At 69.5% G+C, this 57,671-nt stretch carries 51 protein-coding genes and 1 pseudogene (2 of these 52 cut by a window edge); 14 read left to right on the forward strand and 38 right to left on the reverse strand.

Annotated features, from left to right (window positions below; genetic code table 11):
* From AWC16_RS01155 to AWC16_RS24175, 12 genes and pseudogenes are all read right to left on the reverse strand, one after another.
* Positions 1–309, reverse strand: partial view of a ferritin-like domain-containing protein gene (locus AWC16_RS01155; protein WP_085263005.1) — the start only. The gene continues 792 nt to the left of window position 1, outside the view; only the first 309 of its 1,101 coding nucleotides appear in the window; the start codon lies at positions 307–309; its stop codon lies beyond the left edge, outside the window.
* 333 nt (positions 310–642) lie between these two features.
* A complete protein-coding gene (gene groL / locus AWC16_RS01160) occupies positions 643–2,265 on the reverse strand; it encodes a chaperonin GroEL (protein ID WP_085263006.1) in 1,623 nt (540 codons plus the stop codon).
* 101 nt (positions 2,266–2,366) lie between these two features.
* The gene (gene groES, locus AWC16_RS01165; RefSeq protein ID WP_019736720.1) at positions 2,367–2,669 is read right to left on the reverse strand and encodes a co-chaperone GroES; all 303 of its coding nucleotides are present in this window, start codon (positions 2,667–2,669) and stop codon (positions 2,367–2,369) included.
* A gap of 196 nt (positions 2,670–2,865) precedes the next feature.
* On the reverse strand, positions 2,866–3,900 hold the full coding sequence (tsaD, locus tag AWC16_RS01170) for a tRNA (adenosine(37)-N6)-threonylcarbamoyltransferase complex transferase subunit TsaD (protein WP_085263007.1): 1,035 nt from the start codon (positions 3,898–3,900) through the stop codon (positions 2,866–2,868).
* A complete protein-coding gene (gene rimI, locus AWC16_RS24830) occupies positions 3,897–4,343 on the reverse strand; it encodes a ribosomal protein S18-alanine N-acetyltransferase (RefSeq protein ID WP_234812090.1) in 447 nt (148 codons plus the stop codon). The genes tsaD and rimI overlap by 4 nt, the downstream gene beginning before the upstream one ends.
* 33 nt (positions 4,344–4,376) lie before the next feature.
* Positions 4,377–5,003 (reverse strand): annotated as a pseudogene (gene tsaB, locus AWC16_RS24835) (tRNA (adenosine(37)-N6)-threonylcarbamoyltransferase complex dimerization subunit type 1 TsaB); the annotation flags it as partial.
* Positions 4,988–5,449: a tRNA (adenosine(37)-N6)-threonylcarbamoyltransferase complex ATPase subunit type 1 TsaE gene (tsaE, locus tag AWC16_RS01180; protein WP_085263008.1), complete on the reverse strand. Its 462-nt coding sequence runs from the start codon at positions 5,447–5,449 to the stop codon at positions 4,988–4,990. The gene tsaE and the pseudogene tsaB, both read right to left, overlap by 16 nt.
* A complete protein-coding gene (locus AWC16_RS01185; protein WP_085263009.1) occupies positions 5,442–6,545 on the reverse strand; it encodes an alpha/beta fold hydrolase in 1,104 nt (367 codons plus the stop codon). The genes tsaE and AWC16_RS01185 overlap by 8 nt, the downstream gene beginning before the upstream one ends.
* On the reverse strand, positions 6,535–7,689 hold the full coding sequence (alr, locus tag AWC16_RS01190) for an alanine racemase (RefSeq protein WP_085263010.1): 1,155 nt from the start codon (positions 7,687–7,689) through the stop codon (positions 6,535–6,537). Before alr ends, AWC16_RS01185 begins: the two co-directional genes overlap by 11 nt.
* Before the next feature lie 90 nt (positions 7,690–7,779).
* Positions 7,780–9,168: a glutamate decarboxylase gene (gene gad / locus AWC16_RS01195; RefSeq protein ID WP_207572225.1), complete on the reverse strand. Its 1,389-nt coding sequence runs from the start codon at positions 9,166–9,168 to the stop codon at positions 7,780–7,782.
* A gap of 10 nt (positions 9,169–9,178) precedes the next feature.
* On the reverse strand, positions 9,179–10,714 hold the full coding sequence (locus AWC16_RS01200) for a bifunctional ADP-dependent NAD(P)H-hydrate dehydratase/NAD(P)H-hydrate epimerase (protein ID WP_085263012.1): 1,536 nt from the start codon (positions 10,712–10,714) through the stop codon (positions 9,179–9,181).
* 35 nt (positions 10,715–10,749) lie between these two features.
* Complete coding sequence (locus tag AWC16_RS24175) at positions 10,750–10,890, reverse strand: hypothetical protein (protein WP_165759142.1); 141 nt, start codon at positions 10,888–10,890, stop codon at positions 10,750–10,752.
* A 55-nt stretch (positions 10,891–10,945) separates the two neighbouring features.
* Between AWC16_RS24175 and AWC16_RS01205 the strand changes: the two genes are divergently transcribed.
* The 5 genes from AWC16_RS01205 (at position 10,946) to AWC16_RS01225 (ending at position 16,099) form a co-directional block, all read left to right on the forward strand.
* Positions 10,946–11,812 (forward strand): sensor domain-containing protein, encoded by an 867-nt coding sequence (locus AWC16_RS01205; protein ID WP_085263013.1) that lies wholly within the window; start codon positions 10,946–10,948, stop codon positions 11,810–11,812.
* Positions 11,813–11,945: 133 nt separating this feature from the next.
* Positions 11,946–12,821 carry a sensor domain-containing protein gene (locus tag AWC16_RS01210; RefSeq protein WP_085263014.1) on the forward strand — a complete coding sequence of 292 codons (876 nt, stop codon included), beginning with the start codon at positions 11,946–11,948 and terminating at the stop codon, positions 12,819–12,821.
* Between the two features lie 99 nt (positions 12,822–12,920).
* The gene (locus AWC16_RS01215; RefSeq protein ID WP_085263015.1) at positions 12,921–14,855 is read left to right on the forward strand and encodes a flavin-containing monooxygenase; all 1,935 of its coding nucleotides are present in this window, start codon (positions 12,921–12,923) and stop codon (positions 14,853–14,855) included.
* Positions 14,852–15,589: an SDR family NAD(P)-dependent oxidoreductase gene (locus AWC16_RS01220; RefSeq protein WP_085263016.1), complete on the forward strand. Its 738-nt coding sequence runs from the start codon at positions 14,852–14,854 to the stop codon at positions 15,587–15,589. Before AWC16_RS01215 ends, AWC16_RS01220 begins: the two co-directional genes overlap by 4 nt.
* A 153-nt stretch (positions 15,590–15,742) precedes the next feature.
* The gene (locus tag AWC16_RS01225; protein WP_085263017.1) at positions 15,743–16,099 is read left to right on the forward strand and encodes a hypothetical protein; all 357 of its coding nucleotides are present in this window, start codon (positions 15,743–15,745) and stop codon (positions 16,097–16,099) included.
* A gap of 10 nt (positions 16,100–16,109) precedes the next feature.
* Here AWC16_RS01225 and AWC16_RS01230 read toward each other — a convergent pair whose 3' ends face one another.
* The 3 genes from AWC16_RS01230 to gjpA (AWC16_RS01240) all read right to left on the reverse strand — a co-directional run bounded on the left by AWC16_RS01230 (position 16,110) and on the right by gjpA (AWC16_RS01240) (position 19,712).
* Positions 16,110–16,670 carry a hypothetical protein gene (locus AWC16_RS01230; protein WP_234812073.1) on the reverse strand — a complete coding sequence of 187 codons (561 nt, stop codon included), beginning with the start codon at positions 16,668–16,670 and terminating at the stop codon, positions 16,110–16,112.
* 15 nt (positions 16,671–16,685) lie between these two features.
* Positions 16,686–18,554, reverse strand: a complete 1,869-nt coding sequence (gene glmS / locus AWC16_RS01235; RefSeq protein ID WP_085263018.1) for a glutamine--fructose-6-phosphate transaminase (isomerizing) — start codon at positions 18,552–18,554, stop codon at positions 16,686–16,688.
* Positions 18,555–18,617: 63 nt separating this feature from the next.
* Positions 18,618–19,712, reverse strand: a complete 1,095-nt coding sequence (gene gjpA, locus AWC16_RS01240) for an outer membrane porin GjpA (RefSeq protein WP_085263019.1) — start codon at positions 19,710–19,712, stop codon at positions 18,618–18,620.
* A 308-nt stretch (positions 19,713–20,020) separates the two neighbouring features.
* Between gjpA (AWC16_RS01240) and AWC16_RS01245 the strand changes: the two genes are divergently transcribed.
* Both AWC16_RS01245 and AWC16_RS01250 read left to right on the forward strand, forming a co-directional pair.
* Complete coding sequence (locus AWC16_RS01245) at positions 20,021–21,850, forward strand: fatty acyl-AMP ligase (RefSeq protein ID WP_085263020.1); 1,830 nt, start codon at positions 20,021–20,023, stop codon at positions 21,848–21,850.
* Positions 21,851–21,889: 39 nt separating this feature from the next.
* A complete protein-coding gene (locus AWC16_RS01250) occupies positions 21,890–22,726 on the forward strand; it encodes a dienelactone hydrolase family protein (RefSeq protein ID WP_085263256.1) in 837 nt (278 codons plus the stop codon).
* Between the two features lie 66 nt (positions 22,727–22,792).
* Here AWC16_RS01250 and AWC16_RS24180 read toward each other — a convergent pair whose 3' ends face one another.
* From AWC16_RS24180 to gjpA (AWC16_RS01270), 3 genes are all read right to left on the reverse strand, one after another.
* A complete protein-coding gene (locus tag AWC16_RS24180) occupies positions 22,793–26,182 on the reverse strand; it encodes a PGRS repeat-containing protein (protein ID WP_207572226.1) in 3,390 nt (1,129 codons plus the stop codon).
* A 63-nt stretch (positions 26,183–26,245) separates the two neighbouring features.
* Entirely contained in the window at positions 26,246–27,430 is a 1,185-nt protein-coding gene (gjpA, locus tag AWC16_RS01265; protein WP_085263021.1) for an outer membrane porin GjpA, read from the reverse strand.
* A gap of 327 nt (positions 27,431–27,757) precedes the next feature.
* Positions 27,758–28,828: an outer membrane porin GjpA gene (gene gjpA / locus AWC16_RS01270; protein WP_085263022.1), complete on the reverse strand. Its 1,071-nt coding sequence runs from the start codon at positions 28,826–28,828 to the stop codon at positions 27,758–27,760.
* Between the two features lie 418 nt (positions 28,829–29,246).
* On the opposite strand from gjpA (AWC16_RS01270), the gene AWC16_RS01275 reads away from it, so the two are divergent.
* Positions 29,247–31,055: a fatty acyl-AMP ligase gene (locus AWC16_RS01275; RefSeq protein ID WP_085263023.1), complete on the forward strand. Its 1,809-nt coding sequence runs from the start codon at positions 29,247–29,249 to the stop codon at positions 31,053–31,055.
* Positions 31,056–31,160: 105 nt separating this feature from the next.
* Here the strand turns inward: AWC16_RS01275 and AWC16_RS25460 are convergent, their stop codons facing one another.
* On the reverse strand, positions 31,161–33,956 hold the full coding sequence (locus AWC16_RS25460; RefSeq protein WP_165759143.1) for a PGRS repeat-containing protein: 2,796 nt from the start codon (positions 33,954–33,956) through the stop codon (positions 31,161–31,163).
* 79 nt (positions 33,957–34,035) lie between these two features.
* A complete protein-coding gene (gene gjpA / locus AWC16_RS01290) occupies positions 34,036–35,181 on the reverse strand; it encodes an outer membrane porin GjpA (RefSeq protein ID WP_085263024.1) in 1,146 nt (381 codons plus the stop codon).
* 280 nt (positions 35,182–35,461) lie between these two features.
* Between gjpA (AWC16_RS01290) and AWC16_RS01295 the strand changes: the two genes are divergently transcribed.
* Positions 35,462–36,505: an LLM class F420-dependent oxidoreductase gene (locus AWC16_RS01295; RefSeq protein ID WP_085263025.1), complete on the forward strand. Its 1,044-nt coding sequence runs from the start codon at positions 35,462–35,464 to the stop codon at positions 36,503–36,505.
* Between the two features lie 53 nt (positions 36,506–36,558).
* A complete protein-coding gene (locus AWC16_RS01300; protein ID WP_085263026.1) occupies positions 36,559–38,382 on the forward strand; it encodes a fatty acyl-AMP ligase in 1,824 nt (607 codons plus the stop codon).
* A gap of 17 nt (positions 38,383–38,399) precedes the next feature.
* Here the strand turns inward: AWC16_RS01300 and AWC16_RS01305 are convergent, their stop codons facing one another.
* The 12 genes from AWC16_RS01305 to eccCb form a co-directional block, all read right to left on the reverse strand.
* A complete protein-coding gene (locus tag AWC16_RS01305; RefSeq protein ID WP_085263027.1) occupies positions 38,400–38,585 on the reverse strand; it encodes a PIN domain-containing protein in 186 nt (61 codons plus the stop codon).
* 97 nt (positions 38,586–38,682) lie between these two features.
* Positions 38,683–39,987 carry a hypothetical protein gene (locus AWC16_RS01310; RefSeq protein WP_234812074.1) on the reverse strand — a complete coding sequence of 435 codons (1,305 nt, stop codon included), beginning with the start codon at positions 39,985–39,987 and terminating at the stop codon, positions 38,683–38,685.
* A 20-nt stretch (positions 39,988–40,007) separates the two neighbouring features.
* Complete coding sequence (locus AWC16_RS01315; RefSeq protein ID WP_085263029.1) at positions 40,008–40,310, reverse strand: type VII secretion target; 303 nt, start codon at positions 40,308–40,310, stop codon at positions 40,008–40,010.
* Positions 40,311–40,351: 41 nt separating this feature from the next.
* Positions 40,352–41,683 (reverse strand): phosphoglucosamine mutase, encoded by a 1,332-nt coding sequence (gene glmM / locus AWC16_RS01320; protein ID WP_085263030.1) that lies wholly within the window; start codon positions 41,681–41,683, stop codon positions 40,352–40,354.
* Between the two features lie 97 nt (positions 41,684–41,780).
* A complete protein-coding gene (rpsI, locus tag AWC16_RS01325; protein ID WP_085263031.1) occupies positions 41,781–42,293 on the reverse strand; it encodes a 30S ribosomal protein S9 in 513 nt (170 codons plus the stop codon).
* Entirely contained in the window at positions 42,290–42,733 is a 444-nt protein-coding gene (gene rplM / locus AWC16_RS01330; RefSeq protein WP_085263032.1) for a 50S ribosomal protein L13, read from the reverse strand. The genes rpsI and rplM overlap by 4 nt, the downstream gene beginning before the upstream one ends.
* A 203-nt stretch (positions 42,734–42,936) precedes the next feature.
* Positions 42,937–43,197, reverse strand: coding sequence for a hypothetical protein (locus AWC16_RS01335; RefSeq protein ID WP_085263033.1), 261 nt, complete (start codon positions 43,195–43,197; stop codon positions 42,937–42,939).
* Positions 43,175–43,588 carry an EndoU domain-containing protein gene (locus tag AWC16_RS01340; protein ID WP_085263034.1) on the reverse strand — a complete coding sequence of 138 codons (414 nt, stop codon included), beginning with the start codon at positions 43,586–43,588 and terminating at the stop codon, positions 43,175–43,177. The genes AWC16_RS01335 and AWC16_RS01340 overlap by 23 nt, the downstream gene beginning before the upstream one ends.
* Positions 43,589–43,702: 114 nt before the next feature.
* Positions 43,703–43,999: a WXG100 family type VII secretion target gene (locus tag AWC16_RS01345; RefSeq protein WP_085263035.1), complete on the reverse strand. Its 297-nt coding sequence runs from the start codon at positions 43,997–43,999 to the stop codon at positions 43,703–43,705.
* 12 nt (positions 44,000–44,011) lie between these two features.
* Positions 44,012–44,329: a WXG100 family type VII secretion target gene (locus AWC16_RS01350; protein WP_109561233.1), complete on the reverse strand. Its 318-nt coding sequence runs from the start codon at positions 44,327–44,329 to the stop codon at positions 44,012–44,014.
* Positions 44,330–44,411: 82 nt separating this feature from the next.
* Positions 44,412–45,605: a type VII secretion-associated protein gene (locus AWC16_RS01355; RefSeq protein ID WP_085263257.1), complete on the reverse strand. Its 1,194-nt coding sequence runs from the start codon at positions 45,603–45,605 to the stop codon at positions 44,412–44,414.
* A complete protein-coding gene (gene eccCb / locus AWC16_RS01360) occupies positions 45,602–49,195 on the reverse strand; it encodes a type VII secretion protein EccCb (RefSeq protein ID WP_085263037.1) in 3,594 nt (1,197 codons plus the stop codon). The genes AWC16_RS01355 and eccCb overlap by 4 nt, the downstream gene beginning before the upstream one ends.
* Positions 49,196–49,309: 114 nt before the next feature.
* On the opposite strand from eccCb, the gene AWC16_RS01365 reads away from it, so the two are divergent.
* Positions 49,310–50,458 carry an EsaB/YukD family protein gene (locus AWC16_RS01365; RefSeq protein WP_165759144.1) on the forward strand — a complete coding sequence of 383 codons (1,149 nt, stop codon included), beginning with the start codon at positions 49,310–49,312 and terminating at the stop codon, positions 50,456–50,458.
* A 34-nt stretch (positions 50,459–50,492) separates the two neighbouring features.
* A complete protein-coding gene (mycP, locus tag AWC16_RS01370) occupies positions 50,493–51,770 on the forward strand; it encodes a type VII secretion-associated serine protease mycosin (protein WP_085263039.1) in 1,278 nt (425 codons plus the stop codon).
* Here the strand turns inward: mycP and eccB are convergent.
* On the reverse strand, positions 51,721–52,863 hold the full coding sequence (gene eccB / locus AWC16_RS01375; protein WP_085263040.1) for a type VII secretion protein EccB: 1,143 nt from the start codon (positions 52,861–52,863) through the stop codon (positions 51,721–51,723). The genes mycP and eccB overlap by 50 nt on opposite strands.
* A 108-nt stretch (positions 52,864–52,971) precedes the next feature.
* On the opposite strand from eccB, the gene AWC16_RS01380 reads away from it, so the two are divergent.
* Entirely contained in the window at positions 52,972–53,676 is a 705-nt protein-coding gene (locus AWC16_RS01380; protein ID WP_085263041.1) for a cutinase family protein, read from the forward strand.
* 56 nt (positions 53,677–53,732) lie between these two features.
* The gene (locus AWC16_RS01385; RefSeq protein ID WP_085263042.1) at positions 53,733–54,368 is read left to right on the forward strand and encodes a cutinase family protein; all 636 of its coding nucleotides are present in this window, start codon (positions 53,733–53,735) and stop codon (positions 54,366–54,368) included.
* Positions 54,369–54,466: 98 nt separating this feature from the next.
* On the opposite strand, the gene truA is transcribed toward AWC16_RS01385, so the two are convergent.
* The 5 genes from truA to rpsK form a co-directional block, all read right to left on the reverse strand.
* Positions 54,467–55,345: a tRNA pseudouridine(38-40) synthase TruA gene (gene truA / locus AWC16_RS01390; protein ID WP_085263043.1), complete on the reverse strand. Its 879-nt coding sequence runs from the start codon at positions 55,343–55,345 to the stop codon at positions 54,467–54,469.
* Positions 55,314–55,865 (reverse strand): 50S ribosomal protein L17, encoded by a 552-nt coding sequence (gene rplQ, locus AWC16_RS01395; RefSeq protein ID WP_085263044.1) that lies wholly within the window; start codon positions 55,863–55,865, stop codon positions 55,314–55,316. Before rplQ ends, truA begins: the two co-directional genes overlap by 32 nt.
* A gap of 59 nt (positions 55,866–55,924) precedes the next feature.
* A complete protein-coding gene (locus AWC16_RS01400; protein ID WP_085263045.1) occupies positions 55,925–56,968 on the reverse strand; it encodes a DNA-directed RNA polymerase subunit alpha in 1,044 nt (347 codons plus the stop codon).
* Positions 56,969–57,040: 72 nt separating this feature from the next.
* Positions 57,041–57,646 (reverse strand): 30S ribosomal protein S4, encoded by a 606-nt coding sequence (rpsD, locus tag AWC16_RS01405; protein ID WP_085263046.1) that lies wholly within the window; start codon positions 57,644–57,646, stop codon positions 57,041–57,043.
* Between the two features lie 24 nt (positions 57,647–57,670).
* On the reverse strand, position 57,671 holds a 1-nt sliver of the coding sequence (rpsK, locus tag AWC16_RS01410) for a 30S ribosomal protein S11 (RefSeq protein WP_085263047.1). 410 nt of this gene lie beyond the right edge of the window; just 1 of its 411 coding nucleotides falls inside the window; the start codon falls outside the window, past its right edge — the gene reads right to left on this strand; the stop codon is cut by the window's right edge — 1 of its three bases falls inside, at position 57,671.

Genomic DNA, 57,671 nt, shown 5'->3' on the forward strand with positions numbered 1-57,671 from the left:
GGAGAACTGCCAGGCCTGCTGGTGATGGCGCATATCGGCGCGACGTGCCTCGTCGGCGGCGTCCCACATCGGGCTGCCGAACAGCGGATGGAACTCGTCAGGCAGCCCGATCGGGTTCATCGGGTCGACATCTTGTGCCCAGTCGATGCGCGACTGGGCATCCCACTGTTTGTCCTTTCCCTTTTGGTACAGGGACAGCAGGCGGGCGCGCCCGTCGTCGTACTCCCACGTGAACCGCGCGTCGCCGGCACTGGGGACCTCCCATGAGTACGGTGCCGGCACCTCCGTGTACTTGTCTCTGGTGGTCATGAGCTGCCGCCTTTACCGGGTCCGACCTGATGACGTCTATCACGTTGCGCCGTGCGCGGCGGCGCGTCAAGGGTTTCGGGATGTCTGCAGTCACGGCGCGAGCGCGCCCAGGGGCTGATCACGGTACCGTCGTCAGCGGTGAAGATCGGACCTGTGCCGGTGACGACGAGAGAAAAAGAGGGTTCGCCGACGGCGTCGGTGTCTATCTGGTCGACGACCCATCATAGCTCTATGCCGATGAATGCAGGCTTATTAAGTCGATGAATGCAGACCGGCGGGCATCCGAAAACACCCCCGGCCCAACAGGACCGGGGGTGTTTTCGTCGAAACTACCTAGTGCGCATGCCCGTGATGCCCGTGGCCAGCGTGCTCGTCGGCCTCAGCCGGCTTCTCCACGACAGCCGTCTCGGTGGTCAGGATCATCCGCGCCACCGAGGCCGCGTTGAGCACCGCGGACCGGGTCACCTTGACCGGGTCGACGATGCCGTCGGCGCCCAGGTCACCGTAGGTCAGCGTGGCGGCGTTGAAGCCCTGCCCGGCCGGCAGCTCGGCGACCTTGCTGGTCACCACCGCGCCGTCCACTCCGGCGTTGGTGGCGATCCAGTACAGCGGTGCGCTCAGTGCGGCGGCGAACACCTCCACGCCGGTCGCCTCGTCGCCGGTCAGCGTGGACCGCAGCTCCTTCAGGGCCGCACCGGCCTGCACCAGTGCGACGCCGCCGCCGGTGACGATGCCCTCCTCGACCGCGGCCTTGGCCGCCGACACCGCGTCCTCGACCCGGTGCTTGCGCTCCTTGAGAGCGGTCTCGGTCGCCGCGCCCACCTTGATCACGGCCACGCCGCCGGCCAGCTTGGCCAGGCGCTCTTCGAGCTTCTCCCGGTCCCAGTCGGAGTCGGTCGCCTCGATCTCGGCTCTCAGCTGCTTGACCCGGCCCGCGATGTCCTCGGCGGTCCCGGCACCGTCGACGATCACGGTGTCGTCCTTGGTGACCACCACCCGGCGCGCCTTGCCCAGCAAGTCCAGACCGGCCTCCCGCAGCGTCAGGCCGACGTCGGGGTTGATCACCTGACCGCCGGTGACGATCGCGAGGTCGTCCAGGAAGGCCTTGCGCCGGTCACCGAAGTAAGGCGCCTTGACCGCGACGGCCTTGAGGGTCTTGCGGATGGCGTTGACCACCAGGGTCGACAGCGGCTCGCCCTCGACGTCCTCGGCGATGATCAGCAGCGGCTTGCCCACCTCCACGACCTTCTCCAGCAGCGGCAGCAGGTCCGGCAGCGAGCTGATCTTGTCGCGGTGCAGCAGGATCAGCGCGTCCTCCAGGACGGCCTCCTGCGAGTCGAAGTCGGTGACGAAGTACGCCGACAGGAAACCCTTGTCGAAGCCGACACCGTCGGTGATCTGCAGCTCGGTGTTCAGCGTCGAGGACTCCTCCACGCTGACCACGCCGTCGCTGCCGACCTTGGTCATCGCCTCGCCGACCAGTTCACCGATCTCCTCGTCGCGCGAGGACACGTTGGCCACCTGCGCGATGGACTCCTTGCCGGAGACCGGGATGGCCGCGGCCAGCAACGCCTCGGACACCGCGTCGGCCGCCTTGGCAATGCCGGCACCCAGCGCGATCGGGTTGGCGCCGGCCGCGACGTTGCGCAGTCCACCGGAGATGATCGCCTGGGCCAGCACGGTGGCGGTGGTGGTGCCGTCGCCGGCCACATCATTGGTCTTGGTGGCCACCGACTTCACCAGCTGGGCGCCGAGGTTCTCGAACGGGTCCTCCAGGTCAACGTCGCGAGCCACGGTGACGCCGTCCATGGTCACCGTCGGGCCGCCGAACGACTTGGCCAGCACCACGGTGCGCCCGCGCGGGCCCAAGGTCACCCGGACCGCGTCGGCGAGCTTGTGCACACCGGCTTCCATGGCCCGGCGGGCGGCCTCGTTGAACTCAATCTGCTTGCTCATAGCTCTTGTTCAGCCCTTTCGTTCACGGCTTCACGCGTGCCGCCCCGGACATCACCCGTGGGTACGGGGATCTCCGGGGCGGGCACGGTGGTCGCTTGTGGCTACTTGCCGACGATGGCCAGCACGTCGCGCGCCGACAGGATCAGGTACTCCTCGCCGGCGTACTTGATCTCGGTGCCGCCGTACTTGCTGTAGATGACGACGTCGCCTTCCTTGACGTCCAGCGGGATCCGCTTGTCGCCATCCTCGTCCCACCGGCCGGGGCCGACGGCGACGACGGTGCCTTCCTGCGGCTTCTCCTTGGCAGTGTCCGGAATGACCAGGCCGGAAGCGGTCGTGGTCTCGGCCTCGTTGGCCTGAACGAGGATCTTGTCCTCGAGTGGCTTGATGTTCACGCTCGCCACGATTGGAGCCCTCCACATTGTCTGGATGCGACCCGGCACACGCCGAGCCCATCGGAACGTACTTACTTAAGGTGTTCGGCATTCGTGCGAGCCCTCGCGTCGTCGTCGCGGGTGCCGAGCGAGAAACCGTCCGACTGCCACCTAGCACTCTATACATGAGAGTGCTAGCACTCAAGGTGGCCCCGCTGCGAATCAGTCAGGCGATCTGGCCCTGCACCACCGGCAGGCCCGGATTGGTCGCCACGTCCAGCGGCGACGGCGGCGCCCCGGCCGCGATCAGGTGCGCCGCGAACGACGCGATCATCGCACCGTTGTCGGTGCACAACCGCAGCGGCGGGATGCGCAGGGTCAACCCGGCCTCCTGGCACCGCTGCTCGGCGAGCTCACGCAGCCGGGAGTTGGCGGCCACCCCGCCGGCGATCAACAGGGTCCCGACCCCGAGGTCGGTGGCGGCGCGCACCGCCTTGGCGGTCAAGACGTCGGCGACGGATTCCTGGAACCCGGCCGCCACATCGGCGGCCTCGAAGTCGGGGTTGCGCTCCACATACCGGGCCACCGCGGTTTTCAGCCCGGAGAAACTGAACGTGTACGGCGCGTCGCGCGGGCCGGTCATCCCGCGCGGGAACACTGGGATCTCCGCGGCCTCCCGGCCGCAAGTGCGGGCCAGCTCGTCGAGCGCCCGCCCGCCCGGATAACCCAGCCCGAGCAGCCGGGCCACCTTGTCGTAGGCCTCCCCGGCGGCGTCGTCGACGGTGCTGCCCAGCTCGACGATCGGCTCCCCCAGGGACCGCACGTACAGCAGGTGAGTGTGGCCGCCGGAGACCAGCAGACCCACGCACTCCGGCAGCGGGCCGTGGGCGTAGACGTCGGCGGCCAGATGCCCGCCCAGGTGGTTGACGGCGTAGAACGGCACCCCCCAGGCCGCCGCGTAGGCCTTGGCCGCGGCCGCGCCCACCAGCAGCGCCCCCGCCAGGCCTGGCCCGATGGTGGCCGCCACCGCGTCGGGCTTGTCCACCTCCGCCTTCGCCAGCGCCCGGCGCATCGTCGGCCCCAGCGCCTCCAGGTGTGCCCGCGACGCGATCTCGGGCACCACCCCACCGAACCGGGTGTGCTCCTCCACGCTGGAGGCCACCTCGTCGGCGAGCAGGGTCAGCGCGCCGTCATCTCCCAGCCGCGTGATACCGACACCTGTTTCGTCGCAAGAGGATTCGATGGCCAGGACTACTGTCACGAGGAGGCCTCCCGTCGCATGGTGTAGGCGTCGGCGCCGTTGCGGTAGTAGCGCTTGCGCAGTCCGACCTCGACAAAGCCGACATCACGGTAAAGCGCGATCGCCGGGGCATTGTCGGTGCGGACTTCCAGGTGCACCACCCCACCGTCGGCGTACTCCAACAGGTCGGTGAGCAACCGCCGCCCGATGCCGCGCCCCTGGTGGGCCGGTTCCACCCCGATGGTGTGCACCTCGAACTCGAACGGCGGGTTGCGCCCAAGCCGTGCGATCCCGCCGTAGCCCACCAGGGTGCCGCCGATCCGGGCCGCGACGTAGTGGTGGTCGCGGGCACCGATCGCCCGGCTGAAAGCCTCGGCCGGCCAGGGGTCGTCGCTGCCGAACAGCTGCGCCTCCAGATCGGCACAGCGTGGTGCGTCGGCCTCCGTCAGGGAATCCAGGGTCACCGGTGGTTCGGCCGACGCCGGCGATTTGGCCGACGCCGATGGTTTGGCATCGGGGCGGCGCAGGTACAACGGCACCAGCGATTCCGCAACGGCGTTCCAATCACGCACCGCTGCAACCAATCCCGCAGGAGTCGGATAGGTGATGTCGAGCGCCGGGAGGCCGAACAGTCCGGCGTGCGCGGGCGGGCCGGCCACCGCCACGGCATCGCCCGGGTCGACATCGGCCGGAGCGCTCACCGCCGGGCCGGCCACCCGGACCCCGTCCTGGTAGCGCGCCCAGTAGACCTCCCGGCGACGGGCGTCGGTGACCACCAGGGTCGCTCCGGTGGTGCGCACCCCGATGGCGTCCAGGCTGCACACCCCGTGCACGCCGATACCCAGGGCCTGACCGTAGGCGGCGGCGCTGGCCATCCCGACCCGCAGCCCGGTGAACGGCCCGGGCCCGCAACCCACCACCACCGCAGCCAGATCGGCCATGCCCAGACCGGCGTCGGCCAATGCCGCCAGCACATTGGGGGTGAGCCGCTCCGCGTGCGCGCGGGCGTCCAGCGTGACTCGTTCGGCCAGCACGGTGCGCCGATCGGCTGCCACCAGGCCCGCGGTGACCGCCGGCGTGGCGGTGTCGATGGTCAGGATCGCTCCGGTCACGGCGTGTGCCACCGCCAGGTCGCGGTACGCGTCTCGGAGTCGGCTGCGCGGTCCAGCCGGATGTCCAGGTGCCGGTCGGAGAGCCGTTCGGCCAACCCCTGGCCCCACTCCACCACGACGACGGCGTCGTCGAGTTCGGTGTCCAGATCCAGTGAGTCCAACTCGGCCAGCAGGTCCAGGCCCGACTCGTCGAGCAGCCGGTACAGGTCGACGTGGATCATCGCCGGGTCGCCGGGCCGACGGGCCCGGTGTTCCCGGGCCAGCACGAACGTCGGCGAGGTGACCGGGCCCTCGACATCCAGCGCCGCGGCGATCCCCTTGGCCAGCACGGTCTTTCCAGCACCCAGCGGGCCGGACAGCACCACCACGTCGCCAGCCCGCAGCTGAGCACCCAAGCGGGTTCCGAACGCGACGGTGTCTTCGACGGTGGCCAGGGTCGCCTCCTGCGGGTCAGCCACTGCGCCCGGCCTTCCGACGCAGCCGGCGGTTCAGCACAACGCGGCGGGGGGTGGCCCGCTCCACCAGTCGCACCAGCGCCTCGTCGATGACATCGGGTTCCTCCAACTGCACCAGGTGCCCGGCCCCCGGCACGATCACCAGCTCGCAATCCCACAGTGCGGCCGCCATCGCCCGCGAGTAGCCGGCCGGGGTGAGCAGGTCCTGGTCGCCGCACGCCACCAGGGTCGGGATCTTGGCCAGGGTCTGCAGCGCCGCGCTCTCGTCGTGTACCTCCAGCGCGTGCAGGAAACCGACCATGGTCGCCACCGGGGTGCTGTGCATCATCTCCTCGGAGAACGCCACCACGCTCGGGCTGATCTTGTCGGTACCGTAGGAGGCGGCTCGCAGGATCGGCGAGATCACCCCGCGGGCCGCGCCGCGGCCGCGGTGCACGAGTTGGGGCACGTACCGCACGCTGAACTGGATGGCTTCCAGGGCCGGGTTGCGCAGGATCTCCCCCAGCGGCGACCGGGAAACCCCTTTGGCCGCTGAGGAGATCAGTGCTGCGCCGACGATACGGCGGCCGTAGTGCTGGGGAAACTGCCGGGCGTGCGACAGCACGGTCATGCCGCCCATCGAGTGCCCGACCAGCACCACCGGCCCGCGTGGCACCGTCGCCTGCAGCACCGCTTCCAGGTCCTGGCCGAGCCGCGGCACGGTGTAGGTGTCAGGCGAGGCGACGCCGGAATCGCCGTGGCCGCGTTGGTCGTAGAAGACCATTCGCACCTGGTCGCCCCACTCGGCCCTCAGCCGCGCCCGCTGAAAGTGGAAGGACCCCATCCGCAGGCAGAATCCGTGCGCGAACACCACGGTCAGCGGCGCGTTGCGGGGGCCCACGTCGCGCACCGCCAGTTCGACGCCGTCGTCGGTGACCACCACCGAGCTGTGATCGCTCCCAAGGATCTCGAAATCCTCGTCGGCGTAAGCGTCTTCGGCGGTGGTGCGCCGCGTCACCGACCGTGCGATGGTGGTCCCGGCGATGGTGCCGACGGCGGCCAGCCCGGCCGCGCCCGCCAGCAGGCCGCCGGCCCGCCACCTGCGCCGCTTACCGGCCATCGGCGCCCCGATAGGTTCTGGCAACGCGCCCGCGCGGACTGTTGACCACCTCGTAGTGGATGGTTCCCAGCGCGTCCGCCCAGTCCTGGGCCAGCGGTTCACCGTTTGTCCCGGGCCCGAACAGCACGACCTCGTCACCCTCGGTGACGTCGACGGGTCCGGGCCCCAGGTCGACGACGAACTGGTCCATGCAGACCCGACCGACGCTGGGTCTGCGCCGGCCGTTGATCAGCACGTCGAACCGTCCGCTCAGCGGGCGGAACACTCCGTCGGCGTAGCCCATCGGTACCAGCGCCAGGGTGGTGTCGGCCGAAGCGATCCAGGTGTGGCCGTAGGAGACAGCCTCCCCGGCTTTGATCGAACGAACCAGCACCACAATGGATTTCAGAGTCATCGCAGGAATCAGGCCCATGTCGCCGCGCTCGGGGATCGGACTCAGGCCGTACACGGCGATTCCGGGCCGCACCATGTCGTAGGTCAGGTCGGGGCGGGTCATCGCCCCGGCCGAATTGACCAGGTGCGCCACCTCGAACTCCAGACCGTGCTCCCGGGCGAGGGACCGCATGTCGGAAAACCGTTGCGCTTGAACGTCGTTGACCGGGTTTCCGGTCTCGTCGGCGCAGGCCAGGTGCGACATCAGGCCCCGCACCCGAACCGCATCGTCGGCCACCGCGCGGCGCAGCGCGGCCAACAGCTCCGGGTAGCCGGCCGCGCCGATCCCGTTTCGATTCATGCCGGTGTCGGCCTTGATCGTCACAGTCGCCGTCCGGCCGGTGCGGCCCACCGCGTCGAGCAGCTCGCCCAGCTGGCGCACCGAGGAGACCGCGATCTGCACGTCGGCGGCCAGGGCCGGCGCGAAGTCGGTGTCCGGCCCGTGCAACCACGCCAACACCGGGGCGCCGATGCCGGCCGCCCGCAGCGCGAGGGCCTCATCCACGGTGGCCACCCCGAGTTCGGCGGCGCCCGCGGACAGCGCAGCACGGGCCACCTGAGCCGCGCCGTGACCGTAACCGTCGGCCTTGACCACGGCCATCACCTCGGCAGAGCCGGCGTGGTCGGCCAGCACCCGCACGTTGTGGGTGATGGCGTCCAGGTCCACCAGCGCTTCACCGAGCAGGCCGGACGTTCGGGATATGGCAGTCATGTCACCGCCATTGTTTCATCCGCGGCGAATGTCGGCTTGATGCACGTAGTCGACGGTATTGCGTCACACAATCCGACACTCGGCGCAGCGTCAGTGCGAGAAGTGTTGCTGGTCGTCGTATTGGCCGCCGGGTTTGAGCCGGTCCAGCGTGTTCACGGCTTTCATGACGTCGTCGAAGAGCGCCCGGGCGAGATCTGCCGACAGGCCCTCGCGGACCACCACGCGTAAGACCGCGACGTCCTCGGCGCCCTCCGGCATGGTGTAGGCCGGTACCTGCCAGCCGTAGGTGCGCAACTCATGGGAGACGTCGAACTCGGTGTAGCCGCGATCGCCCGCCAGGCGGCAGCTCACCACCGGGATCGCCGAGCCGTCGCTGATCAACTCGAAGTGCTCAGACGCCGCCAGCTGGTGCGACAGCCAGCGGGCGGTTTCGGACAGGGTCCGCATCACCTCGGTGTAGCCGCCACGTCCCAGGCGCAGGAAGTTGTAGTACTGGCCGATGACCTGGTTGCCGGGCCGGGAGAAATTCAGCGTGAAGGTGGGCATGTCCCCGCCCAGGTAGTTGACCCGGAACACCAGTTCCTCGGGCAGCTGCTCGGCATTGCGCCACACCACGAAGCCGATTCCGGGGTAGGTCAAACCGTACTTGTGGCCGCTGACGTTGATCGACACCACCCGCGGCAGCCGGAAGTCCCACTTGAGGTCCGGGTGCAGGAACGGCACCACAAACCCGCCGCTGGCCGCGTCCACGTGCACCGGCACGTCGACCCCTCCACCGGCCGCCAGCTTGTCCAGCGCCGCACAGATCTGCTCGACGGGCTCCAGCTCGCCGGTGTAGGTGGTGCCCAGAATGGCCACCACGCCGATGGTGTCCTCATCGACGGCGTCGATGACCTGCTCGGGGGTGCTCACGTACCGGCCCTCCGCCATCGGCAGGTAGCGCGGTTCGACGTCGAAGTAGCGGCAGAACTTCTCCCACACCACCTGGACGTTGGAACCCATCACCAGATTCGGGGTGCGCCCCTTCCAGGCATCTCCGAGCTTCTGCCGCCAGCGCCATTTCATCGCCAACCCACCCAGCATCACCGCCTCACTGGACCCGACGGTGGAGACCCCGATGGCGCTGGCGGGGTCGTCGTCGCGCAGGTTCTCGGCGTGGAACAGGTCGGCGACCATGCACACGCAACGCTGCTCGATGGCGGCGGTGGCCGGGTATTCGTCCTTGTCGATCATGTTCTTGTCGAACGACTCCGCCATCAGCTCCCCCGCTTCGGGGTCCATCCACGTGGTGACGAAGGTGGCCAGGTTCAGCCGGGAACTGCCGTCGAGCATCAGCTCGTCGTGGATGAAGCGGTAGGCGGCCTGCGGGTCCATCGGGTCATCGGGCATCCGCAGCGCCGGGATCGGTGCGGTGAACAGCCGGCCGGTGTATGCCGGTGCGATGGTGTGCGCCGGCATGGACGGGTGGGAATGGGTCAAAACGCCTCCTCTATAGCTGGGCCAGGGCGGTGCGGATGTGGGCCAGGATGCGCGACGCCGACGTCGGGGTGTCGCCGGGTCCGGGATCGGCAGCAGAAGCCGCGGCCGCGCGAGTGTGCACGAACGCGGCCGCAGCGGCGGCCTGGGCCGGCGGCAGGCCCGACGCCAGCAGTGCGCCGATCATCCCGGACAGCACGTCGCCGGAACCGGCGGTGGCCGCCCAGGATCCGCCGGCCGGGTTGAGATAGACCGGCCCGCGGTATTGATGCGGCGGTCCCAGCTTCGCCTCTCCTCCGTCGAGCCTCGCTGAACCGCCGGGCCCATGCGGCGGTCCCAGCTTCGCCTCTCCTCCGTCGAGCCTCGCTGAACCGCCGGGGTCAGCGACGACGGTGACGTGCCCCTTCAGCAGCACGGTGGCCCCGAACCGGTCGGCAAGGGCGCGGGCGGCGCCTATCCGGTCGGGACCGGGCGGGTGGCCGGCTAAACGGGCGTATTCGCCGGCGTGCGGGGTGAGCACGGTCGGGGCGGTTCGGTCGGCCACCAGCGACGGGTGGGCGGCCAGGATGGTCAGCGCGTCCGCGTCGACGATCACCGGCAGGTCGGTGTCCAACGCGAACCACAGCTGCGCCGCTGCGTCGCCTCCGGTCCCCAGGCCCGGGCCGACGACCCAGGCCTGCACCCGCCCGGCCGCAGCCGGGTTGGTAGCGGCGATCACCTCGGGCCAGTGCGAAACCACTTCGGCTGCAGCGCTTCCGGCGTAGCGCACCATGCCGGAGGTGGCGGCCACCGCAGCACCGGCGCACAGGATCGCCGCGCCCGGGTAGGTCGCCGAGCCGGCCAGGATTCCGGTGACGCCCTGGGTGTACTTGTCGTCGCGCGGGCCCGGCGCCGGCCAGCACGCCTCGACGTCGGCGGCGGTGAGCCCGTGGATATCGGTGGCCGGCAGGTCCAGGCCGATGTCGACCAGCTCGACGCGTCCACAGTTCCCTAGGGCGTGCACCGGTTTGAGGCCGCCGAAGGTGACGGTGAGCGCGGCGTGCACCGCCGGACCTTCGGCCGCACCGGTGTGCGGATCCAACCCACTGGGGATGTCGACGGCCACCACCGGGATGTTCCGCGCGTCTACGTCCGCGAAGACCTCGGCGGCGTTCGGGCGCAGCGGGCCCTGACCGGAGATGCCGACCACTCCGTCGATGACCAGATCCGTTGCGGCCGACACGGTGTCGACGATCCTGCCGCCCGCGCGGATGAACGCCGCTAACCCCTTGGCGTGGGCGCGCTCCGGGTCCAGCAGGATCGCGCTGGCCGCCGCCCCGCGCCGGCGGAGCAGGGTGGCCGCCCACAGGGCGTCGCCGCCGTTGTCGCCGGAACCCACCACCGCGCATAGGCTCCGGCCCGCTACCCCACCGGTGCGAGACGTCAGTTCCCCGGCGATCGCGGTGGCCAAACCGAACGCGGCCCGGCGCATCAGGACCCCGTCAGGCAGGCTCGCCAGCAGCGGCGCCTCGGCGGCGCGAATGACCTCGACGCTGTAGTAGTGCCGCACTCAGCCCTCCCTAGCCCGTCCTCGCGATTGTCAGGCTAGTGGCCGCGGACGGTGCTCGGGTGATGTCGCAGCGGATGGTGGAAGGTCAGCGGGTAACAGCACAACCCGACGAACAGCGCGGCGGCATGGCCGATCGCGGTGAAGTCGGGATTGATGAGCCGCTGATAACGTCTCAATGCAAATCTGGCCCGTCCATCTGCGACCGGCCCCGATGCGATGTGGGGTGCACCGATGAGCGAACCGCACGGTCTGAATCCCAATCCGGACGTTCGGCCCCCGTTCGCAAGCCAGCCCATCCCCCCGGCGCCGGGCCGGCATTTCCCGCAACCGTGGCCACCCGGTCCGCCGGGACGACCCCCGGAGGGCCGCCGATTGATTTGGGTCCTGCTGGGGCTGGTCTGCGTGCTGACCGCAACCGCTGTGGTGCTCGCCGTGAACGTCATCGGACGTGGCCGGCACGAGAACGCGCAATCCCCCACAGAATCGGACGCCGATGGGAAGCTCGTACCTGTCTCCGCTCTCGAAGGACTGCTGCCGACCAAGGAAGTCGTCTCCTCAGCAGTGGGCGACCCAGGGATCGGCCTCGTCAATGAGGGTACGGGTATCGACACCGTCGTCATGGTGGACGCCGACTGCCAAGGGCTTACCTCTGTTTCCGGACCCGTTTATGCCGGTACCGGCTGGACCGCCGTCCGCTGGCAAGGGTGGAACAGTCCCGCCGAGCCCAATCCAGCGCGGTGGGTGCACCAAGCTCTGATGTCGGTAACGACCTATCCGCACGCCAGCGCTGCCCGCGCCTTCTATACCAAGGAGAGCGCTGCGTGGCAGAAGTGCTCCGGCCGCATCATCAATACCCGCGTACCCACCGACAAGGACTCGCCCGACCGATTCTGGTCCGTCGAGGGCGTCACCGAGGCCGATGGGGTGCTCAAGGCGACCACGATCTCCGAGGGCGGCGGCGGCTGGTCGTGCCAGAACACGCTGACCGTACGCAGCAACGTTGTTGTCCGCATCAGCGGGTGCGCAGACACGGATTCGGCAGCGACGACACAGGCGCTCCTCGACGCGATCACCGCGAAGATCGACGCAGCAGCATGACGTTGATGCACAGCTGCTGCGTCGGGACGCACTATCGCCCGGCTGACGACGCCGTCCGTTTACGGCCGGTACCTAGGGAGACGAACCACAGGGGCAGACTCCGTATCCCTACGACCCAACGCGCCTCACACCGATGAACGAGCCCGGCTCGCCGGCGCCAGGTGGACCCGCCCCGCCATTCTGGCCAGCGGGCCGCCCACCGAACGGCAACTACCCACTGATACGGATACTGCTGGGGCTGGTCTGCGCGCTGACGGCGATTGTCGTGGTACTCACCGTGACCGTCATATACCGCGACGGGCACGAACGCCCGCAATCCAGCCCGGCATCGTCACCTGCTACCTCCCCCGACCGGACACCGGCACCTGTCTCGACTGCCGACCGCCTGGTGCCCGTCGCCGCGCTCGACGGCCTCTTGCCGGACAGGGGCGTCGTCTCTTCGGCGGTGGACGACCCAGGCATCGATATGGTGACGCACGGTGAGTACATCGACCCCGTCGATCTAGCGGATGCCGATTGCCAAGGGATCACGTCCGTCTCCTCGCAGGCCTACGCAGGCTCAGGTTGGACTGCTATCCGCTGGCAACGATGGAACAGTCCGGCCGAACCCGATCCCCGCTACCTGGTGAGGCATGTCTCGATGTCCGTGACCAGCTATCCGCACGCCACCGCTGCACGGGCGTTCTATACCAATCAGAGCGCTGCGTGGCGGAAGTGCAACATCCGTATTGTCAACAGTCGCATTGCCAGCGCGAAAGAATCACCCGACCAGCTCTGGTATATCGACAATTTCACCGATTCCGACGGCGTGCTCGGGGCCCTCATGATGGACAACGTCAACTCGGACTGGACCTGTCAAACCAGGCTGACCGTGCGCAGCAACGTTGTTGTCCGCGTCTCCGTGTGCGGACGCTCAACTTCTTCGATAGCCGCACGCACAACCCCTTCGATAGTGGCGGCACATACGCTGCTCGACTCGATCACCTCGAAGATCGACGCGGCCGGGTGAGCCCACGCCACCCAATCCTTGATCAGCCACGGCGCCTCGCGTATCGTCCGAACCAATTTCGCGACGCACAGTAGCGGATCGACGGAAAGGGCTGATTACGTGCGCAACCGCTACGCCGGGGAACCGTTCACCACCGACGACGCCGAGATCGCCGCCGCCCTGGAACAGGTCAGCATCCCCACCCTGTTGCTGTCGTGCGTGCACATCACCGGCGACCCCCGCTTCATCCGGGAGTTCAAACAGAACGGGATCTTCCTCAACGAGATCCAGGGGTTCATGTCCGAGGAGGACAAGGCCCGCGCCCGCGCCGAAGCACTGCCGGTGATCGTCGACTACCGCGACCGCGGCTGCCCGCAGCCCGCTCCACTGCCCGCCGAGCTGGTCAAGGAGATGCTCGATTGGGCGGCCTGCGAAACCGTGCCGGATGCCTACCTGGGCCTGCTCGCCGAAGAGCTCGACCTCTCCGGGGTCGACCCGCGCCGCCCGGATCCGCTGGACCCATCTCGCGCTGCGGAGCTGCCAGTGGTGGTGATCGGCTGCGGCGAATCGGGGGTGTTGGCCGGAGTCCGGCTGGCGCAGGCCGGCATTCCCTTCACCATCGTCGAGAAGAACCCCGGGCCTGGCGGCACCTGGTGGGAGAACCACTACCCGGGCGCTCGGGTGGACGTCGCCAACCACTTCTACTGCTACAGCTTCGAACCGAACAACGACTGGGGACACTACTTCGCCGAGCAGCCCGAACTGCAGGAATATTTCACCAATGTGATCGCCAAACATGATCTGGGCGAACATATCCGGTGGAACACCGAAGTCACCGACACCACCTGGGAAGACGCCACCGGGACCTGGACGCTGACGGTGCGCACCGGTGACGCGGTGTCGACCATGTCGGCACGCGCGGTGATCACCGCGGTCGGCCAGCTCAACCGGCCGCACCTACCCGACATCGACGGTGCGGACAGCTTCGCCGGGCGAGCATTTCATTCCGCGGCCTGGGACCACAACGTCGACCTGACCGGCAAGCGGGTGGCGCTGATCGGGGCGGGCGCCAGCGGATTTCAGATCGCGCCCGCGATTGCGGAAAAAGTGGAGCACCTCACGGTGTTTCAGCGCACCGCACAGTGGATGTTCCCCAACCCGATGTATCACGACGCGGTCGACGACGGGGTGCGCTGGGCGCTGCGGCACCTGCCGTTCTACGGCCGCTGGTACCGGTTCCTGCTGCTGTGGCCCGGCGCCGACAAGGGCCTGGAGGCCGCGCGGGTGGACCCGGACTACCCCGACCAGGACTACGCGGTCAGCGAGATCAACGCCCTGGCCCGGCAGATGTTCACCGGCTGGATCACCTCTCAAATAAGTGACGACGACGAGTTGCTGGCCAAGGTGTTGCCGGATTACCCGGCGACCGGAAAGCGCACCCTGCAGGACAACGGCACCTGGCTCAAGACGCTGCAACGCGACAACGTCGAACTCAACCGGACCCCGATCCGCCGGATCACGCCGCACGGTGTGGAGACCGAAGACGGCATCCACCATGACGTCGACGTGATCGTGTACGCCACCGGCTTTCGGCACACCGACGTGCTGTGGCCGATCCGGATCACCGGCCGCGACGGCACCGATCTGCACGCGATGTGGGGCAGCCGGCCGTACGCGTACCTGGGCATCACGGTGCCCGGGTTCCCGAACTTCTTCCTGCTCTACGGTCCCGGTGCGCATCTGGCGCACGGCGGCAGCCTGATCTTCAACTCCGAGTTGGAGATGCGCTACATCGACGCCTGCCTGGCCAAGCTCGCCGGCGAGCAGTTGCACTCGATCGAGCCGACCGCGCGGGCGGCCGCCGAATGGCATCGGGCCACCCAGGAGGAGATCAGAAAGACCGTCTGGGCGCACCCAGCGGTCAAGCATTCCTACTTCAAGAACGCCGACGGGGAGATCCACACCGTGAGCCCGTGGCGGCTCGACGAGTACTGGTCGGCGGTGCGTGAACCGGACTGGTCGCAGTTCGTCATCACAGAGGGAGCGATGAGTTGAGTGGAGTAGTCGTCACCGGTGCGGCATCGGGAATCGGCCGGGCCTGCGCTGAGGCCCTGATCGCCGACGGACGCCGAGTTGCGTTGTGGGACATCGCCCCGGCGGTCCAAGAAGTGGCTGACGGTCTGGGGATGCCCGGAGCGGTGGTCGACGTCTGTGACGACGCCAGCATGCCGGTCGCCGTCGCCGCCGCCGCCGAGGCGCTCGACGGAATCGACGGGCTGGTGCACGCGGCCGGGCGGGTGCTGCCCGAACCGGTGGGCGCCTACACCGGCGAATCCTGGGACGCCGTCATGGATGTCAACCTGCGTGCCCAGGCGATGCTGGTGCAGCTCATGCTGCCGCACCTGGAGGCCGTCGCCCGGGCCGGCGGTGGCCCGGCGGTGGTCGGCATCTCCAGCATCGAGGGGCTGACCGCGAACCCGTTCATCCCGGCCTACTGCGCCTCCAAGGCCGGACTGCTGGGGTTGACCCGGTCGATGGCAGCGCAGCTGGGCCCGGCCGGAATCCGGGTCAACGCGGTGTGTCCGGGATTCATCGAAACCCCGATGCTGCAGATCGCGCTCGACGTCGAAGAGGTCGCGGCCGGTTTCGTGGCCGCCGCACCGCTGGGGCGCATCGGGCAACCGGCGGAGGTCGCCCAGGCGGTGGCGTTCTTGATGTCGCCGCGGGCCTCGTTCATCACCGGCACCCAGATCGTCGTCGACGGTGGAGTCACTGCCCGGCATCCGTGAACACGCGCGCCGGAGAACCCAGTTGTCACTGTGTGCTGGCCGTGAGCGGGAATTTCACGACGCAACACGCCGTTGTCACGTCGCCGAATTCCCCCTGAGCACCTATTTTTCATCCCGCTGCCGGCGCCGCCTCGACGCCTTAGCATCGTTGAGATGCCCGAGAGCTACCCACCGCCGAAGCCGCCGATCTCGCGGGCGGATCTCGCCGGGTCTCTGATAGCACTGGCCCTCACCGTCGTCGGGGGTGGTGCGGCTGCGGTTCTGGGGCTGCTCATGATGGCCTTCACCGACAACTGCCCGGCTGCGACCTGCAATATCAACGCAGGCGTCGCGGCGATCATGGCCGGATTCGCAGCTGCCGCTTTGATCGGCACGGTCGGAACGGTCTTGACCATCGTGCGACTGGTGCAGCGAAACCCGGCGTGGCCGTTCGCCGTATCGACCATGGTGCTGACCGCGGCGGCGTGCGCTGCCGGCATCGGCGGCTATCTCGTCGCGGTTGGCGGCTGACTCAGAGGCGTCAGAAAACTTGGCTCTGAGGTGCCGAGATGACGAACCCGTGCGTGACCGCCGAGCCGCCGCGCTTGGGGCTGATCTCGCGCGCAGCCTTGAGCACACAGACCAGGTCGGTGCCCGGCGGCACCCCGCAGATCAGCGATTCGGTGGGCGAGAAGTCCCAGAACACGATCTTGTGACCGACTCCCAAAGCTGTCATGGGAACCCGTTCGGGGTCGCCGCGCAACCCTTCCGACGCCGTGGGCAGAAACAGTGCCGGACCGTCGCCCTGGGCGTAGACCGCCGCGAGGCTCACGCTGCGGGTGCCCGGTGGCGAGCCGGGAAAGTTCCCCTGGCAGACCACATTATGGGTCACTTTCCCGTGACTCTTTCGACAGACCAGACCCGTGGGCGTGGTGAACACCAGGTCCGGGATCCCGGTGAGATCGGCGGAGCTGGCGGGCAGCGGTCCGCTGTCGTCGATGAGCGGAACGAGGTCGGGAACCTCGGGCGCCGCAACGGCATTGGGCACCGGTGCCAGCACAGCCATCGCGGCGCAGACCACCGCCAGTAAACGTCTCGACACTGAAAAAGACTCCCGCTACTCGACGGTGACCGACTTGGCCAGATTACGCGGCTTGTCGACGTCATAGCCGCGGGCCTGCGCGACCCCCGCGGCAAACACCTGCAGCGGGATGGTCGACAGCAACGGCTGGTAAAGCGTTGGCACCGCGGGAATTTCGATCAGGTGGTCGGCGTAGGGGCGCACCGTGTCGTCGCCCTCCTCGGCGATCACGATGGTGATGGCGCCGCGGGCCTGGATCTCACGAATGTTGGAGAGCAGCTTGGAGTGCAGCGTCGCCGCGTTCTTGGGCGAGGGCATCACGACGATCACCGGCAGGTCGTCCTCGATCAAGGCGATCGGGCCGTGCTTGAGCTCGCCGGCGGCGAAGCCCTCGGCGTGCATGTAGGCCAGTTCCTTGAGCTTGAGCGCGCCTTCCAGCGCCACCGGATAGCCGACATGGCGGCCGAGAAAGAGCACAGCACTCGACTTGGCGAACTGCCGCGCCAGCTCGGCCACCGGTTCGATGCCTTCCAGCACCCGCGTGACCAGGTCGGGCATCGCCTCCAGCTGCCGGTATTCCTGCTCGACCTCGTCGGGGTACTTGGTCCCCCGGGCCTGTGCCAGCGCCAGACCGACCAGGTAGTTCGCGGTGATCTGCGCCAGGAACGTCTTCGTCGACGCGACACCGATCTCAGGCCCGGCCCGGGTGTAGAGCACCGCGTCACACTCGCGCGGGATCTGCGAGCCGTTGGTGTTGCAGACCGCGAGCACCTTGGCCTTCTGCTCCTTGGCGTGCCGGACAGCCTCCAGGGTGTCGGCGGTCTCACCGGACTGGCTGATCGCCACCACCAGCGTGCTGCGGTCCAGCACCGGGTCGCGGTAGCGGAACTCACTGGCCAGCTCGACCTCCACCGGCAGCCGCGTCCAATGCTCGATCGCGTACTTGGCCAACAACCCGGAGTGGTAGGCGGTGCCGCAGGCCACCACGAACACCTTGTCGATCTCGCGCAGCTCCTGGTCGCTCAGGCGCTGCTCGTCGAGCACGATCCGGCCGTCCTCGAAGTGCCCGAGCAGGGTCTCGGCCACGGCGGTGGGCTGCTCGGCGATCTCCTTGAGCATGAAGTACTCGTAGCCGCCCTTCTCGGCGGCAGACAGATCCCAATCGATGTGAAAACGCCGGGCGTTGGCAGCGTCGTCGCGACCGTGAAAGTCGGTGATGCGGTAGTCATCCGCGGTGATCACCACCGCCTGGTCCTGACCGAGTTCCACCGCTTCGCGGGTGAAGGGAATGAACGCCGCCACATCCGAGCCCAGGAACATCTCGCCGTCGCCGATGCCGACCACCAGCGGGGTGGACCGTCGCGCGGCCACGATCGTGCCCGGCTCGTCGGCGTGGGCGAACACCACGGTGAAGTGGCCCTCCAGCCGGCGCAGCACCGCCAGCGCCGAAGCCACGAAGTCCCCGGCGGTGTCCCCGTGCCGGTACTGACGGGCCAGCAGGTGAACGGTCACCTCACTGTCGGTCTCGCTGGTGAACTCCACCCCCTCGCGCTCCAACTCGTCACGCAGGGTGGCGAAGTTCTCGATGATGCCGTTGTGCACCACGGCGAACTTGGAGGTCGCGTCCCGGTGCGGGTGGGCGTTGCGGTCGGTGGGGCGGCCGTGGGTGGCCCAGCGGGTGTGGCCCAGTCCGGTTCCCCCGACCAGCAGAGCGGGATCGGTGTCGGCCAGCGCGGCTTCCAGGTTGGCCAGCCGGCCGGCGCGGCGCCGGATGGTCAGCTGCCCGATCCCGTCGACGACCGCGATTCCCGCGGAGTCGTAGCCGCGGTATTCCATGCGGCGCAGCGCCTCAACGACGACGTCGCGCGCAGGCCGCTGCCCGACGTAGCCGACGATTCCGCACATAGCTGTTCAGGGTAGTGCACCGCTGGGCAGCCCCGAGCAATCGTGCAGGTCAGCCGCCGGTTGCTACGACGCGCCGCCGAACAGGTCGCCCAGCAGGCCACCGAAGTCGAAGTCGGCGGCCGCCGCAGGATCTGGGACAACGTCGTCAGGACCGTCGAAGTCCAGGTCTCCGGTGAGGAACTCCGCGATCGCCTGCTGCAGGCCGGCCATGGCGCCGGCGAGCCCGACCCCGTGGGGGAGGAAGGGCAGTTCCAGCGTGAGCGGGTCAGTGATACCCAAGGTGAGGCCGAGTGCGTTGAAGATCGAGCCACCACCGGGGACGGCGTCACCGAAGAACATGGTGTCGCCCGGATCGGCGCCCACCAGCCCCGGGGTCAGCATCCCGCCGAAGGCAAAGCTCAGGGAGGTGATCTCGGTACCCTCCGGCAGCGGCAGCATGCCGGAATCGGCGAGGGCCGGGAGCAGCGCGTCAAGGTTGAGCGTGGCACCGTTGAGTAGGCCGTTGAACATGTTCGCCGGGATGTTTACCAGCTCCTGCAGGGCCGCGTCGGTGTCCGGGGTTTCGCCGGTCAGAGCGGCGCTGATGGCTTCGACGCTGTTGAACAGGGCCACCCACGGGGCGATGGACGGACCCAGAGCACCGATCAGCACACCGGCCAGCGGCGACGACAAGAAGTTGATGATGTCCGGAATCGGTTCCGGGAGGGTCGGGAACAGGTCGGGGGCAAGGGGGGCGGCCTGATTGGTCAGAATCGCAAACAGCAGCGCGTGGGTGGCATCCGTGGCGGCGTCAGCCTCTGGGCCGGCCCCGTTCAACGTCCACTCGGTGAGCGGGTTGATGAACGTCTTCTGGTCGCCGTCGAGGAACGTCAGGGCGGCACCGAGCTGCGCAAAGTCCAGGTCGGCCAGGTCAGCGTTGCTGAGCGCCTCGCTCAAAGCCTCGTTGGCATCCTGCATCGCGGTCTGCAGGGCGTCGAAGTTCGCTTCAGCGGTATTGAAGGCCTCGGTCCAGGCGCCCGTGAAATCGATGGCGGTCAACGCGACATCGTGGACGACATGGGCTTCCAGCACCGGCGTGGCCACCGGCGTGACAGCGATCAGGCCGGCACCCACCAACGCGACGCCGGCGGTGGCAAAGGGACGCAGGGTCGGATTCATCTGAGCAGCTCCTCAATGTCCGGTGCCGCGGCTGCGGCCTCAACTGAGTGTGAGGAAGATCATAACTAATAAACAGCTGTGGTACCAGGGGTAGACTCCCAGGATTTACGGCACTTTTGTCGACCTTTCGGCGACATCTGTAGACTTTCGGGCACGTCAGGAGCGATCGACGGCACTCGGGGTTTCTTGGCGTACTGCCAGCACGTTGGGGCCAACCCAGCTCCGCCGCGGCCCGCAGCGGTTATGTTGGGAATCCGCGCGGAGACCCGCGGCCGGGGTCGGCCAGAAACGACGGTCTAGGTGACGACATGCCAGAGGACAACCCAGCCACCGCACGCACCCTGGTGGAACTGCTACGTCTGCAGGCTGACCGCCACCGGGACAAAGTCGCGTTCATCTTCGCCCCCGACGGCGCCCACGAGAAGAGTCGGCTGACCTACGCCGAACTCGACCGCAGCGCGCGGGCGATCGCCGCCGGTCTGCAAGACCAGGGGGCGGCAGGCCGCCGGGTGCTGGTGGTCTGCCGGCCAGGACTCGACAGTGTCGCCGCCTACTTCGGCTGCCTCTACGCCGGCGCAGTGGCCGTGCCGGTGCAGGATCGGCTCGCGCGGCTGACGCTCCTCGCCCCCGACGCCCGAGCCGGCTTCGCCCTGGCCGACTCCGCGACGCAGGACAAAATCAGGGCCAAGGTCGACGGTCTGACCAAACGGCCGCTGCGATGGCTGGCCCCGGATGCACCCGGCGCGGATCCGGACAGCTGGGTGCCGCCGGACATCGACGCCGACACCACGGCCACGCTGCAGTACACCTCGGGCTCCACCAGGGCACCCAAGGGCGTCGTCGTGACGCACGGCAACCTGCTGGCCAACCTCGCCGCGATCCGCGAGGCGTGGCGCGGCGACGAACAGGCGGTCACCGTGTACTGGCTGCCGCAGCACCACGACATGGGACTGATCGGCGGCATCCTGGAAATGGTCTACGTCGGTTGCACCACCGTGCTGATGTCACCGGCGGCGTTCATCGTCCGTCCGATGCAGTGGCTGGAGGCCATGTCCCGGTACCGCGCCACGGGGACCACCGCACCCAACTTCGCCTACCAGCTCTGCGTCGAACGCAGCACCCCCGAGGAACGCGCGGCACTGGATCTGTCGCACTGGTCGACCGCGATGAACGGTGCCGAGCCTGTGCAGGCCAGCACCCTGCGCGCCTTCGCCGAGGCCTTCGCACCGGCCGGTTTCCGGCCGGAAGCATTCCTGCCGGTGTACGGCCTGGCCGAGGCCACCCTGCTGGTCTCCGGCGGATCGGATGCCGCCGCACCGGCGGTACGCCGCATCGACCGGAACGCGCTGGGCGAAGATCGCGTCGTCGAGGTCCCCGATGCCGCCGACGATGATCCCGGCGTGGTGGAACTGGTGGGTTGCGGCCGTCCCCGGGGCGATCAGCGGATCGTGATCGTCGATCCGGAGACGCGTCGGCGCCGCGGCCCGGACCAGGTCGGTGAGATCTGGATCTCCGGGCCGTGCGTCGCCCACGGTTACCGAGGAAAACCGGAGGATACCGAGCAGACGTTCGGGGCGTATCTGGCCGACACCGGGGAAGGCCCGTTCCTGCGCACCGGAGATCTGGGCTTCCTGCGAGGCGGTGAGGTGTTCATCACCGGACGCTGCAAGGACCTGATCATTCTCCGCGGCAACAACTACTACCCCAACGACATCGAGAAGACGGTGCAGGGCAGCCATCGGGCACTGCTGTCCGGCCGCGGCGCAGCCTTCTCGGTGGCCCCGAATCCGGGTTCCGGCGAACAACTCGTGGTGGTGCAGGAAGTGAGCCCGGCCGGCGACCCCGCGACGCTCACCGAGGTGCTGGAGGCGATCAAGGCGGCGATCGCCCGTTACCACGGAATCGGAGCCCATGCCCTGGTCCTGGTCGAGCCGGGCTCGATCCCGACCACGTCGAGCGGCAAGATCCAGCGGCTGGCCGCCCGGCAGCGATTCCTCGACGGCGGTTTCGCCGCACTGGCCGAATGGCGAACGGCGGACTCCGGAACCGGTGCGGGTGAACCCACCACGGCGGAACGGACCGCCGAGGCGGCACGGCGGGCGGTGGCTGCGCAGTACTGGAAATCGCAGCGGGACTGACCGCTCAACCTCGACGTGGGCGTGCGTTACCGTCATCGGGTGGCCAGCACCAAGCGCCTGTACACCGCACTGACCCGACCCGGCCCGTATCGCGTCCTACGGGGAGATCTGGCCTACGCCGGCCTGGCCGGGGTGGTGTACACCCCGCAGCACGGATACCGGCTTCCCGCGGTGGCGTTCGGCCACGACTGGCTGACCGGTGCGCAACGGTACGCCGGACTGTTGGAGCATCTGGCTTCGTGGGGAATCGTCGCGGCGGCCCCCGACACCGGGCGGGGCCTGGCGCCGTCGGTGCTGGACCTGGCAGCCGACCTGGGTCGCGCCCTGGAGATCGCCACCGAGGTCCGGTTGGGCCCGGGGCGTATCAGCGTCGATGCCGACCGGCTCGCGGTTGCCGGTCACGGTTTCGGCGGTTCGGCTGCGGTGTTCGCGGCCGGGTTGTCGGTGAAACCCAAAGCAGTTGCCGCGATTTTCCCGACGGTCACCACACCGCCCGCCGAGCAGGCGGCGGCGACGCTGGATGTGCCCGGCGTGGTCTTCAGCAGCCCCGGCGACCCGAAAGCGCTCCGCTCCAACGCCATCGAGCTGGCGCACGCCTGGCGTGCCTCGACGCTGCGGGTGATCAGCCGGTCGACGCCGGCCGGTCTGCCGCAGGGCCGCCGGCTGACCGGGTTCTTCGGGTTGCCGACCTCGGATCGGCGCACCCAGCGGCGGGTACGCGCCCTGCTGACCGGATACCTGCTGGCACAACTGGTGGGAGACAAGACCTACCGGGAGTTCGCCGACCCGCAGGTGCGGCTGCCACGCACCGAGGCGTTGGACACGCTTCCGTACCCGGTGAGCCCGGAAGAGAAGATCGCCGCGCTGTTCAAGTAGTTCGCCACACGGCGGCGGCCGCCGAGTCCTTTCAGACCCGACGGCCGCTGCCGTTGTCGTGGGTACTTACCCTGTTGCGCCCGGGGCGCCCGGCGTTCCAGCAGTCCCGGCAGTCCCGTCCGGGGTGCCGGTACCGGCCGCTCCCCCAGCCCCGCCGGCACCCAGTGCGCCGCCGGCGCCGGGAGTTCCGGTGCTCGCGCCACCGGTGCCGCCGTCGCCGCCGTTGCCGCCGTTGGCGCCGTTGCCGCCCGCGGCCCCATCGGTGCCGGCACCACCGGCTCCACCGACCCCGCCGACTGCACCGGCGCCGCCCTTGCCACCGGCGCTGCCATCGGTACCCGCACCGCCGGTGCCGCCGCTACCGCCGTCACCAGCGCTACCGCCGTCGCCGGCGGTGGTGCCTGCACCGCTCGCGGCACCGCCTGTCCCGCCGGCACCGCCCTTGCCACCGGCACCGCCGACACCACCAGCGCCGTTGCCGCCGTTGGTGCCAGAGGTGCTCGCGCCGCCGTGGCCGCCGGTCCCGGCCATACCGCCGTTGCCGCCGAGGCCACCGCTCCCACCGTCAAGGCCGTTGCCATCGGCGTCGGTGCCACCAGCGCCACCGGCGCCACCGACGCCGCCGGCTCCGCCAGTACCACCGGCGCCGCCGGCGCCGCCGTTACCGGTGCCCGAGGTGCCGCCGTTACCGCCTTGTCCTGCCGCACCTCCGTTGCCGCCGGCGGCGCCGTTGCCACCCGCCTCGGTCTCCGAAGTGGTTCCCGCGGTGCCGGCAACGCCTGCCCCACCGGTGCCGCCCCGACCACCTGTGCCGCCGTTGCCGTCGAGCGCACCGGCACCGGTGTTGCCGACCGTTCCGCCGCTGCCGGCACCGCCGGCGCCCGCTGTCCCGGCCGTTCCGCCGGCACCACCGTCACCGCCGTTACCGCCGGCCAGGCCGTTGCCCGCTGCGTCCACCCCCCCGGTGCCACCGGAACCTCCGGTACCGCCGTTGCCACCCTTACCGGCCGCGCCGCCGTTGCCACCGTTACCGGTGTTCGAGGTACCACCGTTACCACCGGTGCCACCGGCTCCACCGGCGGATCCGTTGCCACCGTTACCGCCAGCCGTGCCGGCGACAGTGTCGGTCGCCGCCGCACCCGCGGCACCCGAGGTGCCAGTGCCACCCGCGCCGCCAGATCCACCGTTACCGCCATTGCCGGCCTTGCCGGCGTCCGCGCTACCACCGTTGCCGCCAGTGCCCCCGGCGCCGCCGGAGCTAGTTGCAGTCCCGGTACCGCCGTTGCCGCCGTTACCACCGTTACCACCGTTGACGGTCAGGGCTCCGTTGCCACCGTTACCGCCTGCACCACCGGCCGAGCCGGAACTACCGTTGCCGCCATTGCCACCGTTACCGGCGTGGCTGGCCGCGATTCCCTTGGTGTTCGTCGGCATCACGGTGCCGGCACTGTTGCCGCCATTACCACCCGTGCCGCCGCCGGCACCGCCGCTGCCACCGTTGCCGCCGTTACCGCCGGAGGCCGTCCCGTGGCCGCCGTCGCCCCCGGCGCCGCCGACTGCGGCGCTGCTGCCGGAACCGCCGTTACCGCCGTTACCACCCACGCTGACGCCGGTGCTGGCGCCGGCACCGCCGGCACCGCCGTCACCCCCGGTGGCACCCGATCCGCCGTTACCACCGTTGCCACCCGCGCTGTAGACCGTGCCGGGGCTGCCGGTGAAGACGGTGCCGTTGACGTCACGCCATCCGGTACCGGTGCCGCCGGCACCACCGTCGCCGCCGTTACCGGGGGTTCCTTGGCCGGTCAGACCGAGGCTGCCGCTGGCTCCGCCGTTGCCGCCCTTGGCGTGGTCACCGGAGAGCAGACCGCCACCGGCGCCGACGGTGCCATTACCACCGGCACCACCGTTGCCGCCGTCACCGGCAACGCCACCCGCGGACGTTGCACCACCGGCACCCCCGTTACCGCCGTTGCCGCCGAAGGTCTGGACAGTGTCGTCGGCGGTGGAGCCGTTACCACCAGCACCACCGTTGCCGCCCGCACCGGCCGCGCCGGCGGCGCTGGCACCACCGGCACCGCCGACGCCGCCGTTACCGCCGACACCCTGGACACCGGCAGCGCCGCTGGCGTTACCGCCGCCACCACCGTTACCGCCGTCAACGCTGTTGTTGTGCCCCGTCGAGGCACCCGACGCACCGCCAGCTCCGCCATTGCCGCCCTTGGCGACGCCGTCACCACCGTTGCCACCATTGCCGGCCGCACCGCCGCTGCCCTCGGCGGCGTCCGCACCGGCGCCACCGGCGCCGCCGTTACCGCCAGTCAGGCCCGCGCCACCGTTACCGCCGTTGGCACCGGCACCGGCCTCCCCGCCGACGCTGCTGCTGGTGGGCGAACCGTCGCCGCCGCCCGCGCCGCCTGCGCCACCGTTACCGCCGTTGCCGAGGAAGTTGCCGTTCTCGTCCTGGTAACCGTTGCCACCGTTGCCGGCCGCGCCACCGTTCGCTCCGACGCCGGCGTGGCCGCCCTCCCAGAAGTTGGTTCCGGCCGCGCCGCCTTGACCGCCGGCACCGCCGTTGCCGCCATTGACGTGGTCGACGGTCCCGGCGGCGCCGTCACCTCCGGCACCGGCCTTGCCACCGTCGCCGCCGTTACCGAGGTTGAAGGCGCCGCGACCGCCGGCACCGCCGGCACCGCCGTTGCCGCCATTGCCGTTGCCGCCGTTGGCGAAGCTGCCCGCCAGGCCGTCGCCGCCGGCACCGCCGACACCGCCGTTACCGAATGCCCAGGCCACCGCGTCTCCACCGTTGCCGCCCGCGCCGCTGGCTCCGCCCGCACCGCCGTCGCCGCCGTGGCCCATACCCCAGGCGCCCGCGCCGCCGTTACCACCGGCAGCACCGAGGCCGCCGGCACCGCCGTCGCCGCCGTTACCGAAGAATCCCAGCGCGTCGCCGCCGTTGCCGCCGGCTACACCGTCCTGGTCGCTGTTCCAGCCGGCACCACCGTCACCGAACCACAGTCCGCCATCGCCGCCGTGAGGGTTGAGTTCGGTCCCGTCGGCACCGTTACCGATCAAGTAGGCCCCAGCCATCTCGTTGATGGCGTTGTTGACCATGGCGCCGAAGTCGCTGTCGATCCAGGCGGTCATGCCCATGTGCAGCGGGGTGTAGAACCACTGGTCGATAATGCTGGTCAGGTCGAAGGCGGCAGCTGAGCCGGGAAGCTCGAACGCCGCGATTTCAGAGGCGGCATCAGGGGTAGCGTCGGCCGGGACGAGCCAACTGAAATCGAACAGGTCTTCGAAGCCGTCGGCCTGCGCCTCCGGCGCGCCGGCCAGCGGGGCCATCCCGAAGGCCAGGAACGCTGCCACCGCACTGCCGGCGCCAATCGTGTGGTTACGACACTGCCGAGCGGCCGTACCGGGTGAGTCCGGCTGATTGCCCGTGTGACGACGAGTCATTGCGAACACCTCTCTCGATGAAAAGTTCGACTAGGAGTGGAAGTTCCGAAGGGATGGCGAGGATCAGCCGGCCAGGCCGAAGTCCTGCAACAGGTCGCCGAAGGAAAAGCTGTCGGCCATCGAGCTGCCCGCGCCGCCGTCGTCGATCGCGCCGCCGTCGTCGATGAAGCCCTCAGGCGCCGGGATGTTGAAGACGGGGTCCTTGCCGCTCCACGATCCCCAGCCGAGTTGCGAGCCGATGACCTGCGACAAGCCCAGCCATGCGCCCCACGGGCCGATCGGGTCGCTCGGCGCGTGGATGTCACCGATGATCGGGACACCGGAGATGTCAAAGCCGATGCTGTTGAAGATCGAACCGCCGGACGCCGGCGCCTGGTCGATCTCGGTGTCACCGTCCATGACGTGCATCGGTCCGGCCGTGACGTGGCCACCGGCGCTGAACCACCCGCCGAAGGCGAAGTCGAGGTGGGTCATCTCCATACCGTCCGGGAGGAATCCGGCATCGTTGATCGCCGGCAGCAGACCGTCCAGGTTGAGGGTGGCGCCATTAAGCGAGGCGTTGAGCATGTTCGCCGGGATGTCGATCAGGCCCCGCATAACCCCCGGCATGTCACCATCACGCAAAGCGCCGCTGATGTCTTCCCAGCTGTTGGTCAAAGCGACCAAGGGGGCGATCCAGGGACTCACCGAGCCGAGCATGAGGGCGCTCATCGGCGAGCCCAGGAAGTTGATGATCGGCGTGAGCGTCGCGGCCTGATCCTCCGGCAGGAAGCCCGGAACCTGACTGAAGATCACTTCGTGCCCACCGCTGAGGTTGCCGAGCGTGTAGCTGCTGTCCATGGTGTGGCGGATTACGTCATTGATGGTGTCCTGGGAGGCGCTCATCAGCGTGATTGCTGACCACGCGTTCTTGAGGTCTGCCTGAATCGCGTTGACCATCGCCGGGATGGTCGACGGGTCGTCGACCATGCTCTGGACATAGCCCGAGAAGTTGTTCATAGCCTGCGTGAACCCGATGTCGGGCGCCGCGTTGTAGGAGGCAATCATCTGCGCGATGTTGTCCTGGGCCGTGTTGTAAGCCGCGACGTACGGGTCGAGGATGTCCGACGCGCCGAAGCCGGCAGTCAACGCCACGTCGCGGGCGATGAGGTTGGTTTGGGTCGGTCCGACCGCCGGGGCGACGGCGACGAGGCCGGCGCCCACGATCGCAACACCGGCAGTGACGTAGGGCTTGAGGGCGTGCTGCACGACCGTTCTCCTCTGTTCTGGTGGGCACCCGAGGGCTGACAACGCTTAGTTACCTTGGAGTAAAGTGAGATCCCAGTGTCAACATAAGCTAACTTATGTTCAAGAGTCAAATCCCCGGAGGGGCATTAAAATCGCAGTTCACAGGCCTGGGGCGCCATGCAAACCGTCAGGGCATGCCGAACCGGCCCGCCTCTTATGACGGGCGAGCCGGAATCGATAATTTAGTAATTCATGAGAAAAATGTGCCCGGGCATGCATACGCCAGCGAGCATGTCGCCGCGGTGATACCTCGCTGGCGACATGCTCGCCGATCGTTATATGCGGCCCCTAGACACCCAGGCCGAACCAGTCGCCGAAGTCCACACCAAGCCAGTCGAGGCCGGCGACGGCATCGCCGGGGTCGACGTCAACCGGCTCCAGCGGAGGCAGCTCACCGGACAGCCATTGCACCAGGACGTTCTGCATCATGGCGAAGGCAGCCACCGGCCCGATTCCGTTCGGCTCCAGGTCGAGGGTGTTCAGCACGGGCACACCGGTGAGGTTGAGGCCGAGAGCGTTGAAGATCGAACCGCCGACACTGCCGATCAGGCTCTCGCCATCACCGCCGTCCGTGACCCCCACCACGGAGCCGGGGCTGAGCAGGCCGCCGAAGGCCAGGCTGATCCCGTCCACACCCATGCCCTCCGGCAACACACCGGCGTCGGCCAGGAGGGGCGCCAGCGCGTCCAGGTTCAACGTAGCGCCGTTGAGCAGGCCGTTGACCATGTTCGCCGGAATGTTGACAACCTCCTGCAGCGCGGCCGTGAGGTCCGGGTCAGCACCGTTGAGAGCACCATTGATGGCCTCGAAGCTGTTGATCAGCGCCACCAGCGGGCTGACAGACGGGCCCAGTGCGGCGAACAGTTGACCGCTGAGCGGTGACGCCGCGAAGTTGACGAACGGCAGGAGGTCCTCGGACAGCGCCGGCTCGCCACCGGTCAACGTTCCTTCCGGATCGGTCATCACCATGTAGACGACCGCGTGAAGGTCATCCAGCGTCTGCGGGGCCAGCGCGTTGAGGAAGCTCTTCTGGTCTCCGGCCAGGAATGTCATCGCAGCGCTGAGCTGGTTGAAGTCCAAGGTGCTGAAGTCGGCGGTCTGGAGCGCTTCCATGAGTGCACTGGAGGCGTCGGATGAGGCGGCCTGGACTGCGGTGAAGTTTTCGTTCGCGGTGTCGAAGGCATTCGTCCATGCCTGGGTGAAGTCGATGTCGCCGAGCTCAACGCCGGCGGTCAGTGCCACGTCCGGCATCTCGTAGACGTCCACGGCGGAAGCGGCGGCCCCCGGGGTGACGGCGATCATGCCGGCGCCCAGCACCGCGACACCCGCGGTGACATAGGGACGAAGTGATTGGTGCATCGCGATCTCCTCAAATTCCTGTGCGCGCCCCTTAGGCGCCGACCCAACCCCAGCAACGTATCTGATATGGAACTGAGAAGCAACGGAGGCTTTGGCCGTCGAGAAGCTGGCCGGACTCAGTCGGAGCCGCCTACATCGCCGGCGACCCATACACCACGATCGACGCATATAGTCGCAGTTCACAGGCGTTTTCCAGCGACCTCACACCGCCGGGCGCTGCTGCGGGTTACATTTCATCGCCATATGTCCATTTTTATGAAATATATTCTCTAATTAGGAACTACTGAGAAAATCGCCGGGCATTCGAATACGTGAGTCGGCAGCACCCGACCGAAGATCGGCCGGCCGCAGCCGATATGTTGAGTCGTCGCTCGCGCACAGGGATCACAACGATCCGCACGACGGTTGAGGTGAATACATGCCAGAGGAACCCTGTCCGACCCTGGTGGATCTACTACGGCAGCAGGCGGACCGATACGGCGACAAGCTCGCGTTCACGTTCACCCTCGACGGTGAAAGCGAACAGGGCCGCCTGACCTATTCCGAACTCGACCGCAAAGCGCGGGCGATCGCCGCGGGCCTGCAGCGTCGGGGCGCGGCCGGCCGGCGGGTGCTTGTCATCTGCCGCCCCGGCCTGGACAGCATCGCCGCATACTTCGGCTGCCTGTACGCCGGCGCGGTGGCGGTGCCGGTCCAGAACCGGCTGGTCCGGCTGATGACGATCGTCCCCGATGCACGCGCCGGCTATGTGCTCGCCGACGCAGAGACCCAGACCCGCGTCAAAGCCGCCGTCGACGGCATGGTCCGCCGGCCGCTGCAGTGGTCACTGCCGGATGCCGCACCCGAGGACGCCGAGGCGTGGACGGCGCCCGACATCGGACCCGGCACCACTGCGATGATGCAGTACACGTCCGGTTCCACCCGGGCCCCGAAAGGTGTAGTGCTGACGCACGCCAACCTGCTGCACAACCTGGCCACCATCCGCGAGGCCTGGGGCGGCGACGAGGACGACATCGCGGTGTACTGGCTGCCGCAACACCACGACATGGGGTTGATCGGCGGGGTTCTGGAGACCGTCTACGTGGGGTGCAGCACGGTGCTGATGTCGCCCGCCGGATTCATCACCCGCCCGATCCGCTGGCTGGAGGCGATCTCGCGCTACCGGGGCACCCTGACTGCCGCGCCGAACTTCGCCTACAACCTGTGCGTCGAGCGCAGCACCGCCGACGAACGCGCCGCCCTGGACCTGTCCTGCTTGGCGACGGCGATGAATGGCGCCGAGCCGGTGCACGCCGAGACGCTACGGATGTTCACCGAGACCTTCGGCCCGTCCGGGTTGCGGCCGGAGGCGCTGATGCCGGTGTACGGCCTAGCGGAGGCCAGCTTGCTGGTGTCGGGCGGTTCCGAGCACGACACACCGGTGATCCGCTGGATCGACCGCGGCGCCCTGGGCGAGGACCGCATCGTCGACTCCGATCGTGACGCCGCCAGCACGGCAGGCATCGTGAGTTGCGGCAGACCCCGGGGAGGCCAACGCATCGTCATCGTCGACCCGGAGACTCAGCGACCACGCGGCGCCGACCAGGTCGGCGAGATCTGGATCGCCGGGCCCAGCGTCGCGAAGGGATACCGCGGCAAACCCGAAGACACCGAGAAGACCTTCGGGGCGTATCTGGCCGATACCCGGGAGGGTCCGTTCCTGCGCACCGGGGATCTGGGCTTCCTGCACGACGGTGAGCTGTTCGTCACCGGCCGCTGCAAGGACCTGATCATCCTCGCGGGTAATCACTACTACCCCAACGACATCGAGGCCGTTGTGCAGTCCTGCCACCCGGTGCTGCTGGCCGGGCGCGGCGCCGCGTTCTCGGTCGACTCCGAATCCGGGACCGCCGAACAGCTCGTGGTGGTGCAGGAGGTGGCTCGACAACGGATCCGCGACATCGACCTCCCCCACCTGGTGGCCGCCGCGGGCGCCGCGCTGGCCAAGCACCACGGCGTCGTGCCGCAGCGGTTCGTGCTCGTGGATCAGATGACGATTCCGACCACCTCCAGCGGAAAGATCCAGCGCAGCCAATGCCGCCAGATGTTCCTCGATGGTGAGTTGGAGGCGCTGTTCGAGTGGACCGCCCCGGACGACGGCGCCGTGGACCCCGAGACTGCAGCCCAGCAGGCGGCCTTCATCCAGCAGGCGGTGGCGCAGCACCACTTGAAGTCCCGTCAGGGCTAAAACAGCCCGCGCCGCACAACAGTGGCCAAGAGTGGACCAGGCCCCAACGGCCGCGGTCGCCGAGCCCGCGTGGACCCGGCGACCGTGGTCGCCCCCAACGGTCGGCTAGGTGCCGGGCGTACCTGGCGCGCCCGGGTTGCCAGGGCTTCCGGGCGTGCCGTCAGCGCCGGGCGTCCCGGTACCGGTAGCTTCGCCGCCCGCGCCCCCGACGCCGGCTCCACCGGCGTTGCCTCCGTTACCGGCCGCGCCGCCGGTGCCGTTGCCGGCGCCGCCGGTGCCGTGACCGCCACCGTTGCCGCCGGTCCCGCCGTCGGCGCCATTGCCGCCGTTGCCCCCGTTGTAGCCGTCGCCGGTGGCGTCATTGGTGCCGCCTGGCCCACCGGCGCCGCCGTTTCCGCCGTTGCCTCCCGCACCACCGGCGCCGCCGTTGCCGCCGGTACCGCTGGTGGACGCGCCACCGACGCCGCCGTTGCCGCCAGTCCCGCCGTCGGCGCCATTGCCGCCGTTTCCGCCGGGGCCGCCGGGAGTCTCGAGGACCGGATTGCCGAGGCCGCTGCTCCCGGTGGCGCCGGCTTGGCCGTTGCCACCGACACCGCCGTTGCCGCCGTTGCCGCCGTTGCCGGCCTCCGCGGTGCCGCCGTTACCGCCCAGGCCGCCGGTGCCCGCGGTGAGACCGGTCCCGCCGGTGCCGCCGACACCGCCACTGCCGCCGTCGATGTCGCCGGCACCGTTGCCGCCGACACCTCCGTTGCCGCCGTCACCGGCCAGACCGGCGCTGGACTGTCCACCGGTGCCGCCCATGCCACCGGTGCCGGCGTGGCTGGGACCGGCCGCGGCGCCGGTGAAGGGGTTGTCGTCCGGCATGGTCACACCGCCACTGTCACCGCCGGCGCCACCGTCGCCACCGCGACCGCCGTCGGCGCTGGGGCCGCTCAGGCCTGCGTTGCCCGTGCCACCGTTGCCGCCGCGGCCGCCGTTGCCCCCGGAGGCTGTGCCATTGCCGGCGACGCCGCCGTTGCCTCCGTTGCCGCCGCCGGTGCCGCCGGAACTGCTTCCGCCGGCGCCGCCGTTACCGCCGTTACCACCGACGCTGACGACGTTGGCGCCGGTCGCACCATCGGCACCGGCCCCACCGGCGCCACCGTTGCCGGCCGCTCCGTTGGGTCCGCCGGACCCGCCGGATCCGCCGGCGCCCCCGTTGCCGCCCTGGCTGAAGATCGTGCCGGAGCCGCCGTCCCACCCGGTGCTGATGCCGCCGGCGCCGCCGGCACCACCCGCACCGCCGTTGGCGCCCTGCGAGGCCGAGCCGCCGCTACCGCCGAGACCGCCCACGCCGCCGCGCAGCGTGCCGGTCCCACCATCGGCGGCCGCACCGCCATTGCCGCCGTTGCCGCTACCGCCCGCGCCGCCGGTGCCACCGCCGCCGCCATTGCCGCCGATGGTCTGGACGGTGGCGTCGTCGGTGGCGCCGTTGCCACCGGCACCGCCCGTACCACCGGTACCACCGGTGCCGCTCTCGGTGGCGCCACCGTTGCCGCCGCGGCCGCCGGCGCCGGCCTGCCCGGCGGTCGCATCACCGCCAGCGCCGCCGGTACCGCCGGCACCGCCGATGTTGTCGCCAAGAGAGCTGCCGCCGACGCCGCCGGCGCCGCCGAAGGCCTGAGTGCCGACCAGACCGTCGCCGCCGGCGCCGCCGTCACCACCGTCACCGCCGATGTTGCCGGTGCCGCCGGCACCGCCGGCACCGCCACGACCACCGTTGCCCAGGAAGGCGCCCAGCTCGTCGGTGGCGGCGCTACCGCCGGCGCCGCCGTTACCACCGTCGGCGCCGTCCCCGGCCTGTCCGTCGTTGCCGTAGAACGCGCCGCTGTAGAAGTTGGAACCGCGGACGCCGGCCGCTCCGCCGGCACCGCCGGCACCGCCGTTACCGCCCCAGCCGCCATTGAGCTGGTCGCCTTCGGGTGTGTCGACGCCCCCGGCTCCCGCACCGCCGTTACCGGCGGCGCCACCGGCGCCCCCCGCGCCGCCGTTGCCGAACATGAAGCCGCTGCGGCCGCCGCCACCGCCGGCCCCGCCGTTGCCACCGACACCACCGTTGCCGTTGCCGCCGTCGGCGTAGCTGCCCGCCACAGCGTCCAGGCCGGCACCGCCCGCGCCGCCGGCCCCGCCGTTGCCGAAGAACCAGGCCGCGGCGGCGCCACCGTCGCCACCGGCACCACCGGCACCCCCCGCGACAACCGCGGCCCCACCGGCGCCGCCGTTGCCGCCGTGGCCCATCCACCAGCCACCAGCGCCGCCGTCACCGCCAGCCGCACCGGCACCGCCCGCACCGCCGTCGCCACCATTGCCCAGCCAGCCCAGGGCCGAGCCGCCGTTACCGCCGGCAACACCGTCCTGATCGCTGCTCCAACCGGCGCCGCCGTCACCGAGCCACAGACCACCGTCGCCGCCGTCCGGCGAATCCGCGGTACCGTCAACACCGTTGCCGATCAGGTACATACCCGACAAGTCGTTGATCACTCCGTTGATCGCCAGACCGAGCGGGCTGGTGATCCAGAGCTGAGTCATGCTGTACAGCGGCTGGTAGAACCACTGGTCCATGATCCCGACCCACGAGAAGGGGTCGCTGTCAGCGCTACCCGGGTTGGCCGCGCCGAACAACGCGTCCAGGTCCCAGCCGGCCGAACTATCGGCGGCGGGGTCGCTCTCAAACCACGATGTGAACAGCGCTCCGAAGTCCAGATCGCCGAAGTCGAGATCGGCGTGGGCTGCGGGTGCGGCGGCTAGCGGGGCCATCCCGAAAGCCAGGAACGCGCCCACCGCACTGGCGGCACCGACCACCCGATTGCGGTTGCGCGCTCCGGTGTTACCAGCCTGGCTGCTGCTGTGACGACGAGTCATTTGCGAACACCTCTCCTATGAAGCGGTTCTGTTAAGCAGTGTTGAAGGTTGTCAGGGGAGTCACCAATAACGGGCGTGCTCAGCCAACGAGGAACGCGGCGAGGATGTCTTGCAGGTCGGTAGCCGCGCCGGCGCCGGCGCCACCGTCATCGAAGACGTCATCGCCGATCGGGTCGAAGCCGAAGAGGGGCGGGGTGACCACGGTGGGCCCCTTGCCATCCCAACCCGAACCCAACAGCGCGCCGACGGTCTGATCCCAGGCCAGCCAGGCGCCGATCGGGCCGATCCCCTGGCCGGCGATGTTGATCTGCAGCGGTAGGCCGACAGCGGCCTCGGCGTCGAGGCCCAAGCCCAGGCTGTTGAAGATCGAGCCGCCGACCGCGGGGACCGAGGCGATGATGTCGCCGTTCTCGTCCGCCAATTGCCAGGGGCCGGCCGCCACGGTGCCGCCGCTGAGCAGACCGCCGAACGCGAACTCCAGGGAGGTGATGGCGCCCTCCGGCATCGGCAACAACCCGGATTCCTCGATGAGCGGAATCAGCCAGTCGAGGTTGAGGGTCGCGCCGTTGAAGTAGGCGCCGACCATGTTGGGCAGGGCGTTGAGGAAGTCGCCGTCGCTGATGCTGTTGGACAGCGCCACCCAGGGGGCGATCGCGGGACCCAGCGAGCCGATGATGATGCCACTCAGCGGCGAGGCCAGGAAGTTGACGATCGGGGTCAAGAACTCGGCTTGGTCGGACGGCAAGAATTGGGGAAGCAGCGCGAACAGCAGGTCGTGGCCGAACGTGGGAGGCTGACTCTCGACGTCGGTCCCGCTGATGGTGTGCACGATGACCTCGCCGAGGGTGCCGGTGAAGCCGTTGAGGCTGGCTTCCCCGCTGGCGTTGATCAGCGTGAAGCCGGTCAGCACCGCGTCGAGTTGCTCCTGCATTTGCTGCATCACCGCGGGGATGGTTGACGGATCGTTGATGATGCTGTTCCAGAACTCGTCCTGGTTGACCAGCATCTGCTGGAAGCCCACCCCGGGTGCCAGTAGGAAGTTATTGAGCAGCTGGGTGGCGTTGTCCGCCGCGATGTTGAACTGCTCGACCCAGTCGGTGAGGACGATATCTCGGGTGACAGGACCCGCCATCGGCGGCGCGGCCGGGGTGGCGGCGATCAGGCCGGAGCCGACGATCGCGATACCAGCGGTGACATAGGGGCGAAGGGTTTGCTGCACAGCCATCTCCTTTGGTGAGGTGCCGCCCTCGGCGGCGCCCCGAGAAGCCGTGACGCCGCCGTGTTGCTCCTGGATTCACACTTATTCACTGATGTGAGATAAAACACTATCCGTGAAAAAACTGAGACGCAAGCACCTTTCACGAAAAGTTCGACCGCATCGTCAGAGTTCAAGGCGCTGGCACACAAAAGCCGACCGGACGTTGCCAAGATTATCCTGAGAGTGAACAGAAGTACGTTTTTCCGACACATCGCACCACCGCGACAGGAACCGATATACGTGGTATGTGCGAATTGGTGTTCAACTGGCCTACGCGGGCGGGTTCAAGCAGGCAGCAGAGCAGGTCGTCGAACTCGAGCGAATCGGAATCGATGTGGTCGCGGTCGCCGAGGCGTACTCGTTCGACGCGATCAGCCAGCTGAGCTATCTGGCGGCCAAGACCTCGCGGGTGCAGCTGCTGACCGGGGTTCTGCCGATCTATACCCGCACCCCTGCCCTTTTGGCGATGACGGCCGCCGGCCTGGACTACATCTCCGACGGCCGGTTCGCCCTTGGCATCGGCACCTCCGGGCCGCAGGTGGTCGAGGGCTTCCACGGCGTACCCTTTGACGCCCCGCTGGGCCGCACCCGCGAGGTGGTGGAGATCTGCCGGGCGGTGTGGCGCCGGGAACGGCTCAACTACCAGGGCAAGTACTATCAGCTACCACTTCCGGCGGACCGTGGCACCGGACTGGGGAAGCCGTTGCAATTGATCAATCATCCGGTACGCGAACGGATTCCGATCTCGATTGCCGCACTGGGGCCAAAGAACGTCGAACTGACCGCCGAGATCGCCGACGGCTGGCAGCCGGTGTTCTTCTACCCCGAACGCGCCGAGGACGTGTGGGGAGACGCGCTGAAAGCCGGTGCGGCCAAACGGGATCCGGAACTGGGTCCGCTGGACGTCATCGTGGGGGCGTCGCTGGCCATCGGCGACGACGTCGAGGACCGGCTGGCGTGGGCCAAACCGCAGCTGGCGCTCTACATCGGCGGGATGGGCGCGAAGGGCCGAAACTTCTACCACAACCTGGCCACTCGCTACGGTTTCGGCGACGTCGCCAACCGCATTCAGGAACTGTACCTGTCCGGGCGCAAGACCGAGGCGATCGCCGCGGTTCCCGACGAGTTGGTGCGCAACACCTCGCTGGTCGGGCCACGCGGCCTGATCGCCGAGCGGATTGCCGCCTACGTCGAGGCCGGCGTGACGACATTGCTGGTCGGTCCGCTGGCCACCGGGCAGGACGAGGCACTGCGTTACGTCGAGGAGCTGCGGGCGCTGCTGCCGGCCTGAGTCAGGGTGGGGCCGAATGTGGCCTGTGACACCCTCGGGTCCAAGATGGGGCCATGGATTTCACGCCCACGGTGACAACACCGATCGCAGAGACCCTGGTCGACCTGCTACGGCTCCAAGCCGAACGGTTTCGCGACAAGGTGGCGTTCAGCTTCTCCTACAACGGCGATGACGAAGGCCGCACCGAGCTGACGTTCAGCGAACTGGACCGCCGCGCGCGCTCGATCGCTGCGAACCTGCAACGCCACGACGTCGCCGGTGAGCGGGTCCTGGTGTTGGTGCGGCCAGGCCTGGACTTCATCGCCGGGTTCTTCGGCTGCCTCTACGCCGGTGCCGTCGCGGTGCCGGTACACCAGAAACTGGCACCACGCCTGCAGGTGGTCGTCCCCGACGCCCAAGCCCGGTTCGCGCTCACCGCCGGCGAGACTCAGGAGGCCACCCGGGCCGCGGTCGCCGGACTCCCCGGGGCGCCCGAGGAGTGGTTCTTCACCGACGCCGGCGCCGACCCGGACACCTGGGTGGCTCCCGACATCGACATGAATTCCCCGGCAGCCATCCAGTACACCTCGGGCTCGACCCGCTCACCCAAGGGCGTGCTGCTGAGCCACGGCAATGTGCTGCACAACGTGGACGCCATCCGTCAGGCATGGAACGGCGACCACGACGCCAGAGGCGTTTTCTGGCTGCCACCGCATCATGACCTGGGCCTGATCGGCGGGATTCTCTCGATGGTCTACATCGGCGCCAGCACGGCACTGATGTCACCGACCGCGTTCATCAAACGTCCGATGCGCTGGCTGGAGCTGGTGTCCCGGCATCGCGGCGTGATCACCGCGGCGCCGAACTTCGCCTACGACCGGTGCGTGGAGACCAGCACTCCCGAAGAGCGTGCCGCACTGGATCTTTCCTGCCTGACCGTCGCCATGAACGGCGCCGAGGCGGTGCGCGCCACATCCCTGGCCGCATTCGCCGACGCCTTCGCTCCCGCGGGTTTCCAGATCTCGTCGTGCTATCCGGTCTACGGGCTGGCCGAAGCCACCTTGCAGGTGTCGGCCGGATGCCCCAGCGGAATGCCGGGGGTGCGCTACCTCGACCGTGTCGCTTTGGCCCAGGACCGCGTCGTGGACATCGCGCCCGACGATCCCGCCGCCGCGACCTTCGTGGGTTGTGGTCAGCCGCGCGAATCCGACGTCGCCATCGTCGATCCGGTGACCCGCCGGCCCTGCGGGGACGATGAGATCGGCGAGATCTGGGTCGCCGGGCCCAATGTCGCCCTGGGCTACTGGCGCAGGCCGGAGGAGACGGCAGCGACGTTCGGCGCGCGGCTTGCCGAACCCGGCGACCCGACCCGCGGACCGTTCCTACGCACAGGAGACTACGGGTTCCTTTGCGCCGGTGAGATTTTCACCACTGGACGCTGCAAGGACCTGGTCGTCGTCGACGGACACCGCTACTACCCCAACGACATCGAGTTCACCGTCCAGCAGTGCGACCCGGTGTTGGTGTCTGGCCGCGGTGCGGTGTTCGCCACGGACGCACCGCCCGGTGGGGTCGAGCAGCTGGTCGCGGTTCACGAGGTGGACAGCGCACGGATTGCCCAGACCGACTTCGACGCGGTCATCGACAAGATCCGGACGGCGATCGCGACGCACCATGGGATCGCGGCCGACGCCGTGGTTCTGGTGCACCATGTGTCGCTACCCACCACGTCAAGCGGCAAGATTCAGCGCGGCCAGAGCCGACAGCAGTTCGTCGACGGCGCTCTTGCCGTGGTCGCCGAGTGGCGTACGCCGGCCGCGGAACTGTCGCTGGAGGAGCTGGAGGCTGCGGCCAGGATCGTCTCGACGCTGCAGGCCTGGGGAACCCGCCAGGGGTGAGCCGGTGGGGCCTCGGCTCACCCTGCGCCCAGCGGGTTGATCCAGCGCAAACCAACGATTCGGAGGAACGCACCAATCGTCTGCCACGGCAGACCAACCCGGTTGGCGCCGTTCAACGTCTCCTCCAGCCACGCCGCGGCCGCCGGATTGTGCTTGCTGTCGGCATCGACGGCGTCCAGCAGGAGGTTCGCGTCTAGGAGCATCGATGCTCATCGTCGATCATCGTCGAGCACATCCGACACCTCGGCCACGTTGGTGACGTCGACCTTCAGACCAAGCGGGGCCGTGCGCCGTCTCCGATCACTGCCCTACCTGCGGTAACTCCTCGGCGGCGATCTCGCACGGGGTCTTCGGCGCGGGTTCGGCGGCTGGCTCAGCCTCCCCGGACTCCCCGGCTTCTTCGGTATCCGCAGTTTCCGCGGCTACCGGCTCCGGTGCGACGTCTTCGGCCGGTTCGGCCTCCTCGGCCTGTTCGGCTTCGGATTCGGCTGCGGTCTCAACCGCCGGTTCGGACTCCGCCTCGGGGTCATCGGCGCCATCGGGATCACCGGAGTCCGCGGAGTCATCGGGACTGTCGTCGGTCCCGGTTCGATCATCGGATGGATCGTTGAACACATCGCCGATCCCGGGATCGCCCAGGGCATCGGCCAGACGCGGCAGTAACCCGCCCAGTCCGCCCAGGCCACCGAGACCACCCGGCAGCCCGCCCGACGGTAACCCCAGATCGCCGGGCAACCCGAGTCCGCCGGGCAGGCCGAGCCCCTGCGGCACACCGAGATCTGTCGGGACGTCGTCGAGCGGTGCCGGGGACGCGGGGGGTGGAGCGTCCGCACGCTGAACCGGCGGCTCCGCGGGTGGCATCTCCGCCGGCGCCACCATCGACCCAAACGACGGCGGTGCTGAGCGCACCGGCTCGCCGGCCTCCGCGACCGGGCCGAGGTCACCCGGAACCGCGAACACCACGCCCGGCCCCGGGTCAGCCGTGGCCGTCGCCGCACCGTAGGCTGCCGCGGCCCCGTCTTTCGCCGCCCGTACCGCAGACACCCATTCGCCGCGAATGTCGTTGTCCACGTATGGGATCACCTGCCTTTCGACGATGTCGACGGCGTGCGGGTCGTCGGCGCCGGAGTTCACCGCGTGAGCGGCCGCCAGCCACGCCGGCCGCTGAGCACCCACCCGGTCGTCGACGGCCAGCACCGCCGCCACCTTGGCGTCCACCAACCGCCACAACTCGTCGCGCAGCACGCCGCAGCCGGCGGCCGCCGCGCGCAGCCGGGCCGTCAGCTCGGCGCCGGCGTCGCAGTGCCGGCGCAGGAACTCCTCGGCGGCGTCGGCTCCCGGACCGCGCCAGGCGGTGGCCAACTCGGGCAGTTGCGCGCGCTGCAGGCGCAGTGCGTCGTCGGCAGCGTCGGCCAGCGCAGCCAGTGCGGCGCAATCGGCGTCGAGGATCCGCAGGTCAAGGCCGGCTTCACTGTCGTAGCAGTCGGCGAGTTGTCCGTCGTATCCGGTGAGGTCCGGATGTCGGTAGCCCAGTCGCCGGCAGGCCGACACGTAGGTCTGGGCGTGCGTGACGGCCTGGCGGCCGTCCGCCAGCCGCGCTGGCACGTCGTGTCGCGGCGCCACCCTCAACCGACCCGCTGGGCGGCAGTCGCCTCGGCGTGCTGGTAGCGCGCCAGCCCGGTTCGCAGTGCGGTGGCGATCTCGGTGCTGGCCCGCGACCAGCGAGTCAGCTCCGGGGCCCAGGACTGCAGCGCGCGGCGCAGGGCCTCCCCCGCTCCGACATGATCTCGTCCGGCGGTTGTGCCGTCGAACACCAAGCCGCCCAAGCGGTTACGGACGGAGTTGTCGATGGCTGCCGCGGTCGATTCCAAGCATTCCGCCACCGAGCGCAGCGCGGCGGAGTCGAGGTACACCTGTTGTCGTCCCATACGGGTATGACGGTGCCGGGGCTCCGGCGGTTCCCCTCAATTCAGCGCCGGGCGCGCACCGCTTCGGCGACGCTGACCGCGGTCTGGCGGGCGGTGTCCTCGTCGGCGGCTTCCACCATCACCCGGACGAGCTGCTCGGTTCCGGAGGGACGCAACAGGATTCGTCCGGTATCCCCGAGTTCGTCGGCGGCACGCTGCACCGCGGCACATACCGCGGGATGCCCCACCGCGTCGGCCTTGTCGGTGACCTCGACGTTGATCAGTACCTGGGGCAGGGTGCGCATGGCCGAGGCCAGGGCCGCCAGCGGAGTGCGGGTCTGGGCCATCCGGGCCATCAGTCGCAAGCCGGTGATGATGCCGTCGCCGGTGGTGGCGACCTGGGGCAGCACGATGTGGCCGGACTGCTCACCGCCGAGCGTGAAGCCGCCGGACCGCAACTGCTCGAGCACGTAACGGTCGCCAACGTCGGTGGTGTGCACCGCAATCCCGGCATCGCGCATGGCCAGGTGCAGTCCGAGATTGCTCATCACGGTCGCCACCAGGGTGTCGCCGGCCAGTTCGCCGGCGGCGCGCATGGCCAGGGCCAACACGACCATGATGGCGTCGCCGTCGATCACGTTGCCGGCGGCGTCGACGGCCAGGCACCGATCGGCGTCACCGTCGTGTGCCAGCCCCAGATCGGCGCCGTGGGCGAGCACCGCGGCGCGCAACGGCTCCAAATGGGTCGAACCGCACCCGTCGTTGATATTGAGCCCGTCGGGGTCGGCGTTGATCGCGATCACGGTGGCGCCGGCGGCCCGGTAGGCGCGCGGCGCCGCCTCGAACGCCGCACCGTGGGCGCAGTCCACCACCACGGTCAGGCCGTCCAGGCGAGCGGGGTTGGATTCGCCGAGGTGCCGCAGATAGCGGTCCAGCGCGTCGTCGGCGTCCACCACCCGGCCCAGCCCGGCGCCGATCGGGCGCAAACCCGGGCCGGCGGCGACCAGATCCTCGATCTGGTCTTCGGTGGCGTCGTCGAGTTTGTGGCCGCCCGGGCCGAAGAACTTGATGCCGTTGTCGGGCATCGGGTTGTGCGACGCGGAGATCATCACCCCGAAGTCGGCTTCATAGGCGCTGGTCAGGTAGGCCACCGCCGGTGTCGGCAGCACGCCGGTCCGCAGCGCGTCCACGCCCTGGCTGGCCAATCCGGCGATGACCGCGGCTTCCAGCATCTCGCCGCTGGCCCGCGGGTCACGGCCGACGACGGCCACCCGGCGTCCGGCGCCGGCGGACAGCCGCTGCGCGGCAGCGCCACCCAGCGCGACAGCCAGCTCCGCGGTCAGCTCGCGGTTGGCGACCCCGCGGACGCCATCGGTGCCGAAAAGTCGACCCATAGTTATCCTTTATCGCCGCGAGCGTGCGTGTTGCCGGTCCGACACGCCGGTGTCGGACCGATTCCACGCACGCTCGCTGCCAGAACGTGACTGCCGATCAGCGCTTGCTGTACTGAGGCGCCTTGCGGGCCTTCTTCAGTCCGTACTTCTTGCGCTCGGTGGCCCGCGGGTCACGGGTCAAGAAGCCCGCCTTCTTCAGCGCAGGCCGGTCCTCGGGCTGCACGATGATCAGCGCGCGAGCCAGCGCCAGCCGCAACGCACCGGCCTGGCCGGAGGGGCCACCGCCGTCGAGGTGCGCGTAGACGTCGAAGCTGTCCACCCGGTCCACGGTGACCAGCGGAGCCTTGATCAGCTGCTGGTGGACCTTGTTCGGGAAGTAGGCCTCCAGGGTGCGCCCGTCCAGGTTGAACTTGCCGGTGCCGGGCACCAGCCGAACCCGCACCACCGCCTCCTTGCGGCGGCCGACGGTCTGGATGGGACGGCCCAGGTCGTGCGGCTCGTAGGCCGGCGCGGCCTCGGCCTGCACCTCTACGGTCTCGGTGACCTCAACCGTCTCGGTGACCTCAGGAGCCTCAGTGGTCTCGGTGCCTTCGATTGCCGTCTCGGTCATTGCGCCACCTGCTTGATTTCGAACGGGATCGGCTGCTGGGCGGCGTGCGGATGCACCGGCCCGGCGTAGACGTGCAGCTTGCGCTGGATCTGACGACCCAGCTTGGTGTGCGGGATCATCCCCAGGATCGCCTTCTCCACGACGCGGTCGGGACGGGTCGCCATCAACTCACCGATGCTGCGCTTGCGCAGCCCGCCCGGGTAGCCCGAGTGGCGGTAAGCCATCTTCTTCTGCAGTTTGTCGCCACTGATGGCGACCTTGTCGGCGTTGATGATGATGACGAAGTCACCGCCGTCAACATTCGGCGTGAATGTCGGCTTGTGCTTGCCGCGCAACAGGGTTGCTGCCGCGACGGCGAGCCGGCCGAGCACCACGTCGGTGGCGTCGATGACATACCACGACCGCGTGGTGTCACCCGCCTTCGGCGCATAGGTGGGCACAGCGCTTACCTCTCTTAACCTCGAGCCGGGCGTTCCCGGTTCTTGCGGATCCCGGATCGAGCCGGGTGCCGGTCCAGCGTGGGCAGGGAACTTTCTCGGCGACCGACAGTGACCCGAGAACCCGCTGTGCCAGGTAGGCACCGCACGCCAACGGTGCAGCTTACCGGCGGTGATCGGGGCGGGTCAAAACGGGGAGTTGGCCGTTACGCGGCGTTCTGGCTCTTCTGTCGGGCCACGGCGTCGAGGACGAGTTGTCGATAGGCCGCGTTGGCGTACCAGGCAGCCGCGCCGGCGGCGACCCGATCCAGCAAGTCGTCGGGCAGCGGTCTCCGCGTCTCCAGCACTGCGATGCCGAGCGCGATCTCCGTGTCGCCGAACTCCATCTCCATGTCGGCTCGACCGCGGGCCTGGTCGTCCAGGTCGGCCGCGGCGACCGCCTGGTCAGCCAGGGTGACCAAGTCCATGGGGCAATGGTACGTGGCGGACAGCACCGAGCGGGACGTTCTTGCGCCGGGTCGGATCCTCCTTGCCGGTTCGCATCACGCCGACTCCGTCGATCGGGTGAGCGGTGATGACGCTGCCGTCACGGGCAGTCCCGACAACAACACGCACACCGTCCACGTAGCCATAGAGATTTCGGATATTCGGGTCCCGGAGATGTTCGTGGTCGTCGCTGGTGGTGTAGGGACCATCCAAGGTGCGAATGATCGCGGCGATGATCAAATCGTCGTCCCAACTCTCCGGGAAGAGCGACTTATTCGGCTCGAGTGAAGTGAAGCGGTGGCCACCGCCGCTGCGGTCACCGTCGAGGATATGCCGTCGTGTGGCCTCGGGAATGCGGGCGTCATCGTCCATGGCGCGGCGCCCACCCCGGACACAATCTCCGCTGCACGTCTACCTGTATGAGCCGGTGTGGCCCCGACGGCTCTCCTCCGATCGGGGCCACACCGCGTTCGGGGGCGGTCTCTCCTACCTCCCCCAAGCTCCCGCGGCGCGCCGGTCCGCATCGGCTACCTCAGCCGCGCCTTCGCGCACCGCTCTGCCCAGCTCGAACAGGATCTGATTCAGTGCGCCGGCGGCTTGCTGCCATCGCAGCTGTTCAGCGTGGTAGGCGCCGGCCGATTCCCGGGTCCACACCTGCTGCAGCGGTGCGATCTGCGACCGCAGCTCCTCCAGCGCTCCGTTGAGCCGGGCCGCCGTGGAGTGGATCTCCTGGCGAACGGCGTATTCGATCTCCTCGAAGTTGTACGACAGTGCGGCATCCATGTCCGATCCCGCTCAGATTCCGTCGCCGGCGGCGGCGATGTGGCGCGAATGGGTCTCGGCGACCTCACGCAACACACGCTCGTTGTGGCGGATGGTTTCGGCGATGCGCGCCAGCGCGTGGTGCAGCCGCAGCGACTCGGCGTTCCAGCGGTCCAGCACGTCGGAGAACCTGGCTGCCGCCAGGCCCGACCAGACCGACGGCGGCACCGCCCGCATCCGGCCGACGAACGTCTGGAGCATCCCCCGGATCTCCTCGTTGCGGGTGTCGGTGGCCGCCGCGACGGCGAGCATGACGTCGAAGTCGGCGCTGAGTGTGGTGGATGTGGTCACATCTGCCCCTGTCGTTTGGTCGCTGTTATGTAGTTCGACTGCGGCGGGACGATTTCGGTTCCCGTCGGTTTGGCCGGGCGAGTCAAGGCCCGACGGCGTGGGCGGAGCGCACCGCCTGCCCGCACACCGCACGCAGCGCCTCCCCGCCCCCGGGCCGACTCTGACACCCGATGCCGATCCGCACCGCACGATCGACCAGAACCGCCCAGTCGATCTGGTGGTCACCGCGCACCTCGCGGTAGGTCACGGCGGGCCGCCCGGCGCGGGTGCCGGCCGGTTCGAAATCGACGAAGACGCCGGGCGTTTCGGCGTCGGCGAGTTGCTTCGCCCGCTCCAGTGGTTCGGCGACGGCGGCCAGGGTGTCGCCGAGGGCCGGCGCCTGGGTGATGTGCAGCACCAGCTGCGGGTCGGTGGGCGAGACGAGCTCCACCCGTGCCGATCCGGGCCCGCCGGTGATCCGGCGCGCCGGCCAGTCGGCCGGCACCTGCACCGCCACCCGGCCCTCGATCAGATACGTCGTGGGCTCCGGCGGTGGATCGTGGTGTGCGCGCAGGCCCAGCACGACGACACTCAGCGCGGTGGCGATGGCCAGCGGCAAGGCCAGCGGTAGCCGGCGCCGGCCGGCGGGACGAGTCGGTCCCGGGGCCGGTTGCGACGTGGCAGCGGGCTCAACGACGCGGCCGGCCGGCAGCGCGTCGACCACGATGACCCGGACCGCGGGGCGCAGCCGCTGGTCGATCATCGTCGCGAGCACCGCGGCGCAGGCGACCCCGGCTGGGGCATCGATCACGACGACGGCGCGACGATCCCGAACCGCCGCCGACACCCGGCTCGACACCGCGTCGGCCACCTCGGCGGGTGAGCCGATGCGCGGCTCGGCTGTGATCTCTCCGATGCCGGAGTCGGTGCCGGAGCCGATGACGGCGACCAGTCGCCCGGCGATCTCAACGACCACGTCGGCGCCGAAGGTGTCGAACAGCAGCCGCGATCGCGGTCTCGTGGCGACCTCGTCGGACGGTGCGGCAGCGATGAGCAGCTGCACCCGGCGGTCCGGCCACCACGACGGGTGGATGACCTCCACCGACTCGACCGGCTCTGCGCAGTCCAGCACCTCGCACAGCAGCTCGGATACCGCGACCGGTTGCCCGTCCACCAGCCCGACCGGGTCATCGATCCAGTCCAGGGCCGCCGCGGCGTGGGCCGATTCGGCTGCGCCGCAGCACAACCGGCGGATGGTTGCGGGGCCGGCCTCGATCACCGCCCGGTGCCCGCTCACGGCTCCCATGCCACCTGCATGAGCCGCTGCCCGTCGGCCCGGGTGATCAGGGTGCCGCGGCCCGGCGGCAGCGGCCCCGCGCGAACCGAACCGGCCAACGGGGAGTCCGCTGCGTCGGTGCTCATCACCAGCCGCATCGCGCCCAGATCCTGCAGCGCGGCCAGCACCGGCTCGTACATCGAGCGGGCCGCCCCGCCGCTGCGGCGCGCCACCACCAGATGCAGCCCGAGATCACCGGCGTGCGGCAGGTATTCCAGCAGCGGTGTCAGCGGATTGCCGGCGGCACCGGCCACCAGGTCGTAGTCGTCGACCAACAGATACAGCTGCGGTCCCGACCACCACGAGCGGGCGCGCAGTTGCTGCGGGCTGAGGTCCGCACCGGGCATCCGCCCCGCCAGCCGCTCGATCAGGTCCGGCAGCAGGCCCGCCAGCGTGGGCGCCGACATCGCGTATCCGGCCAGGTGCTCGGCCGCCACCACGCCCAGCAGGCTGCGCCGATAGTCGACCACCAGCAGCTGCGCCTGCTCCGCGGTCTGGGTCCGCACCAGCTCCCGGCACAGCGTGCGCAGTACCGCCGTCTTGCCGCACTGGTTGTCGCCGGTGATCAGCAGGTGCGGCTGGCGGTCGAAATCGACCGTGACGGCGCAGAGTCCGCGTTCGTCGATACCCAGCACCGGCCTGTCACCGGCGGCCAGATCCGCCCGGTCGACAACCGTCGGAAGCAGCGGGATGGGTGGGGCGGTTGCGTTGTCGTTGTCCCGCAGTGGTTCCCATTCCTGCGGGCGGGCCAGCAGCATGTGCAGCCCGTCGTGGGTCAAGCCGCGTCCGGGCCGGTCCGGGGGCACCCGCTGCGCTTGGCGGCGGTCCAGTTCGGATTCGGCCGGGTCCCCCAGCCGCAGCTCGATACGGGTGCCGATCAGATCCCGTAACGCGGGCCGCACTTCGGCCCAACGTGACGCGGACAGCACCACGTGCACACGAAAGGACAGGCCCCGCGCCGCCAGCGCGACGATGGTTGCCGCGGTGTCGAATTCACGGTCGAGCTCGCGGCACAGTTCGGCCCACCCGTCGATCACCAGGAAGACATCCGGGTCCGGGTTATCCACACCGGCCCCGGCGGCCTGCCGGGCTTCGCGGCGCGCCAGGATCTCCTCCATCTCGGCGACCATCCGCCGGACCAGCTCGGGTTGTCCACGGCCGGCCACCGCGCCCACCTGCGGTAGTCGTTCCAGCGCCGACAGGGCACCGCCGCCAAAGTCCAAGCAGTAGAACACCACCCGGGTCGCGTCGTGGGTGGCGCTCAGCGCGGCGATCAGCGTGTGCAGGGCCGTCGACTTTCCGGATTGCGGTGCACCGACCACGGCGACGTGTCCGGCGGCGCCGTCGAGCCGCACCGACAGCACGCCGCGGCGCTGCTCGAACGGCCGGTCGACGACACCGATCGGTACCGTCAGGTCTGGATGCTCGCCGTCGAGCAGTGCACCCAGGGCCGGCGAATCCCCCAGAGGCGCCAGCCATATCTGCCGGGCGGCGGGCCCGTGCCCGGAGAGTCGCTGCAGCATCGCCTGCAGCACAGTGCGTCCAGCGGGATCGGCGGCCGCGTCAGCGGGACAGCTGGGCACCGCGGTAAACAACTGCACCTTGCCGCTGGCGGAACGGCGACGCGGGCATAGCCCGGAGACGTAGGCCGTCTGGAATCGCCGCACGTCGCCGTCGGCGGTGCGCAGCAGGCCCAGCCCGGGAAGGTTGGGCAATTCGTGGGCATCCTGGGTGCCCAGCACGATTCGGGACTCAGCGGCCGAAGTCGTCTTGAGGCAGACCCGGTAGGACAGATGCGACTCCAGACCGCGCAGCCTGCCCTCCTCGAGGCGCTGGCTGGCCAACAGCAAGTGGATCCCCAGTGAGCGACCCAGCCGACCGATCGCGACGAAGGTGTCGATGAAATCGGGGTGCTGATGGAGCAGTTCGGAGAACTCGTCGACGATGACGAGCAGGGACGGCAAAGCCGGCAGGGCCACTCCAGCGCTCCGCCGGGCCTGCGCGTAGCCGGAGATACCGGGAACACCCGCAGCGCGCAGCAACTCCTGGCGCCGGTGCATCTCCCCGGACAGCGCGTCGCGCATTCGTTCCACCAGCGGCGCCTCGTCGGCGAGATTGGTGATGATCGCGGCGACGTGCCTGGTCTGCTCGAATCCGAGAAAGGTTGCGCCGCCTTTGAAGTCGACCAGGACCAGATTCAGTTCCTCCGGCGAGTGCCGGGCGACCATGCCCAGCACCAGGGTCCGGAGGAACTCCGACTTGCCGGAGCCGGTGGCGCCGATACACAGCCCGTGCGGGCCGCTGCCCCGCTCGGCGGCCTCTTTGATGTCCAGCCGTACCGGGTCCCCACTGGCATCGGTGCCGATCGGGACGCACAGCCGCTGCGCCGCCGCTCGCACCCATCCGGTCGCCGGGTCGAAGCCGTCGATGTCGCCGATGTCCAGCAGTCGCGCCCAATCATTTTCTGCACCAACGGATTCGGCTGCCCGGTGGCCGGCCAGCCGTCGTGCACAGACCACCGCGTCGGCAAGGCTGAGGAAGTCCGGCCGCACGGACAGCCCCTCGGGGCCGCTCACCGTCGTCGCACTCACGTGCAGCCGCCGGCCCTCAGCCCGCGCACCCGCCTCTACCATCCGCAAACCGGCCGGGTCGTCGACGACCACAACGGCCCTGCGACCGGCCAGGCCGGCCTCGGCGGTGGGCAGGTCGGGATAGCTCAGCCGCAGCGGTCCGGCAGCGTCGACGGCCGACGGATGCTGATGGTGGGGCAGCCATTTCAACCAATCCCAGGCCCCCGGATTCGCGGAGGCCACGACGGCGATCAGCAGCACATCCGGGCCGTGCAGGACCGCGAGCTGGCAGATCAGGGCGCGCAGCAGACCGCGCGCTCGGTCCCCGTCCCCGTGCAGCAGCAGCCCGGCCGGCCCCAGCACAGTCAGGGCGACAGGCACGTCGGGCACCGCCGCGTGGGTGTCCAGGAAGCGCCGCAGCGCATCATGAGTGACCGGGTCGGTCAAGCGGGCGGGATCATCCGGGGGTGCCACCAACCGGGTCTCCGCGACCGCCGGCCCGATCCCCACCCGGACCGAACCGAACGTGCGGTCGCCGGGCCGGCGTTCCCACATCCGGGGCCCGCCCGCCAGGATCCACAGCGCATCCGGTTCCGGATGCGACCACTGCAGAAAGGCACGCTGGGCGGCGGCGCTCTCGGTCACCGTGCCGCGCAGTCCGGACAGATAGGCCAGGTATCCTTCGCGGTCTTCGTCGATATCGTTGTGGTTACTACGTTTTCGACCGGCCAAAGCGGTCGCCAACGCCGATGCGAGCATCATCAGCGGCAGCAGCGCGAAGACCGGGTTACGGGTGGCCGCGACTCCCGACCTGTAGACGATCGCGGTCATGCCGAGCATCCCGACAGCCATCACAACCGGCAGCACCCGAGTCAACACCATCTGCGCTTCTCGGTGCGGCACCGATGGTGGTGCGAGAACGGCGATTTCACCACCTACCGGCTCCGGCGGCGAGATCGAGTTCGGTCCGGGACCGGTCATCGGCACACCGTAGACAGCACCGATTCCGCCGGCAAGTCAGCTGTGGATCACCGAAAACATGCATCCCGCCGGCGCGGTAGCGTGCGCCCAACCGAGCCGAGAAGGAGCCGCGTCGTGTCGATCACCGAGTCCGGGCTGCGCCGGGTCACGGTTTACACCGACCGCGCGCACGCCGACCTGACACTGCCGGCCGCGGTGCCGGTGGCGGCGCTGATCGTCGGCATCGCCGACTTGGTCCCACACCGCGAATCACTGCGCCCGTACCGCCTGTGCGAGCCCGGAAGATCCGCGCTGGACGGCACGAGAACGCTCGCGCAACACGGCATCCCCGACGGTGCGGTACTGGTGTTGACCCACACCGAAGGCGTGGATCCGGACGTCGTTTTCGACGATCCGGCCGAGCAGGTGGCGGCCGGCGTGCGCGCGGCGGCACGCCCTTGGACCCCGGTGGCGCGCCGGCTCACCGCCGCGCTGGCGGCGTCGGTGCTGGTCGGGGTCGCCGGTTTCGCGGCGGTTCCCGGCGGGCCCGGCCTGCCGAACGCGCTGCTGGGAGTTGCTGCGGCGGGGACGGTGGCCCTGTTGGCTGTTCCCCCCAGCGGCTGCGGCAGCCCGGCACGCATCATGCTGTGCTGCCTGGCCGGGCTGGCGGTGCTGTTCGCCGTCGTCGGCATGGCCGTTGCGGTGACCGGGATTTCGGTGCAGGCCGCCGGGTCGGCCGCCGGCGTTGTCGCGGTCGGACTGATCCGGGTCGCCGGAAGGGTGGCGGCCGGGTTCGCCGGGTTGTCCCGCCGGCCCGATGCGGCTCCCCCGCGGGTGGACTGCGCTCACGACCTGCTGTCCGGGTTGGTGGCCGCATCCGCGGTGATGGTGGTGCTGGGCACTGCGGGTGCGGTCGCAGGGGCGCCGGTTTCCGGGGTGCCCCGCACGGTCGGCGTGGTGTTCGCGGCGGTGGCCGGTGCGACGCTGGTGCTGCGAGCCCGGTCGCACACCGACGGCGTACAGATCGCGATTCTGGTGGCCGGCGGGGTCGCCGCGACGGGGATCGCCCTGCTCGCCGCGGTCAGTGTGGCCCGACCGTGTTCGGCGGCGGTGGCCGTGACGCTGGCCGGGGCGGCGCTCGGCGTCGGGTTCACCGGCGCCCGCTCGCCGGTGGCCCGCCGCGGCGCGGAGGTGCTGGAGGGTCTGGCCCTGGGCTCGCTGGTGCCGCTGGCCTGCTGGCTGTGCGGGGTCTACGGCGTCGCCCGCGGACTGAGCCTGGGCTGAAGCATTGCGCCGCGCCCGCTTCGCAAGGTTGGTGATGGCCGGTGTGGTCGCGATGTCCACGCCGTGTGCGCCTCCGGCAAACGCGGTCGCACCGCCCCCGGTCGACAGCAGCCGGTTGCCCGCCCCGGCACCGGCGGCGCCGTCTCGACCCACGGTGCAGCGTGAGGTGTGCACGGTCCCGTCCTGGGATCCGGACATCACCCCCACCCAGCTCGACGGGCTGGACCTGCCCGCGGTCTGGGCGCTCACCCGAGGGGCGGGCCAGCGTGTCGCGGTGATCGACACCGGCGTCGCTGCGCACCGGAGGCTGCCCGGTCTGGTCGGTGGCGGCGACTACGTGTCCACCGGCAACGGCACCCAGGATTGCGACGGGCACGGCACCCTGGTCGCGGGAATCATCGCGTCCGGACCCGATCCCGCGGCCGACCGATTCGGCGGCCTGGCGCCGCTGGCCACCGTGATCGGCATCCGGCAGTCCAGCGCTCACTTCGCCGCCACCGGCGACGCCCCCGGCGTCGGCGACGTCGACACCCTGGCCAAGGCGGTGCGCACCGCCGCCGACCTGGGCGCGTCGGTGATCAACATCTCGGCGGTGGCCTGCCGGCCGCAGGGTTCCGGCCTCGACGACCGGCCGCTGGGCGCCGCCCTGGCGTATGCGGTCGAGGTGCGCAACAGCGTCGTCGTCGCGGCCGCGGGCAACACCGACGACGGGTGCGACACCGACGGGCCGATGATCATCACCCCGGCCTGGTACGACGACTACGTGCTGACGGTGGGCTCGGTGGATGCCCGCGGCGCTCCGTCGGCATTCACCCGGCCCAGTGCCTGGGTCGACGTGGCCGCGCCGGGCGAGGCGGTGCTGTCGCTGAGCACAGTCGGCGACGCGATGGCCGACACCCTAGGCGGCACGCCGATCTACGGCACCAGCTTCGCCGCACCGGTGGTCAGCGGGTTGGCCGCGCTGATCCGCTCCCGGTACCCGGATTGGACGCCGCGGCAGGTGATGGACCGGATCAAGTCCACCGCCCACCATCCGCCGGGCGGCCGCGACGATTTCGTCGGCGCAGGTGTCATCGATCCGCTGGCGGCGGTCAGCTCCGACACGTCCCCAGCCGATCACCCAAGGACCCTGCCGCCGGCACCACCGCCTCCCACCGCACCGGCACCGCAGCCCGCCGCCGCGCCAGCCGGGTTGCGCACCGCGATCACGGGTACCGCCGCCCTGTTGACGCTGCTGGTGGCGGCCGCGACCGGCCGGGTGGTCACGGCCCGCCGACAACGTCGCGGGTCAGCAGCGCCTGCTCCCGACTGAGCCGAGGTCCGGCCGGCAAGCCGGCCAGCATCGGCCACGGCGCCCCGGCAGCCACGGCGGGCAGGCCCAGGCTGCGAGCCGCGGCATCGTCGCCGACGGTGTACCGCACCCCGGTCTCGGCGATCAGGTAACCGGCCCCGCCGCCCTGACCGGAGACACCGGCGGCCCGCACGTAGGCGCTGCGTCCCGGTGGTAGATAGACCCGGTCCAGGGCCGGGCCCGGCCCGTCGGCCTGGGCCAGCACCGCCGGCTCCGCGCCTGCCGGCAACGGCGGCCCGGCCGACAGCGTGATCCCGGCCGGGTCGCCGGCGCGCCAGTGCGCGCACAGCGTCACCGCAGCCGGTGGTCCAGCGAGGCTCGACGGAGGAGATGCGAAGCTGGGACCGCCGGATGAACCCGGCAGCACCGCGAGGTGATCTCCGAGATCCGGTATCGAGGCTGCCGGGGCTTCCGGGATGGCGTTGAGCAGCAGCCCCGAGAGCCGCCGCGGCGCCTGCAGCACCGGATCGGCGGGGTTGACCGGGATCCGGCGGCCCCGCAGCAGCAGGTAGGCGGCTCCGGACCCGGAGCTGACCGGTACCGCCTCCTGCGGGTCGATGCCGGCAGGTTGCGGCGGGTCGGCCCCGGCGATGAGGGTGGTGCCGGCCGGGTCGTCGCACAGTGACCAGGTCGCCGTCTCCGCCAGTGCCGGGCCGAGCACCCCGGGTGCACCGGGGATACCCAGCGGTGGTCCGCGCCGGGCGCGGCCGATCGCGGCCCCGGTGACCGGCCGCGGGTCGGCGGCACCGGCGATCAGCCGGGCCGAGGCGAGGTTGAACACCGGGTGCATCATCTCGCCGACGCGGACATACAGCGCTCCGGTTGCGCGGTCCAGCACGATCGGTGCGTCACCGAGGCCCGGTTGCGGCCGGACGACGGCCAGCACCACGGCTCCGGCCAGCACCACCGCGCTGAGCAGACAGCCCAGGCCCAGGCCGGCCCGGCCCGGCGCGGGGCCGGCCGACGCGTGCCCGCACCGCAGCGCACGTTCCATCCGGCGGGCCAGGAATCGGTGCACGTTGACCTGCAATTGTGTCGTAGCCCGCCTCGCCATACGCCTCCGTCTCCGTGCCGCCGAGGCTAACCGCCAGACCGGCCCACCCGTGTCCGGCCATCCACAGGGCTGTCGGTATCGAAATCGAGCTTCGGTACCATTTCGGGTATGCGTTTCGTTCAGTTGAGCAGCATGTTTTCCGCGGCGTTGATGGCAGGCGCACTGTTGACCGTCCCGACGGTGGCACCGGGCGTCACCCCGGTGGCGTCGGCCTATGACTGCCCCGACGTGGAGGTCATCTTCGCCCGCGGCACCAGTGAGCCCCCCGGCGTTGGCCGGGTCGGCCGGGCCCTCATCGACTCGCTGCGCCAGCAGACGTCGAAGAAGGTCGACGAGTATGCGGTCAACTACCCGGCCGGCCGGCTGCAGCTCGGGGGCGGTGACGGCGCCAACGACGTGATCCGGCGTGTCAAGGCGGCAGCCGACGTCTGCCCGGACACCCAGTTGGTGCTGGGCGGCTACTCGCAGGGCGCCTCGGTGATCGACATCGTCACCGGCACCCAGGTGGGCGGTATCAGCTGGGGCAGCCAGCTGCCCGCCAACCTCGCCGACCAGGTGGTGGCGGTGGTGGCGTTCGGCAACCCCGCGGTCCGCACCGGCGGGCCGATCAGCCAGCAAAGTGCCCTGTTCGGCTCCAAGGCCCTCGATCTGTGCAACCCGGGTGACCCGATCTGCCACGAGGGTCCCGGCAATGAGTGGACCGACCACACCGACGGCTATATCCCGGCACTGACCAGCCAGGCGGCCAACTTCGTCGCCGGCCGGCTACGGTCTCCCGGACCGGCACCCGAGCCCGAGCCGATGGTGCGCTGAGAGCTCCACCACAACTAGTTAGCTCGTCAACGCTTCTTTGGCTAAAATCTCTCGTTGTGAAGGCATACCGCATCCTGGCGGCAGGCGCCGTCGCCGCAGCGCTGCTGACCAACCCGACCCCGTCGTCGATGCCGACGGCCTCGGCTGAGGGGTGCCCGGACGCCGAGGTGGTATTCGCCCGGGGCACCAGCGAGCCACCGGGTCTGGGCCGGGTGGGCGACGCGTTGGTCAGCTCACTGCGCGGGCGGACTTCTCGGTCGATCGGCGCCTACGCGGTGAACTACCCGGCCAGCTATGACTTCGGCCGGGCGGCCGATGGCGCCAACGACGCCAGTGGTCACGTCATGTGGATGGTGGAGAACTGCCCGGGCACCCGCCTGATCCTCGGGGGTTACTCGCAGGGTGCGGCGATCATCGACATCGTGGCGGCGGCACCGGTGCCCGGCTTCGGCTTCACCGCGCCGTTGCCGCCCGAGGCCGCCGACCATATTGCGGCGATCGCGGTGTTCGGCAACCCGTCGAACAAGATCGGGCAACCGCTGACCAACAGCCCCGTGTACGGATTCAAGACCATCGACCTGTGCACCGACGGCGACCCGGTGTGCTCGCCCGGGCGGATGTTCTCGGCGCACTCGGGCTACACCCCCGGTATGACCAACCAGGCTGCTTCGTTCGTCGCCGGGCTGCTGTAGCTGTCCTTTTTCGCCGCGAGCGAGCGTGTTTGCACGCCGACACGCCGTTGCAGCTGTGCAACTGCGCACGCTCGCGCCCGAGAATTCCCCCGAAATACCTAGCGCGTGCGCAGATCCCGGGTGATGACGGTGCGCGCCCCCAGCTGATCGTCCGGCGGGTAGTCGACCCCGACCAGGGTCAGGCCGCGCGCCGGCGCGGCGGTGAAGTCGCTGGACCGGCGGGTGGCGCTCAGCAGATCGGCGCACCAAGCGGCGTCGCGCCGGTGCTCCCCGACCGCCAGTATCGCCCCGACCAGGGACCGCACCATCGACCAGCAGAACGCGTCGGCGGTCACGTAGGCCGTGATCAGGTCACCTTCGCGCACCCACTCAAAGCGCTGCAGGTCGCGGATCGTGGTCGCGCCCTCACGATGACGACAGAAGGCAGCGAAGTCATGCAGCCCCACCAGGTTTCGTGATGCCTCGGCCATCGCGCCGACGTCCAGCGGACGCGACCACGCGGTGACGTAACGAGCCGACTGGGGCAACACCCCGTAGGGCGCTGTCGACAACCGGTAGGTGTAATGGCGCCGCAGCGCGGAGAACCGGGCGTCGAAGTCCGCAACCGTCCGCTGCACCCGCAGCACCCGGACGTCGACCGGCAGGAAGCGCGCCAATCGCCTTGTCAGCGCCAGGAATTCCGGCTCACCGTCACGCCGGGTCCGCGAGTAGGCGTACTTGAGCACCGGAACCGGAACATCGACGTGGGCCACCTGTCCGGTGGCGTGCACGCCGGTGTCGGTGCGCCCGGCCGCGAACAACCGCACCGGGGTGCGGAACACCGTCGTCAGCGCCTCGTCGAGGACCCCGGCAACCGTACGCTGTCCGGCCTGAACCGCCCAGCCGGCGAATTCGGTGCCGTCGTAGGCGATGTCGAGCCGAAGCCGGATGACTTCGGCGTGGCCGTCAGGACTCGTCGGTGCCCTCTTCGGCGGCATCGGGAGTGGCCTCAACGGCGTCGGTGCTCTCAGCCGCCTCGGCTGCCGGCTCCTCAACCTTCTCCGCCTCGACCTCGGCGGGCTTCTCAGCCTTGGCTGCCTTGGCGGCCTTCTCGGCCTTGGCCGCCGCGCGGCGAGCCCGGTCGGCCTCGTTGGTCACCGTCTTCTCCCGGACCAGCTCGATCACGGCCATCGGGGCGTTGTCACCCTGACGCGGCTCGACCTTGATGATGCGGGTGTAGCCGCCGTTGCGGTCCGCGAAGTGCGGGGCGATCTCGGCGAACAGCGAGTGCACCACGTCCTTGTCGCGGATCTTCTTGAGCACCTCGCGCCGGTTGTGCAGCGAACCCTTCTTGGCGTGGGTGATCAGCTTCTCGGCGTACGGCCGCAATGCCCGCGCCTTCGGCTCGGTGGTCTTGATCCGGCCGTGGGTGAACAGCGACGTGGCCAGGTTGGCCAGAAGCGCCTGCTGGTGCGAGGACGACCCGCCGAGGCGGGGACCCTTGGTGGGCTTGGGCATTGCGACTTCTCCTAAATGGGGCCGGCCCCCGTATCAGGTAGGACCGGGACGGAATTCTTCTACAGCTGTTCGGTTTCGGCGTAGTCCTGCTCGTCGTATCCGGCGTCGGCCGACCAGGTGCCGGTGGCAACGTCGTAACCCGCAACCTGCGACGGGTCGAAGCTGGCCGGGCTGTCCTTGAGCGACAGGCCGAGCTGGTGCAGCTTCACCTTGACCTCGTCGATGGACTTCTGACCGAAGTTGCGGATGTCGAGCAGGTCGGACTCGGTGCGGGCGACCAGCTCGCCGACGGTGTGCACACCCTCACGCTTGAGGCAGTTGTAGGACCGCACGGTCAGATCCAGGTCGTCGATCGGCAGCGCGAACGACGCGATGTGGTCCGCTTCGGCCGGCGACGGCCCGATCTCGATGCCCTCGGCTTCGACGTTGAGTTCCCGTGCCAGACCGAACAACTCGACCAGGGTCTTGCCCGCGGAGGCCAGCGCGTCCCGGGGGCTGACGGAGTTCTTGGTCTCCACGTCCAGCACCAGCTTGTCGAAGTCGGTGCGCTGCTCGACACGGGTGGCCTCGACCTTGTAGGTCACCTTGAGCACCGGCGAGTAGATCGAGTCGACCGGAATGCGCCCGATCTCGGCACCCGACACCTTGTTCTGCACGGCCGGAACGTAACCGCGGCCACGCTCGACGATCAGCTCGACCTCGAGCTTGCCCTTGTCGTTCAGGGTGGCGATGTGCATGTCGGGGTTGTGCACCGTCACACCCGCCGGCGGCACGATGTCACCGGCGGTGACCACACCCGGACCCTGCTTGCGCAGGTACATGGTGACCGGCTCGTCCTCCTCGGAGGAGACCACCAGGCCCTTGAGGTTCAAGATGATGTCGGTGACATCCTCCTTGACGCCGGGGACCGTGGTGAACTCGTGCAGCACACCGTCGATGCGGATGCTGGTGACAGCGGCGCCGGGGATCGATGACAGCAGGGTGCGCCGAAGCGAGTTGCCCAGGGTGTAACCGAATCCCGGCTCCAACGGTTCGATGACGAACTGGGACCGGTTGTCGGCCACGACCTCTTCGGACAGGGTCGGACGCTGCGAGATCAGCATGGTGTTCTTTCTCCTTCTGGCACCCGCTATTTGATGCCTTTTGGGGGTTCTCGGGGACGGGCCCCGAGCGGGTTACTTCGAGTAGAACTCGACGATCAGCTGCTCGGTGAGCGGTACGTCGATCTGGGCACGCTCCGGCAGCTGGTGGACCAGAATGCGCTGGCGCTCCCCGACCACCTGCAACCAACCCGGGATCGGGCGGTCCCCCGCGGTCTCCCGAGAGATCTGGAACGGCACCGTGTTGATCGACTTGTCCTTGACGTCGATGATGTCGTACTGCGACACCTGGTAGCTGGGCACGTCGACCTTCACACCGTTGACGGTGAAGTGGCCGTGGCTGACCAGCTGTCGGGCCATCCGGCGGGTGCGGGCCAGGCCGGCGCGGTAGACCACGTTGTCCAGCCGGGTCTCCAGGATTCGCAGCAACTCGTCGCCGGTCTTGCCTTCGCGACGCACGGCTTCCTCGTAGTAGCGACGGAACTGCTTCTCCATCACGCCGTAGGTGAAGCGCGCCTTCTGCTTCTCCTGCAGCTGCAGCCGGTATTCGCTTTCCTTGATCCGCGCGCGGCCGTGCTGGCCGGGCGGATAGGGCCGCTTCTCGAATGCCTGGTCACCACCGATGAGGTCGACGCCCAGCCGGCGGGACTTACGGGTGGCGGGTCCGGTGTAACGAGCCATGTTGTTTCTCCTCCTCGAACCCGAC

Origin of the sequence: Mycolicibacter longobardus, assembly GCF_002102265.1 — a bacterium.
Lineage (GTDB): Bacteria > Actinomycetota > Actinomycetes > Mycobacteriales > Mycobacteriaceae > Mycobacterium > Mycobacterium longobardum.

Bases quoted from the DNA above. Each gene is read 5' to 3' on its own strand.
- groL (WP_085263006.1), bottom strand. From the start codon at position 2,265: ATGAGCAAGCAGATTGAGTTCAACGAGGCCGCCCGCCGGGCCATGGAA.
- AWC16_RS01185 (WP_085263009.1), bottom strand. From the start codon at position 6,545: ATGGCCGGTAAGCGGCGCAGGTGGCGGGCCGGCGGCCTGCTGGCGGGC.
- alr (WP_085263010.1), bottom strand. From the start codon at position 7,689: ATGACTGCCATATCCCGAACGTCCGGCCTGCTCGGTGAAGCGCTGGTG.
- AWC16_RS01205 (WP_085263013.1), top strand. From the start codon at position 10,946: ATGAGCGAACCGCACGGTCTGAATCCCAATCCGGACGTTCGGCCCCCG.
- AWC16_RS01210 (WP_085263014.1), top strand. From the start codon at position 11,946: ATGAACGAGCCCGGCTCGCCGGCGCCAGGTGGACCCGCCCCGCCATTC.
- AWC16_RS01225 (WP_085263017.1), top strand. From the start codon at position 15,743: ATGCCCGAGAGCTACCCACCGCCGAAGCCGCCGATCTCGCGGGCGGAT.
- glmS (WP_085263018.1), bottom strand. From the start codon at position 18,554: ATGTGCGGAATCGTCGGCTACGTCGGGCAGCGGCCTGCGCGCGACGTC.
- gjpA (WP_085263019.1), bottom strand. From the start codon at position 19,712: ATGAATCCGACCCTGCGTCCCTTTGCCACCGCCGGCGTCGCGTTGGTG.
- AWC16_RS01245 (WP_085263020.1), top strand. From the start codon at position 20,021: ATGCCAGAGGACAACCCAGCCACCGCACGCACCCTGGTGGAACTGCTA.
- AWC16_RS24180 (WP_207572226.1), bottom strand. From the start codon at position 26,182: ATGACTCGTCGTCACACGGGCAATCAGCCGGACTCACCCGGTACGGCC.
- gjpA (WP_085263022.1), bottom strand. From the start codon at position 28,828: ATGCACCAATCACTTCGTCCCTATGTCACCGCGGGTGTCGCGGTGCTG.
- AWC16_RS01275 (WP_085263023.1), top strand. From the start codon at position 29,247: ATGCCAGAGGAACCCTGTCCGACCCTGGTGGATCTACTACGGCAGCAG.
- AWC16_RS25460 (WP_165759143.1), bottom strand. From the start codon at position 33,956: ATGACTCGTCGTCACAGCAGCAGCCAGGCTGGTAACACCGGAGCGCGC.
- gjpA (WP_085263024.1), bottom strand. From the start codon at position 35,181: ATGGCTGTGCAGCAAACCCTTCGCCCCTATGTCACCGCTGGTATCGCG.
- AWC16_RS01300 (WP_085263026.1), top strand. From the start codon at position 36,559: ATGGATTTCACGCCCACGGTGACAACACCGATCGCAGAGACCCTGGTC.
- AWC16_RS01305 (WP_085263027.1), bottom strand. From the start codon at position 38,585: ATGCTCCTAGACGCGAACCTCCTGCTGGACGCCGTCGATGCCGACAGC.
- AWC16_RS01315 (WP_085263029.1), bottom strand. From the start codon at position 40,310: ATGGGACGACAACAGGTGTACCTCGACTCCGCCGCGCTGCGCTCGGTG.
- glmM (WP_085263030.1), bottom strand. From the start codon at position 41,683: ATGGGTCGACTTTTCGGCACCGATGGCGTCCGCGGGGTCGCCAACCGC.
- rpsI (WP_085263031.1), bottom strand. From the start codon at position 42,293: ATGACCGAGACGGCAATCGAAGGCACCGAGACCACTGAGGCTCCTGAG.
- AWC16_RS01335 (WP_085263033.1), bottom strand. From the start codon at position 43,197: ATGGACTTGGTCACCCTGGCTGACCAGGCGGTCGCCGCGGCCGACCTG.
- AWC16_RS01340 (WP_085263034.1), bottom strand. From the start codon at position 43,588: ATGGACGATGACGCCCGCATTCCCGAGGCCACACGACGGCATATCCTC.
- AWC16_RS01345 (WP_085263035.1), bottom strand. From the start codon at position 43,999: ATGGATGCCGCACTGTCGTACAACTTCGAGGAGATCGAATACGCCGTT.
- eccCb (WP_085263037.1), bottom strand. From the start codon at position 49,195: ATGACCGGTCCCGGACCGAACTCGATCTCGCCGCCGGAGCCGGTAGGT.
- mycP (WP_085263039.1), top strand. From the start codon at position 50,493: ATGGCCGGTGTGGTCGCGATGTCCACGCCGTGTGCGCCTCCGGCAAAC.
- eccB (WP_085263040.1), bottom strand. From the start codon at position 52,863: ATGGCGAGGCGGGCTACGACACAATTGCAGGTCAACGTGCACCGATTC.
- AWC16_RS01380 (WP_085263041.1), top strand. From the start codon at position 52,972: ATGCGTTTCGTTCAGTTGAGCAGCATGTTTTCCGCGGCGTTGATGGCA.
- truA (WP_085263043.1), bottom strand. From the start codon at position 55,345: ATGCCGCCGAAGAGGGCACCGACGAGTCCTGACGGCCACGCCGAAGTC.
- rplQ (WP_085263044.1), bottom strand. From the start codon at position 55,865: ATGCCCAAGCCCACCAAGGGTCCCCGCCTCGGCGGGTCGTCCTCGCAC.
- AWC16_RS01400 (WP_085263045.1), bottom strand. From the start codon at position 56,968: ATGCTGATCTCGCAGCGTCCGACCCTGTCCGAAGAGGTCGTGGCCGAC.
- rpsD (WP_085263046.1), bottom strand. From the start codon at position 57,646: ATGGCTCGTTACACCGGACCCGCCACCCGTAAGTCCCGCCGGCTGGGC.